The sequence below is a fragment of the Pseudomonas sp. BN414 genome (assembly GCF_029871275.1).
GTDB classification, from domain to species: Bacteria; Pseudomonadota; Gammaproteobacteria; order Pseudomonadales; family Pseudomonadaceae; genus Metapseudomonas; species Metapseudomonas resinovorans_C.
The window spans coordinates 112,372-167,168 of the sequence record NZ_SSOL01000076.1 but is presented as its reverse complement, the minus strand read 5'-3'; the positions used below and the strand labels follow the sequence as shown (position 1 = coordinate 167,168).

Annotated in this window: 55 protein-coding genes (2 of these 55 only partly in view); 21 read left to right on the top strand and 34 right to left on the bottom strand. The window is 64.4% G+C overall.

What is annotated here, in order from left to right:
- Nucleotides 1-772, top strand: partial view of an AraC family transcriptional regulator gene (locus E8E95_RS24660; protein ID WP_280354599.1) — the 3' portion only. It extends 248 nt beyond the left edge of the window; the window shows 772 of its 1,020 coding nt (coding positions 249-1,020); the start codon falls outside the window, past its left edge; it ends in the stop codon at nt 770-772.
- Between the two features lie 118 nt (nt 773-890).
- Here the strand turns inward: E8E95_RS24660 and E8E95_RS24655 are convergent, their stop codons facing one another.
- Together E8E95_RS24655 and E8E95_RS24650 are read right to left on the bottom strand one after the other, a co-directional pair.
- Nucleotides 891-1,856 carry an SDR family oxidoreductase gene (locus tag E8E95_RS24655; protein ID WP_280354597.1) on the bottom strand — a complete coding sequence of 322 codons (966 nt, stop codon included), beginning with the start codon at nt 1,854-1,856 and terminating at the stop codon, nt 891-893.
- Nucleotides 1,844-2,758, bottom strand: a complete 915-nt coding sequence (locus E8E95_RS24650) for a bile acid:sodium symporter family protein (RefSeq protein WP_280354596.1) — start codon at nt 2,756-2,758, stop codon at nt 1,844-1,846. The genes E8E95_RS24655 and E8E95_RS24650 overlap by 13 nt, the downstream gene beginning before the upstream one ends.
- 189 nt (nt 2,759-2,947) lie before the next feature.
- On the opposite strand from E8E95_RS24650, the gene E8E95_RS24645 reads away from it, so the two are divergent.
- Together E8E95_RS24645 and E8E95_RS24640 are read left to right on the top strand one after the other, a co-directional pair.
- Complete coding sequence (locus E8E95_RS24645) at nt 2,948-3,451, top strand: GNAT family N-acetyltransferase (RefSeq protein WP_280354594.1); 504 nt, start codon at nt 2,948-2,950, stop codon at nt 3,449-3,451.
- 91 nt (nt 3,452-3,542) lie between these two features.
- Entirely contained in the window at nt 3,543-4,586 is a 1,044-nt protein-coding gene (locus tag E8E95_RS24640; protein ID WP_280354592.1) for a DUF5924 family protein, read from the top strand.
- Between the two features lie 92 nt (nt 4,587-4,678).
- On the opposite strand, the gene E8E95_RS24635 is transcribed toward E8E95_RS24640, so the two are convergent.
- Complete coding sequence (locus E8E95_RS24635; RefSeq protein ID WP_179061545.1) at nt 4,679-5,905, bottom strand: spore maturation protein; 1,227 nt, start codon at nt 5,903-5,905, stop codon at nt 4,679-4,681.
- A 297-nt stretch (nt 5,906-6,202) separates the two neighbouring features.
- Entirely contained in the window at nt 6,203-7,525 is a 1,323-nt protein-coding gene (gene gltP, locus E8E95_RS24630; RefSeq protein WP_280354591.1) for a glutamate/aspartate:proton symporter GltP, read from the bottom strand.
- A gap of 306 nt (nt 7,526-7,831) precedes the next feature.
- On the opposite strand from gltP, the gene wrbA reads away from it, so the two are divergent.
- A complete protein-coding gene (gene wrbA / locus E8E95_RS24625; protein WP_280354589.1) occupies nt 7,832-8,428 on the top strand; it encodes an NAD(P)H:quinone oxidoreductase in 597 nt (198 codons plus the stop codon).
- Nucleotides 8,429-8,752: 324 nt separating this feature from the next.
- Here the strand turns inward: wrbA and E8E95_RS24620 are convergent, their stop codons facing one another.
- The 3 genes from E8E95_RS24620 to E8E95_RS24610 form a co-directional block, all read right to left on the bottom strand.
- On the bottom strand, nt 8,753-9,217 hold the full coding sequence (locus tag E8E95_RS24620; RefSeq protein WP_280354588.1) for an inhibitor of vertebrate lysozyme family protein: 465 nt from the start codon (nt 9,215-9,217) through the stop codon (nt 8,753-8,755).
- A 9-nt stretch (nt 9,218-9,226) separates the two neighbouring features.
- A complete protein-coding gene (locus E8E95_RS24615; protein ID WP_077527587.1) occupies nt 9,227-9,388 on the bottom strand; it encodes a DUF1328 domain-containing protein in 162 nt (53 codons plus the stop codon).
- Nucleotides 9,389-9,567: 179 nt separating this feature from the next.
- Nucleotides 9,568-9,807 carry a hypothetical protein gene (locus tag E8E95_RS24610; protein WP_280354586.1) on the bottom strand — a complete coding sequence of 80 codons (240 nt, stop codon included), beginning with the start codon at nt 9,805-9,807 and terminating at the stop codon, nt 9,568-9,570.
- Between the two features lie 447 nt (nt 9,808-10,254).
- Here E8E95_RS24610 and algB point away from each other — a divergent pair, with 447 nt between their 5' ends.
- Both algB and E8E95_RS24600 read left to right on the top strand, forming a co-directional pair.
- Nucleotides 10,255-11,601, top strand: coding sequence for a sigma-54-dependent response regulator transcription factor AlgB (gene algB, locus E8E95_RS24605; protein ID WP_179061540.1), 1,347 nt, complete (start codon nt 10,255-10,257; stop codon nt 11,599-11,601).
- A gap of 13 nt (nt 11,602-11,614) precedes the next feature.
- A complete protein-coding gene (locus E8E95_RS24600) occupies nt 11,615-13,390 on the top strand; it encodes a KinB sensor domain-containing domain (RefSeq protein ID WP_280354584.1) in 1,776 nt (591 codons plus the stop codon).
- A gap of 169 nt (nt 13,391-13,559) precedes the next feature.
- Here the strand turns inward: E8E95_RS24600 and E8E95_RS24595 are convergent, their stop codons facing one another.
- Together E8E95_RS24595 and E8E95_RS24590 are read right to left on the bottom strand one after the other, a co-directional pair.
- Nucleotides 13,560-14,339 (bottom strand): N-acetylmuramoyl-L-alanine amidase, encoded by a 780-nt coding sequence (locus tag E8E95_RS24595; protein WP_280354583.1) that lies wholly within the window; start codon nt 14,337-14,339, stop codon nt 13,560-13,562.
- A complete protein-coding gene (locus E8E95_RS24590) occupies nt 14,336-14,929 on the bottom strand; it encodes a MarC family protein (protein WP_077527582.1) in 594 nt (197 codons plus the stop codon). The genes E8E95_RS24595 and E8E95_RS24590 overlap by 4 nt, the downstream gene beginning before the upstream one ends.
- A gap of 260 nt (nt 14,930-15,189) precedes the next feature.
- On the opposite strand from E8E95_RS24590, the gene E8E95_RS24585 reads away from it, so the two are divergent.
- Complete coding sequence (locus tag E8E95_RS24585; RefSeq protein WP_280354581.1) at nt 15,190-16,608, top strand: DASH family cryptochrome; 1,419 nt, start codon at nt 15,190-15,192, stop codon at nt 16,606-16,608.
- Between the two features lie 5 nt (nt 16,609-16,613).
- Here E8E95_RS24585 and E8E95_RS24580 read toward each other — a convergent pair whose 3' ends face one another.
- The 5 genes from E8E95_RS24580 to E8E95_RS24560 form a co-directional block, all read right to left on the bottom strand.
- Complete coding sequence (locus E8E95_RS24580) at nt 16,614-18,545, bottom strand: diguanylate cyclase (RefSeq protein ID WP_280354579.1); 1,932 nt, start codon at nt 18,543-18,545, stop codon at nt 16,614-16,616.
- A 14-nt stretch (nt 18,546-18,559) separates the two neighbouring features.
- Complete coding sequence (locus tag E8E95_RS24575; protein WP_280354577.1) at nt 18,560-19,420, bottom strand: endonuclease/exonuclease/phosphatase family protein; 861 nt, start codon at nt 19,418-19,420, stop codon at nt 18,560-18,562.
- 16 nt (nt 19,421-19,436) lie between these two features.
- Nucleotides 19,437-20,069, bottom strand: coding sequence for a thiol:disulfide interchange protein DsbA/DsbL (locus tag E8E95_RS24570; protein ID WP_280354576.1), 633 nt, complete (start codon nt 20,067-20,069; stop codon nt 19,437-19,439).
- A gap of 142 nt (nt 20,070-20,211) precedes the next feature.
- Nucleotides 20,212-20,817, bottom strand: coding sequence for a c-type cytochrome (locus tag E8E95_RS24565; RefSeq protein WP_069081423.1), 606 nt, complete (start codon nt 20,815-20,817; stop codon nt 20,212-20,214).
- 52 nt (nt 20,818-20,869) lie between these two features.
- Complete coding sequence (locus tag E8E95_RS24560) at nt 20,870-21,160, bottom strand: c-type cytochrome (protein WP_077527577.1); 291 nt, start codon at nt 21,158-21,160, stop codon at nt 20,870-20,872.
- Between the two features lie 174 nt (nt 21,161-21,334).
- On the opposite strand from E8E95_RS24560, the gene yihA reads away from it, so the two are divergent.
- Nucleotides 21,335-21,976: a ribosome biogenesis GTP-binding protein YihA/YsxC gene (yihA, locus tag E8E95_RS24555; protein ID WP_280354571.1), complete on the top strand. Its 642-nt coding sequence runs from the start codon at nt 21,335-21,337 to the stop codon at nt 21,974-21,976.
- Nucleotides 21,977-22,253: 277 nt separating this feature from the next.
- On the opposite strand, the gene polA is transcribed toward yihA, so the two are convergent.
- Nucleotides 22,254-25,004, bottom strand: coding sequence for a DNA polymerase I (gene polA / locus E8E95_RS24550; RefSeq protein ID WP_280354569.1), 2,751 nt, complete (start codon nt 25,002-25,004; stop codon nt 22,254-22,256).
- A gap of 74 nt (nt 25,005-25,078) precedes the next feature.
- On the opposite strand from polA, the gene E8E95_RS24545 reads away from it, so the two are divergent.
- Together E8E95_RS24545 and E8E95_RS24540 are read left to right on the top strand one after the other, a co-directional pair.
- On the top strand, nt 25,079-25,360 hold the full coding sequence (locus E8E95_RS24545) for a DUF2782 domain-containing protein (RefSeq protein ID WP_069081419.1): 282 nt from the start codon (nt 25,079-25,081) through the stop codon (nt 25,358-25,360).
- 32 nt (nt 25,361-25,392) lie between these two features.
- Nucleotides 25,393-26,343 carry a homoserine kinase gene (locus tag E8E95_RS24540; RefSeq protein ID WP_280354567.1) on the top strand — a complete coding sequence of 317 codons (951 nt, stop codon included), beginning with the start codon at nt 25,393-25,395 and terminating at the stop codon, nt 26,341-26,343.
- A gap of 133 nt (nt 26,344-26,476) precedes the next feature.
- Here E8E95_RS24540 and E8E95_RS24535 read toward each other — a convergent pair whose 3' ends face one another.
- The 3 genes from E8E95_RS24535 to E8E95_RS24525 form a co-directional block, all read right to left on the bottom strand.
- Nucleotides 26,477-27,163 carry an NrdJb gene (locus E8E95_RS24535; protein WP_280354565.1) on the bottom strand — a complete coding sequence of 229 codons (687 nt, stop codon included), beginning with the start codon at nt 27,161-27,163 and terminating at the stop codon, nt 26,477-26,479.
- A gap of 16 nt (nt 27,164-27,179) precedes the next feature.
- The gene (locus E8E95_RS24530) at nt 27,180-29,327 is read right to left on the bottom strand and encodes an adenosylcobalamin-dependent ribonucleoside-diphosphate reductase (RefSeq protein WP_280354563.1); all 2,148 of its coding nucleotides are present in this window, start codon (nt 29,325-29,327) and stop codon (nt 27,180-27,182) included.
- A 161-nt stretch (nt 29,328-29,488) separates the two neighbouring features.
- The gene (locus tag E8E95_RS24525; protein ID WP_280354561.1) at nt 29,489-30,403 is read right to left on the bottom strand and encodes a zinc ABC transporter substrate-binding protein; all 915 of its coding nucleotides are present in this window, start codon (nt 30,401-30,403) and stop codon (nt 29,489-29,491) included.
- A 64-nt stretch (nt 30,404-30,467) separates the two neighbouring features.
- Between E8E95_RS24525 and E8E95_RS24520 the strand changes: the two genes are divergently transcribed.
- The 3 genes from E8E95_RS24520 to znuB are packed head-to-tail and all read left to right on the top strand — an operon-like array spanning nt 30,468 to nt 32,543.
- Nucleotides 30,468-30,968, top strand: coding sequence for a Fur family transcriptional regulator (locus E8E95_RS24520; protein ID WP_120653769.1), 501 nt, complete (start codon nt 30,468-30,470; stop codon nt 30,966-30,968).
- Entirely contained in the window at nt 30,965-31,765 is an 801-nt protein-coding gene (znuC, locus tag E8E95_RS24515; protein WP_179061525.1) for a zinc ABC transporter ATP-binding protein ZnuC, read from the top strand. Before E8E95_RS24520 ends, znuC begins: the two co-directional genes overlap by 4 nt.
- Entirely contained in the window at nt 31,758-32,543 is a 786-nt protein-coding gene (gene znuB, locus E8E95_RS24510; RefSeq protein WP_280354558.1) for a zinc ABC transporter permease subunit ZnuB, read from the top strand. The genes znuC and znuB overlap by 8 nt, the downstream gene beginning before the upstream one ends.
- Here the strand turns inward: znuB and E8E95_RS24505 are convergent.
- Nucleotides 32,515-34,143 (bottom strand): GMC family oxidoreductase N-terminal domain-containing protein, encoded by a 1,629-nt coding sequence (locus E8E95_RS24505; RefSeq protein ID WP_280354556.1) that lies wholly within the window; start codon nt 34,141-34,143, stop codon nt 32,515-32,517. The genes znuB and E8E95_RS24505 overlap by 29 nt on opposite strands.
- Nucleotides 34,144-34,344: 201 nt before the next feature.
- Between E8E95_RS24505 and E8E95_RS24500 the strand changes: the two genes are divergently transcribed.
- The 4 genes from E8E95_RS24500 to E8E95_RS24485 all read left to right on the top strand — a co-directional run bounded on the left by E8E95_RS24500 (nt 34,345) and on the right by E8E95_RS24485 (nt 37,854).
- On the top strand, nt 34,345-35,190 hold the full coding sequence (locus E8E95_RS24500) for a PA5502 family lipoprotein (RefSeq protein WP_280354555.1): 846 nt from the start codon (nt 34,345-34,347) through the stop codon (nt 35,188-35,190).
- Between the two features lie 164 nt (nt 35,191-35,354).
- A complete protein-coding gene (locus E8E95_RS24495; RefSeq protein ID WP_280354554.1) occupies nt 35,355-36,362 on the top strand; it encodes a methionine ABC transporter ATP-binding protein in 1,008 nt (335 codons plus the stop codon).
- Nucleotides 36,362-37,027: a methionine ABC transporter permease gene (locus E8E95_RS24490; RefSeq protein ID WP_280354553.1), complete on the top strand. Its 666-nt coding sequence runs from the start codon at nt 36,362-36,364 to the stop codon at nt 37,025-37,027. Before E8E95_RS24495 ends, E8E95_RS24490 begins: the two co-directional genes overlap by 1 nt.
- A gap of 50 nt (nt 37,028-37,077) precedes the next feature.
- Nucleotides 37,078-37,854, top strand: a complete 777-nt coding sequence (locus E8E95_RS24485; RefSeq protein WP_280354551.1) for a MetQ/NlpA family ABC transporter substrate-binding protein — start codon at nt 37,078-37,080, stop codon at nt 37,852-37,854.
- Between the two features lie 187 nt (nt 37,855-38,041).
- Here the strand turns inward: E8E95_RS24485 and E8E95_RS24480 are convergent, their stop codons facing one another.
- The 5 genes from E8E95_RS24480 to E8E95_RS24460 are packed head-to-tail and all read right to left on the bottom strand — an operon-like array spanning nt 38,042 to nt 41,999.
- Nucleotides 38,042-38,677 carry an SCO family protein gene (locus E8E95_RS24480; protein ID WP_179061515.1) on the bottom strand — a complete coding sequence of 212 codons (636 nt, stop codon included), beginning with the start codon at nt 38,675-38,677 and terminating at the stop codon, nt 38,042-38,044.
- Complete coding sequence (gene cyoE, locus E8E95_RS24475; protein WP_280354549.1) at nt 38,674-39,579, bottom strand: heme o synthase; 906 nt, start codon at nt 39,577-39,579, stop codon at nt 38,674-38,676. Before cyoE ends, E8E95_RS24480 begins: the two co-directional genes overlap by 4 nt.
- Nucleotides 39,580-39,591: 12 nt before the next feature.
- Entirely contained in the window at nt 39,592-40,677 is a 1,086-nt protein-coding gene (locus tag E8E95_RS24470) for a COX15/CtaA family protein (protein WP_280354547.1), read from the bottom strand.
- Between the two features lie 37 nt (nt 40,678-40,714).
- Nucleotides 40,715-41,296 (bottom strand): hypothetical protein, encoded by a 582-nt coding sequence (locus tag E8E95_RS24465; RefSeq protein ID WP_280354545.1) that lies wholly within the window; start codon nt 41,294-41,296, stop codon nt 40,715-40,717.
- On the bottom strand, nt 41,271-41,999 hold the full coding sequence (locus E8E95_RS24460) for an SURF1 family protein (RefSeq protein WP_280354543.1): 729 nt from the start codon (nt 41,997-41,999) through the stop codon (nt 41,271-41,273). The genes E8E95_RS24465 and E8E95_RS24460 overlap by 26 nt, the downstream gene beginning before the upstream one ends.
- Nucleotides 42,000-42,068: 69 nt before the next feature.
- On the opposite strand from E8E95_RS24460, the gene E8E95_RS24455 reads away from it, so the two are divergent.
- Entirely contained in the window at nt 42,069-42,272 is a 204-nt protein-coding gene (locus E8E95_RS24455) for a twin transmembrane helix small protein (RefSeq protein WP_077527557.1), read from the top strand.
- Between the two features lie 30 nt (nt 42,273-42,302).
- Here the strand turns inward: E8E95_RS24455 and E8E95_RS24450 are convergent, their stop codons facing one another.
- From E8E95_RS24450 to coxB, 4 genes are read right to left on the bottom strand one after another with little or no spacing between them, the layout of a single operon-like run.
- Nucleotides 42,303-43,190 (bottom strand): cytochrome c oxidase subunit 3, encoded by an 888-nt coding sequence (locus E8E95_RS24450; RefSeq protein ID WP_077527556.1) that lies wholly within the window; start codon nt 43,188-43,190, stop codon nt 42,303-42,305.
- Between the two features lie 25 nt (nt 43,191-43,215).
- Nucleotides 43,216-43,767, bottom strand: a complete 552-nt coding sequence (locus E8E95_RS24445; protein WP_179061509.1) for a cytochrome c oxidase assembly protein — start codon at nt 43,765-43,767, stop codon at nt 43,216-43,218.
- 1 nt (nt 43,768) lies between these two features.
- A complete protein-coding gene (gene ctaD, locus E8E95_RS24440; RefSeq protein ID WP_077527615.1) occupies nt 43,769-45,358 on the bottom strand; it encodes a cytochrome c oxidase subunit I in 1,590 nt (529 codons plus the stop codon).
- A gap of 29 nt (nt 45,359-45,387) precedes the next feature.
- Nucleotides 45,388-46,515, bottom strand: coding sequence for a cytochrome c oxidase subunit II (coxB, locus tag E8E95_RS24435; RefSeq protein ID WP_179061507.1), 1,128 nt, complete (start codon nt 46,513-46,515; stop codon nt 45,388-45,390).
- A gap of 375 nt (nt 46,516-46,890) precedes the next feature.
- Here coxB and E8E95_RS24430 point away from each other — a divergent pair, with 375 nt between their 5' ends.
- Nucleotides 46,891-47,550: a hypothetical protein gene (locus tag E8E95_RS24430; protein ID WP_179061506.1), complete on the top strand. Its 660-nt coding sequence runs from the start codon at nt 46,891-46,893 to the stop codon at nt 47,548-47,550.
- Between the two features lie 48 nt (nt 47,551-47,598).
- On the opposite strand, the gene E8E95_RS24425 is transcribed toward E8E95_RS24430, so the two are convergent.
- From E8E95_RS24425 to prlC, 4 genes are all read right to left on the bottom strand, one after another.
- Nucleotides 47,599-48,306, bottom strand: coding sequence for a carbonic anhydrase (locus E8E95_RS24425; RefSeq protein ID WP_179061505.1), 708 nt, complete (start codon nt 48,304-48,306; stop codon nt 47,599-47,601).
- 110 nt (nt 48,307-48,416) lie between these two features.
- Nucleotides 48,417-49,475, bottom strand: a complete 1,059-nt coding sequence (locus E8E95_RS24420; protein ID WP_280354539.1) for a PA0069 family radical SAM protein — start codon at nt 49,473-49,475, stop codon at nt 48,417-48,419.
- A gap of 193 nt (nt 49,476-49,668) precedes the next feature.
- Complete coding sequence (locus E8E95_RS24415; RefSeq protein ID WP_280354538.1) at nt 49,669-49,935, bottom strand: YheV family putative zinc ribbon protein; 267 nt, start codon at nt 49,933-49,935, stop codon at nt 49,669-49,671.
- On the bottom strand, nt 49,932-51,995 hold the full coding sequence (prlC, locus tag E8E95_RS24410) for an oligopeptidase A (RefSeq protein ID WP_280354536.1): 2,064 nt from the start codon (nt 51,993-51,995) through the stop codon (nt 49,932-49,934). Before prlC ends, E8E95_RS24415 begins: the two co-directional genes overlap by 4 nt.
- Before the next feature lie 112 nt (nt 51,996-52,107).
- Here prlC and E8E95_RS24405 point away from each other — a divergent pair, with 112 nt between their 5' ends.
- Both E8E95_RS24405 and E8E95_RS24400 read left to right on the top strand, forming a co-directional pair.
- Nucleotides 52,108-52,653, top strand: coding sequence for a gamma carbonic anhydrase family protein (locus E8E95_RS24405; RefSeq protein ID WP_280354535.1), 546 nt, complete (start codon nt 52,108-52,110; stop codon nt 52,651-52,653).
- Between the two features lie 4 nt (nt 52,654-52,657).
- On the top strand, nt 52,658-53,302 hold the full coding sequence (locus E8E95_RS24400; protein WP_280354533.1) for an HAD family hydrolase: 645 nt from the start codon (nt 52,658-52,660) through the stop codon (nt 53,300-53,302).
- Between the two features lie 138 nt (nt 53,303-53,440).
- Here E8E95_RS24400 and E8E95_RS24395 read toward each other — a convergent pair whose 3' ends face one another.
- Together E8E95_RS24395 and E8E95_RS24390 are read right to left on the bottom strand one after the other, a co-directional pair.
- On the bottom strand, nt 53,441-53,674 hold the full coding sequence (locus E8E95_RS24395) for a DUF1161 domain-containing protein (protein WP_280354531.1): 234 nt from the start codon (nt 53,672-53,674) through the stop codon (nt 53,441-53,443).
- 58 nt (nt 53,675-53,732) lie between these two features.
- Nucleotides 53,733-54,797: the 3' portion of an aminopeptidase gene (locus E8E95_RS24390; RefSeq protein WP_280354529.1), read on the bottom strand. It continues 12 nt past the right edge of the window; the window shows 1,065 of its 1,077 coding nt (coding positions 13-1,077); the start codon falls outside the window, past its right edge; its stop codon occupies nt 53,733-53,735.

Sequence of the window (54,797 nt, the reverse complement as noted above, 5' to 3'; positions counted from 1 at the left end):
CCAGTTCAGCGTGCTCGGCTACCTGTTGCAAAGCAGCCCGACCCTGGGCGAAGCCCTGGAGGCCGAACTGCGCTACCAGCGCCTGGTGGGAGAGGGCGGCAGCCTGGCACTGGAAGTGCGCGGCGATGAACTCTGGACCCTGTACCGCCCGCTGCACCCGAAGCTGCCGGCCACCCGCGCGCGGGTGCTGGCGCTGATGGTCTTCTGGCTGGAGCTGATGCGACCGCTGCTGGCGGACTTGCGCCTGCTGCGGGCCTGCTTCGTGCACCCGGCACCGGCGGACACCGCGCTCTACCAGCAATGCTTCGCCTGCCCGCTGCAGTTCGAGGCGGAGGATTACGCCCTGGTGCTGCCCCTGGCGCTGCGTTCGGCCCCGTTGAAACAGTCCAACCCGCCTCTGCAGGCCGTGCTGCGCCAGCACGCTGAAGCCTTGCTCGCGCGCCTGCCCAGTGAAGGACTGCGGGCGCGGGTGGTCGCGTTGCTCGGCGCGCAACTGGCGCGCGGCGAACCCGACCGCGGCGCCCTGGCGTCAGCCCTGGGAATCAGCGAACGCACGCTGCAACGACGCCTCGCGGACGAAGGCAGCAGCTACCAGCACCTGCTCAACGACACCCGCCGCCATCTCGCCGAGCGCCACCTGCAGGAAGGCCGCCTGCCCATCGCCGATATCGCCGTACTGCTCGGCTATTCGGAGCCCAGCGTGTTCTTCCGCGCATTCCGCCAATGGACCGGGCTGACGCCGGGCGAGTATCGGCAGAAGCATCGGGATTGAGCTTCTCTTGCTCTTCGTAGGGGCGAATTCATTCGCCAAGCGGCCCGAAGGGCAGCCCCGCAGGATCAGGCGGGGACGCTGCGCATCCCTTGGCGAATGAATTCGCCCCTACAAGGATTCAGCTCAGCCTCGACGCTATTCCCCGCGCCTTGAGAAATGCCAGGAACGCCTCGCGGCTGGAGTACTTCGGCCGGTAGCCGAACTCTTCCTTGAGCCGACGGTTGTCCAGCACCGGACGGTAGCGGAGGAAGTCCAGCTGCTCCGGGCCGTACTGGGTCAGGCCTAGCGGCTTGAGCAGGGCCAGGGCGGTACGCAGCAATCCCGCAGGGAGGGGCCGGTAGGGTTTGCCAAGGATGTCGGCGATCTCCGCCATGCTCAGCGCGCCATCGCCGGCGAGGTTGTAGATCCCCCCGGCGCCGCGCTCCAGGCCTTCACGGATGATCGCCACCACGTCCTGGTCCCAGATGAACACGAAGCGGCTGTCATGCCCCTTGATGCCCAGCACCGAGCGTTTCTGGAACAGTTCGGTGATCTGGTTGTTCACCTGCTCGCCGAGGATGGTGCCGGGGCGCAGGACCAGCTGGCGCAGCTGCGGATGCTGTTTGCGCGCGTCGGCCAGCAGCAGTTCCACCTCGCGCTTGTGACGGGCATAGGCGAAGAGGTCGTGACCGCGCAGCGGGTGCTGTTCGTCGATCCACTCCGCGTTCTCGGGGTAATAGCCATAGGCAGCGCCGGAACTGGTCACGATCAGTTGGCCCACACCGTGGGCGACCGCCGCATTCAACACGGCGCGGGTCCCGCCGACGTCGATGGCGTGCAGGCGCGCCTCGCTCATCCCGCGGGGCGGCGTCACCACCGATGCCAGGTGCACGATGGAATCGGGTTTCCAGCGCTCGACGCAGGCGTCCACTTCGCGCGGAAGGCTGATATCCAGCGAAACCGGCTCGATGTTGGACTTGAGCCCTTGATGGCTCAGCGGGCGGATGTCCGCAGCCACCAGCGTCCAGTCCGGGTGACGCGTGGCCAGATCGTTCAATACCTGCTGGCCGATGAAGCCGGCCGCACCGGTGATCAGGACGCGCATGGCACTTCCTCCTGGACACGGGGGGCGCGGCGTTGCCAGACGACCACCAGCAACAGGCCGGAAACGATGTGCCAGATCCCCCAGAAGCCGGCCACCAGGGCCATGTCCAACTGGCCGCCGAACTGGGTCAGGATCAGCCCGAGGGCGAGCCCGGAGTTCTGCATGCCGACCTCGATGGTCAGCGCGCGACGGTCAGCTTCGGCCAGTCCGGTCAGGCGCGAGGCGCTCCAGCCCAGCAGCAGGGCGGAGGCGTTGTGGCCGACCACCACCAGCAGCACCAGGCCGGCGTTGGCCACCAACAGTTGCCAGTTACCCGCGGCCGCCGCCACCAGGAACACGCCGAAAGCGAGCAGGGAAAAGCGTTTGAACCAGGGCAGCACGCGGGCACTGAAGGCCGGCGCCAGATTGCCCACCAGCATGCCCGCGAGCAGCGGCAGCACCAGCAGGACGACCAGGCCGCCGACGATGCCGCCGGCATCGACGTCCAGATCGCTCATCTGCCCATGGAGGAAGGCGGCGGTTTCCGGATTGAGGCTGGCGGTCGCGGCGAAATTCAGCGGCAGACTGATGATCGCCAGTAGGCAGGAAAGGCTGGTGATGCTCACCGACAGCGCGGTATTGCCGCGCGCCAGATGGGTGATGACGTTGGACAGGTTGCCCCCCGGGCACGCGGCCACCAGCAGCATGCCCAGCTCCAGGCCGGGGCGCAGGTCGAGGAAGAGGGTGACCACGAGGGTCATCCAGGGCAATAGCAGGCACTGGCAGAGCAGCCCCACCAAGGCCGGCAGCGGCCGTTTCAGGACCAGGAGGAAATGGGCCAGGCGCAGCTCCAGGGCCACGCCGAACATCAGCGCGGCGAGCACCAGCCCGAGAATCAGTTGCTGACTGCTGTCGTAGTTCATCGATGGGTTCTCTTGTTGTTCTTCTGCGGCCATTGGCAGGCGCAAGGCCAGAGCAGCTTAGCCGCCCGACCTGACGGCAACAGTGGCCGACATCGCCAGGGCGAGTGGCCAATCGCGACAGTCGCTGGCGGTTGTCAGCCTGCGCCCCATGGGCCAGAGTTCCGGCATTTACCCAGGATCGGGATGCCCATGTCGATCAGGAAACTGCGCATCAGCGATATCGAGGCCTTGCACCGGCTGCTCGCCGAGGTCAGCGCCGAAGGCGAGTACCTGCTGCTCGCCGAGGCGCCGCCCCTCGAGCAGATGCGCGCGCTGCTCCTGCGCTCGCTGCCGCTGGACCTGCCGCAGTTCGTCGTCGACGCCGAAGGCGACCTGCTCGGTTCCATCGAAATCTTCCCGGCCAGCCTGTGCTACATGGAAGACGGCTCGGGGGAAGACTTCGGCGTGCTCGGCATGCAGGTGAGGAAGGCCCATCGCGGCCGGGGCCTGGGTGGGCAGTTGATGGAGGCGGCCCTCGCGCATTGCCGCCGGCAACACATGTGCCGCGTGGAGCTGGCAGTGCTGAAATCCAATGAAGCGGCGATTCGCCTCTACCAGCGCTTCGCCTTCCATTGGGTCGAAGATCTGCCTCCCGTCACCTTGCCCAACGGACGCCCCGACCAGCCCCAGAAGATGCGCTTGCTGCTGGACTGAGCGGCAGGCCGTCAGCGCAGGTCCAACGCGCCTTCTCAGGGCTTCCGGCGGGAAGTATCCTGCGCGCCTCCCCCACGTCCTGTTGCGACCGATGCTGCTGTCCACCTTCAAACCCCACGTGCTGAAGCTCATCGAGCTGCTACAACGCCATCCCCGCCTGATCGCGCTGTACGGCTTCTGCTCCGGCATGGCGAGCTTCTTCCTCGTGGAGCGGGGCGCGCGAGTGGCCAAGGTGATCGCCATCCTGCTGCTGGTGAGCTGGCTCTGGCTGATGCTGGAGAACATTTTCCGGCGCGGCATCGAGCGAGTCTTCGGCGTCGAACTGCCACCACCGCTGATGCGTTTCCTGACCCAGCTGATCCACCAGGAAAGCCTGTTCTTCGTGCTACCGTTCTTCGCCATCACCACCAGCTGGAACAGCGGCCAGGCCCTGTTCACCGGGCTGCTGGGCGTGGCGGCGATCTGCTCGATCACCGACCCGATCTACAACCGCCATCTGGCGCCGCGCCGCTGGCTGTTCCTCGCCTATCACACGCTGACCTTGTTCGCCGTGCTGCTCGCGGCGTTGCCGCTGATCCTCCAACTGACCACCGCACAGAGCTACCGTTGGGCACTGGGCACCGCCGTCGCGCTGTCCTTCGTCAGTCTGTTCGGGGTAATCCGCGGGCAGCGCTGGTGGCGCGTCGTGGGGCTGCTGGGATTGACCTTGGCCCTCGGCGGGCTGGGCTGGGTCACGCGCATCTGGGTACCCCCCGCGACCCTCTGGCTGACCGAAGTGGCGGTGACGCCGAACCTGGATAACCACCAGCGCACGCCGGGCGATGGTGTGGAAGAAGTCAGCGCCGCCGAGCTGCGCAGCAAGGGGCTTTACGCCTACACCGCGATCAACGCCCCGCGCGGGCTGAACGAACGCATCTACCACGTGTGGCGCTTCAACGGCCGCGAGGTGGACCGCATCGCCCTGGACATCCACGGCGGCCGCGAAGCCGGCTACCGCGCCTGGACCCACAAGCAGAACTTCCCCGGCAACCCGGCGGGCCGCTGGCAGGTGCAGGTTCTCACCGAAGCGGGGCAGATGATCGGGGCCCTGCGCTTCAAGGTCACGCCGTCCGAGCTGCCGCCCAAGCCCCACTGAGCGCTGTAGGAGCCCTGTAGGAGCGAGCTTGCTCGCGAACCGTCCGAGCGCGATCCTTCCCGAGCAAGCTCGCTCCTACACAAAGCGGTAATTCAGCCGAAGAACCAGTAGCAGACGCCAATGGACGCGATCACGCCGGCCAGGTCCGCCAGCAGGGCGCAGCCCACGGCGTGGCGCGCACGCTGGATGCCCACCGAGCCGAAATACACGGCCAGCACATAGAAGGTGGTTTCGGTGCTGCCCTGCATCGTGGCGGCCACCAACGCGGGAAAGCTGTCGACGCCCTGGGTCTGGATCGTCTCGATGAGCATGGCGCGAGCGGCACTACCGGAGAACGGCTTCACCAGTCCCGTCGGCAGTGCCTCGACGAATCGGCTGTCCAGACCCAGGCCTTCGACCACCCAGCGGATCCCGTCGAGCAGTTGATCCAGCGCGCCCGAGGCCCGCAGAGCACCCACGGCGCAGAGCATGGCGACCAGGTAGGGCAGGAGGTTCTTCGCCACGTCGAAGCCTTCCTTCGCACCTTCCACGAAGGCTTCGTAGATCGGCACCTTCTTCAGCGCGCCCATGACCAGGAAGCTGAGGATCAGCGCGAACAGGGTGAGGTTGCCGAGCAGGGAGGACAGCGCCGTCAGCGCCGTCGCCGAAAGACCGGCCAGCACCGCCATGAAGCCGCCGAGCAGCAGCGCGGCGCCGCCGAACCACGCGAGCAGCACCGGGTCGGTCAGCTTGATCCGCTGCATGAAGGCCACCGACAGCAGCGCCGTCATGGTGGAAATTGCGTTGGCCAGGAGGATTGGCAGGAACACCAGCGCGGGGTCGCTGGCACCGGCCTGGGCGCGGTACATGAAGATGGTCACTGGCAGCAGCACGAAGGAGGAGGCGTTCATCACCATGAACAGCACCTGGGCGTTGCTCGCCGAGGTGCTGCTGGGATTCAGCTCCTGCAATGCCTTCATAGCCTTGAGGCCGATGGGCGTGGCCGCGTTGTCCAGGCCAAGGCCGTTGGCGGTGAAGCTCAGGGTGACCAGGCCGAGCGCCGGGTGGCCACGTGGCACCTCCGGCATCAGGCGTGCGAACAGCGGGCCGAGCAGGCGCGCGAGGATATCCACCAGGCCAGCCCGCTCGGCGATGCGCAGGAAACCCAGCCACAACGTCAGCGTGCCGAACAGCAGGATCATCACATCGACCGAGAGCTTGGCCATGGCGAACAGGCTTTCCACCATCGCCGCCCAGACACCCGGATCGCCACCGATCCAGCGTCCCAGTGCGGCCACCGCCGCCACCAGGAAGAAGCTCAGCCACAGGCCGTTGAGCATTTGCAGTCCCCTAGAAAACAGTGAGGCGGATTCTAGCGGGGCTGTCGCTACAGGGGCGAATTCAATCTGCCTTCAAGTCCGTGCAACACCAATGCTCCCTCACCCCCGGCCCCTCTCCCAGAGGGAGAGGGGTGACTCGCGATTGGCAAATTCGTGTCAGCCTGCACGATTAGCCCCCTCTCCCTTTGGGAGAGGGCTGGGGTGAGGGCAGTCGAGCCCCGCTGGAACTTGCGCCTGGGCACCCACAAAAAAAAGCCCCGACCAAGTCGGGGCTTTCCTTTCGATCACATCAGCGGATCAGTCGATGACCGCACGGCCCTTGGGCAAGGCTTCGGCGCTCGGCAGCGAAGCCAGATAGCGCTGGCCCTTCTCCGCGTCGTACATGCCTTCCCACTTGGCGATGACCAGCACAGCCAGGGCATTGCCGATCACGTTCAGGGCAGTACGGGCCATGTCCATAATGCGGTCGACGCCGGCGATGAAGGCCAGGCCTTCCAGGGGGATGCCGACGCTGCCCAGGGTGGCCAGCAGCACGACGAAGGAAACGCCCGGCACGCCGGCGATGCCCTTGGAGGTGACCATCAGGGTCAGCACCAGCAGGAGCTGCTGGCTGATGCTCAGGTCGATGCCGTAGAGCTGGGCGATGAAGATGGCCGCGATGCTCTGGTACAGGGTCGAACCATCGAGGTTGAAGGAGTAGCCGGTGGGGACCACGAAGCTGCTGATCGCACGCGGTGCGCCGTAGGCTTCCATCTTCTCGATGATGCGCGGCAGTACGGTTTCGGAGCTGGCGGTGGAGTAGGCGAGGATCAGCTCGTCCTTGAAGATGCGCATCAGCTTGATGATGGAGAAGCCGAACAGGCGCGCCACCAGGCCGAGGACCATGAAGGCGAAGAAGGCGATGGCGAAGTACACCAGCACCACCAGCTTGGCCAGCGGCAGCAGGGAGGCGAAGCCGAAGTTGGCCACGGTCACGGCGATCAGGGCGAACACGCCGATGGGGGCGTAGGCCATGATCATGTGGGTGACCTTGAACATGGTCTCGGAAACGCCCTGGAACACCTTCACCACCGGCTCGCGGGTCTCGCTCGGCAGGCTCGACAGGCCAAGGCCGAACATCACCGAGAAGAAGATGATCGGCAGCATCTCGCCCCGGGCCACGGCGGCGAAGATGTTGGAGGGGATCAGGTTCAGCAGGGTCGAGATCAGCGCGTGGTCGTGCTGCACTTCCTGGGCGGTCTGCTGGTACTTGGAGATGTCCACCGTGCCCAGGGTGCTCATGTCGATGCCGGCGCCGGGCTGGAAGAAGTTGGCCAGCAACAGGCCGACGACGATCGCCACCGTGGTGATGATCTCGAAGTAGAGGATGGTCTTCAGACCAATACGCCCCAGCTTCTTCGCGTCGCCCACGCCGGCGATGCCGACGACCAGCGAAGCGATGACGATCGGAATGACGATCATCTTGATCAGGCGGATGAAGATGTCACCGGCCGGTTGCAGGACGTTGGCAATCCACCAGGCCTTCTCGGCACTGAAGTGGTTGAGCAGGGCGCCAATGGCGATACCCAGCACCAGCCCGATGAGAATCTGCCACGCGAGGCTCAGTCTGGCCTTGGTCATAGTCGTCACCCTCTGATTTCTTTTGGAAGTCGGGAGTACGGCACCGTCCGGGATGGCCGAGCGGACCGCAAAAAGGGGCGACATGATTCATAGGGAGCTATCGATCGTCTAATGCCGTAACCGCCTACCCCATGCCGAATCGGCATAGCCAAAACGAGATGGAACCATGGTTCCAGCGCGATCCAACTGACATTTCCGGCATGGGAATTTCCCGCGAAGGGCGGCGGCAAAGTGCGTGCGTGCCATCTAGGCTCACTGGGTCCGGCCCGATCGGGCTGCCCGTCTGTGGATAAATGGAGAGCGGCAATGAAGAAGGTCCTGGTGCTGTATTACTCGATGTACGGTCATATCGAACGCATGGCGGAATCCGTCGCCGAAGGTGCCCGTAGCGTGTCCGGGGTGGAAGTGACCCTCAAGCGCGTGCCGGAAACCATGCCCGAGGATGTAGCCCGCAAAGCCGGCGCCAAGCTGGACCAGGCCGCACCCGTGGCGAGCCCGCAGGAACTGGCGGACTACGATGCGATCCTGTTCGGTACGCCGACGCGCTTTGGCAACATGAGCGCGCAGATGCGCAGCTTTCTCGACCAGACTGGCGGTCTCTGGGTGAAGGGCGCACTGATCGGCAAGATCGGCAGTGTGTTCACCTCCACCGGTACCGGCGGCGGCTCGGAAACCACCATCACCTCGTTCTGGCACACGCTGGCGCATCACGGAATGCTGCTCGCCGGGCTGCCTTACTCCGCACCCGAGCTGAGCGATATCAGTGAGCTGCGAGGCGGCTCGCCCTATGGCGCGGCCACGGTGGCCGGCAGCGACGGCTCGCGCCAGCCCAGCGCCAAGGAGTTGTCCCTGGCGAAATTCCAGGGCGCCCATGTGGCGACATTGGTGAGCAAGATTAAATGAGGGGGATTCTTGTGGGGGCGAATTCATTCGCGAAGGGCAACAGGGTTGCCCCCTGGGAACTTATCGAGCAGTCCTTCGGACTGCATAGCGATTGAAATCGCCCCCACAAAAAGCAGGAAGGCGCGTTCATTCCCGACGAAGAATTCTCTCCGCTGCCCACCGGGAGCTGGAGTAACGCCAGCTCCCGGCAGCAGCTCGCCCGACCCGGCCCGCTGGGTTGCGGAGGCACCCCTTCTGCCCCTGGGTCACGCCGCTCCAGAAGACGCGGAACAACCCGGCCCCTTGGTCAATCGGCCCGTCGCCAGGCCTTGATCCTTCGAGTCCTCAGTACCAGTTCGGATCCGCTTTCAATTGCTCGTCGAGAATGCGTCGGACTTCTTCGTCCGGCTCGCCGAGCCAGCGGTAACTGGCATGTCGACTGGGCGACTTGTCGGATGGCAAGCCGTCCGGCAACTGCACATAGAGTGCCCAGGCGTCTTCCTTGTTCCAGCTGAAGGCAACATAGAGTCGCTGGTTGAAGCAATTGTTGGCTTCACACAGCTCACCCACTAGAAACTTGTCGCCCTCGTCTTCCACCGCCTTCATTGGCGATGCAGTACCTGAAAGGTTCATTACCCATTCGGGCAGCCGGCTTTCGTCTCGCACCAACTCCTGCCAGGCGTCCTGATACTCAGGGTCACTGCCGAGCAGTTCGTTGAGTCGGTGCTGCGCATCCGTGTCGGCGGCCAGCGCTTGAGCGCTGGCCAGCCCCACGAACAAGGCGGCAACCGCCTTGATCGAGTTGTCCATGAAACCTCCTCAAGGGGCTCGCCGGCCCATGATGAAGGACACCACGAACAGCACCAGGAAGACGACGAACAGTATCTTCGCGATGCCCGCGGCGGTCCCGGCAATACCGCCGAAACCAAGCACGGCGGCGACGATTGCGATGACCAGGAAAGTAAGTGCCCAACTCAGCATGGTCTTTCTCCTTTGTGGCTTCGGTGTTGTCTGCGCAATTGCGCAAGGACCACCGGCACGACGCAGGACGCAGCGTCGGTGGGTGTTGCACACCGTTGGCGAACGCTGCGCAACATGGCGATGCAACACAGCGCGGTAGTCAGGGCGAGGACAAGGCTCCACATGGCGATGCCTCCAGATCAGAAGACCCAGCGCGGCTGAGCGCGGGATTCGGTCCACATTGGCTGACTCACTTCATGCAGCGGCCCGTCGGCGCGAATCGGAGCCGCGCGGCTGCTTTGTTCCGCAGCGGGAACCTGTATGGGCGCAGGCTGGACGCCTTCGCGCAGGTGATGCTCGACGAACATGCCTAGCACCACGGCCAATCCGATCAGAAGAACCGTCAACCATCTGGACGACAACCACTGGAAACCTTTCATCCTCGAATCCTCCCTCGGGTGGATTTGTGGCCTCGTGACTCGGATGCATGGCTCGCGCCATCCGCGGCCCTTCGAAAACCTTCACCCATTCAATGGGTTATTTCAGCGTCCCGAGGACTCTTGCAGGCACTTTGCACGGTCCGGCTCTGCTCCTCGGGCAAATTGCATGCTGATAAAAGGCCCGGAACCTCCCTGTTCCAGGCAGAGTCCTCCTGAAGGGTGCACGGGTCACAAGAGGTAAAAAGGCCAATGCATCTTCAGGTATCGGGACTATCGCAAGGGCTGTGCCAGCCTCATCCAGGAAGAGATTCTCTTGCTAATCAACCTGTTAGCGTTTCAACCCGGGCGTCCTACACTTGCATGCTGCAATGCCTGTAGGAAAAACACGTGCAACTTGCACGACAATTCTTGGACTAACTTTCTATGACTCGGAAATGGAGCGAGAGCATGGAACAGGTAACCGAGAACCAAGGACGAATCCTGCTGGTGGATGACGAAGCCGCCATCCTCCGAACCTTTCGTTACTGCCTGGAAGACGAAGGCTATAGCGTCGCCACGGCCACGAATGCAGCGCAGGCGGAGGCGATCCTGCAGCGTCAGGTCTTCGACTTGTGTTTCCTCGACCTGCGCCTGGGCGAGGACAACGGTCTGGACGTCCTGGCCCTCATGCGGGTGCAGGCGCCGTGGATGCGCGTGGTGATCGTCACCGCACATTCGGCGGTCGATACGGCGGTGGATGCGATGCAATCCGGCGCGGCCGACTACCTGGTCAAACCCTGCAGTCCGGACCAGTTGCGCATGGCCGCAGCGAAGCAGCTGGAGCTACGACAGCTGACTGCGCGCCTGGAGGCCCTGGAAGGTGAAGTACGCCGTGCGGGCGACGGATTGTTTTCCCAGAGCCCGGCGATGATGGCCGTGCTGGAAACGGCGCGACAAGTCGCGGCCACCGACGCCAACATTCTCATCCTTGGCGAATCGGGCACGGGCAAGGGCGAACTGGCCCGCGCCATCCATGGCTGGAGCAAGCGCGCGAAGAAGGCCGTCGTCACCATCAATTGCCCTTCCCTTTCCGCCGACCTGATGGAGAGCGAGTTGTTCGGACACAATCGGGGCGCCTTCACCGGTGCCAACGAAAGTACCTTGGGCCGGGTGAGCCAGGCCGATGGCGGGACGCTGTTCCTCGACGAGATCGGTGATTTCCCCCTGAGCCTCCAGCCCAAGCTGCTGCGTTTCATCCAGGACAAGGAGTACGAACGGGTGGGCGACCCGGTGACTCGCCGGGCCGATGTGCGCATCCTCGCGGCCACCAACCTCGATCTGGACGAGATGGTTCGCGAAGGCCGCTTCCGCGAGGACCTGCTCTATCGCATCAACGTGATCGCCCTGAGCCTGCCGCCCCTGCGCGAGCGCCACGAGGACATCCTCGACCTCGCCGAGCGCTTCCTTGCACGCTTCGTCAGCGACTATGTGCGCCCGGCGCGGGCCTTCAGCGATGAAGCGACGGCGGCGCTGCTCAGTTATCGCTGGCCGGGCAACGTGCGCGAACTGCGCAATGTGATCGAGCGCGCCAGCATCATCTGCAACCAGGAGCGGGTCGAGGTCAATCACCTCGGGCTGGGCGACACACCCACCGCCAACTCGCCCCGGGTAGGGGGGCCGCTGAGTCTGGAAGACCTGGAGCGCGCCCATATCGCCGGCGTTCTGGCCAGCAGCGAGACGCTCGACCAGGCCGCCCGCACACTCGGTATCGATGCCTCGACCCTGTATCGCAAACGCAAGCTTTACGGCCTCTGAAGGGGCCGCCGCCATGCGATTGCGCACACGGCTGTTCCTGAGCATTTCAGCGCTGATCACCGTTGCCCTGGTGGGACTGCTGCTGGGCCTGGTGAGCGTGATGCAGATGGCCGGGTCCCAGGAGCGACTGATCAACCAGTCCTTCGCCACCATCGATATCAGCCTGCGGATGCGCCAGCATCTGGGCGACCAGATGGTCAACCTGATGGGCAAGGATCTGGACCTGCCCGCCTTGCAGACCTCGCAGCAGAAATTCCTCGCCGCGCTGGAAGAGGGCCTGAACTCGACGACGGATGAACAGACCCGCGAGCATTTCCAGCGTATCGCCGAGTCCTACAAGGTCTTCCTGGACGTCGTCCAGCAACCTGCCAGCCTGCGCTGGAGCCTGCTGGACGACAACGATTTCAGTCACTCGCTGGACATCCTGCGCACCAGCATGGTGGAGCTGCAGCGCCATTCGCTGACGATGGTGGGGAAAGCCGAAGGCGCGGCCCGCAGCCGGGCATTGCTGGTCGCAAGCCTGCTCGGAGTGCTGGGCCTGGCGGTGCTTGTGGTGGGTTTCATCACGGCCCAGAGCATGGCCCGCCGTTTCGCCGAACCGATCGACGCGCTGGCCAAGGCAGCCGACCAGGTGGGCAAGGGCGATTTCCGTGTCACCCTGCCCCTGTCGCCAGTTAACGAGGTATCCACCCTGATCCGTCGCTTTGGCGTGATGGCCGACGCGTTGCGCATGTTCAAGGAAACCAATGTCGACAACCTGCTGGCCGAGCAGCAGCGCCTGAACGCGGTCCTCAACAGCATCGACGACGGCTTGCTGATCCTCGATCGCATGGGGCGCATCCAGCACGCCAACCCCGTGGCACAGCGACAGCTTTCGTGGGAGGAGTTCACCCCTGGCCAATCGCTGTCGCGGGCCCTCGGCCGGCCGGAGATGGACGAACTGGCGCAGCGCGTATTGCGTGGCGAAACCCTGGACGAAGCGCCCGAGGACCTGGAAATAAACGCCGACGGCGAGCAACGCCTGCTGAGCTGGCGATTGGTTCCGGTGGCTCTCGACGAAGAACGCCTGCAGGGCGGCGTGATGGTGCTGCGGGATGTGACCGAGGAACGTGCCTTCGAGCGGGTACGCAACGAATTCGTGTTGCGTGCCTCCCATGAGCTGCGCACACCGGTCACCGGCATGCAGATGGCGTTCGGTCTGCTCAACGAGCGCCTGCACTTCGACCCCGATGGCCGCGAGGCGGACTTGCTGAAGACGGTGGACGAGGAGATGCAGCGGCTGGTGCGGCTGATCAACGATCTATTGGACTTTTCCCGCTACCAGAGCGGCGTGCAGGTGCTGGAACGCGTGTCCTGCGACATTCAAGAGCTGCTGGCGGCGCTGCGCCAGCGCTTCGAGCCGCAAGCCAGCGAGCACGGAATCGAGATCGAACTGGACCTGCATGCGCCGCTGCCGCGGATGAATCTCGATCGCCTGCAGATCGAGCGTGTGCTGGACAACCTGGTGGGCAATGCGATCCGCCACAGTCCGAACGGGGGGCATATCCGCCTGCAGGCCCGACGCCATGGCGAACGCGTGCTGGTGAGCGTGGCCGATGATGGCGAGGGCGTGCCCTACAGCCAGCAATCACGAATCTTCGAGCCGTTCGTGCAGGTAGGCCACCGCATGGGCGGGGCCGGCCTCGGGCTGGCGTTGTGCAAGGAGATCGTGCAACTGCATGGCGGGCGCATCGGCCTCTATTCACGCCCTGGCCATGGTGCGCAGTTCTATATGACGTTGCCGGTGTAGGAGCCCGCTCGGAGCCGGCCTGCTTTCATTGTGGGGGCGAATTCATTCGCCAAGGGCGGCGCAGCTGCCCCGTCCGACATTCAGGGGGCAGACCTTCGGCCCGCTTGGCGAATGAATTCGCCCCTACAGAAGAGAAGTCCGTGCAGCAGGTAGATTCGCGGCTCGATACTCAGTGCCGCATCCCATTGAGCACCAGCAGCATGGCGGCGGTCTCGGCGTCGGGCTGCCCATCGAACAGGCGCTGGCGGTATTTCATCTGGAAGGCGGCGATGACATTGCGGGTTTCCTTGTCCAGCACCCCGGTCTGCGGCGTGCTGTAACCCTGGCGAATGAGCTGTTGCTGGAACCAGCCGATCGTGGGCAGGGCCGTGGCGAAGCGCGACTGTTCACGGGCCACCGCACGGGCGTCCGGCCAGGGCAGCAGGCCGGCGTCGGCCAGGCGCTTCCAGGGGAACAGCGGGCCCGGGTCGACCTTGCGCTGGGGCGCGATGTCGCTGTGGCCAATGATGCTGCCCACGGGCAGGTTGTGACGCTGCACGATGTCCTTCAGCAGCAGGATGAGCGCATCGATCTGCTCGTCACCGAAGGGCTGGTAGACGCGCCCGGCCGGCGTATCGCGGTAGCCGTCGTTGACCAGTTCGATGCCGATGGTGCTGGCATTCAACCAGGTACGCCCCTGCCATTCACTCACGCCCGCATGCCAGGCGCGGCGATTCTCATCCACCAGGCGATAGACCTTCGCCGGTCGGTCGCCGACCAGGTAGTGACTGCTGACGCCGTCACGGGTCAGCAGGCGCAGGGAGTTCTCCATGTTGGTGGAGGTGTAGTGCAGCACCACGTACTGCACACGGCTGCTCTGGCTCACGGAGGTGTGGCTGTCATCGATGCTCAGCCCGCCGGCGCAGCCAACGAGCAGGAGCAGGGCGAGGCTCAGGAAAAAGGTTTTCATGGAGTCAGGTGAAGGATGCTTTGTAGGTTGTCGAGCAGCATGTCGACGCTGAGCATGATCAGCAGCATGCCGGTCAGGCGCTCCACGGCCATCAGGCCACGGTCACCGAGGAAGCGCTGCAGGAAGGCAGCCTGCAGCAGGATCAGGGCGGTGCAGGCCCAGGCCAGCAGCACGGCGACATAGAGCTCCCAGAGCGCGCCCTCGTGGGTGTTGCGCAAGGTCATCAATACGGCGAGGGCCGACGGGCCGGCCACTGCCGGAGTCGCCAACGGCACCAGCATCGGCTCGCCGCCGGGCAGGTCGCCGAGCACGCCTTCGGGACGCGGGAAGATCAGGCGCAGTGCAATGATGAACAGGATGATGCCGCCGGCGATGGCGATGGATTCGCGGGAAAGGCCGAGGCCACTGAGGATCTTGTCACCGAAGGTGAGGAACAGCATCAGCAAGCCCAGCGCGAACAACAGCTCGCGCAGCGCCACCCGCAGACGGCGCTCGGGGGCCACACCCTTGAGTGCGGCAATGAAGATGGCGATGTTGCCGAAGGGGTCGGTGACCAGAAAGATCAGGACGGCAATGCCTAGGATTTCCATGGGGGGCTCCCCTCAACCAATGGGCAGAAGTGTAATGGGCGGTTGCGCTGGCGTCTGCGCGCAGTCCCCAGGGCGGGCGGTGAAGCTGTTGCGAAATCTTCCCCGGACACAGGCCCCGGAAGAAAAAGGGCGCGGATTATAGCCGAATGCCACTGCGGTTATCGGACATGGGGCCTACAGGCCGGGATGAACGGCGAGGTGGAATTGGTGGCCGCAGGTAATGTTGTAGATAAGGGAAATCCCCGCCGAGGAAGACCGCCATGCGCCGCGCGCTGCTCTGGTTCAAGCAGGATCTCAGGCTCGATGACCACCCGGCGCTCCAGGCCGCGCTCCAGGCAGACCGTCTGCTGCCGCTGTACGTCTTCGACCCCGCGCTGCTCCGTCCCTCGCCTTTGGGCCCGCGCCGTCTGGGGGTGCATCGCGCGCGCTTCCTCCTGGAAAGCCTGGCAGCCCTGGATTCCGGCTTGCGTCAGCATGGCTCGCGGCTCCTGGTGGTGCAGGGCCATGCGGAACTGGTGATTCCCACCCTGGTGGACCACCTGGGTCTGGACGAAGTGCTCACCCTGGATGAAATGGCGCCCTTCGAACTCGATGAGATGCGCCGCGTCCGTCATGCCCTGGGCGTGCCGTTCACCGCGCTGCCGGGGAACAATCTGCTGCGCGAAGAAGAACTGCCGCGGCCACTGATCGAGCTGCCTTCGGTCTTCAATAAATTCCGCGACCTGATGGATGAGCGCCTCTACGTCTTCCAGCCGCGCCCCATTCCGCACACGTTGCCGCCGTTGCCCAGCGGCGCCTTGAGCCTGATGGAACCGCTGCCGACGCTGTCCCGCCTGGGGTTGGGCGAGCCGCTGGGGACGCCGGCCACCGCATTCCCTTTCGCCGGTGGCGAGCCTGCCGCGCAAGCGCGGCTGCGCGACTATCTCTGGGAATCCCGTGGTGTGCACCAGTATCAGGAAACCCGCAACGGCATGATCGGCAGCGAATACTCATCCAAGCTGTCGCCCTGGCTGGCCAATGGCAGTCTGTCGCCACGCCGGGTTGCCGCCGAGTTGCACCGCCTGGAAGCGCAGCATGGCCGCAGTGAATCGACCCAGCAGTTATGGATGGAACTGCTCTGGCGCGAATTCTTCCACTGGACGCTGCTGCGCTTCGGCAGTGCCCTGTTCCGCTCGGACGGGCTGAAAGCCACCGCCCGGGCGCCGAGCAATCTCGACGAGCGCTACCTGCGCTGGTGCAACGGCCGCACCGGCATGCCGCTGGTGGACGCCAACATGCGCGAGCTGATGATGACCGGCTGGATGTCCAGCCGTGGCCGGCAGGTGGTGGCGGCTTACCTGGTCAACGACCTGGAGCAGGACTGGCGCTACGGTGCGGCCTGGTTCGAAGAGCACCTGCTGGATTACGACCCGGCGAGCAACTGGGGCAACTGGGCCTACCTCGCCGGCGTGGCCAGCGACCCGCGTCGCGCGCGGGCCTTCAATGCACTGCGCCAGGCCCGGCAGTACGACCCGGATGCCGCCTACGTCAGTCTCTGGCTACCCGAACTGCGCGGCCTGCCGATCGAGCAGCGGCACACGCCGTTCATGCTCAGCGAGCCGCAGTTCGCCGGGCTGGATTACCCGCGCCTGGAGCATATTCCGGAAAACTGGAAGCCCTACATCTCGAGCGCCGCCTGAGGGGCTCAACCCGGTTGCGGCAGTCCCAGCGGGCCGGGCTCACTGCTTCCTGCCAATGGCTTCGGCAGGGACAGCTCGATGCGGTTGCGCCCCTGGTGCTTGGCTCGGTAAAGCGCCTCGTCCGCGCGCTGGAAGGCGACGTCGCTCGGCTCACCGGGCAGCAATGATGTCAGGCCGGCCGAGAGGGTGATGGACACCCGTTCGCCCTTGAAGTGGAAGGGACAGGCCTCGATGGCCACGCGCAAGCTTTCCATCAGCTGCTCGCCGCCATCCACAGGGGTAGCAGGCAGCAGCAGGACGAACTCCTCGCCGCCAAAGCGGGCGATGAAGTCGGTCTTGCGCAGGCGCCGATGGAGTTCGCCGGCGATGATCTTCAGCACCTTGTCGCCGGCCAGGTGGCCAAAGCCATCGTTGATGCGTTTGAAGTGGTCGATGTCGATCACCGCCAGCAACAGGTCGCCACCGTAGCGCTGCTGCCGCGCCAGTTCGATTTCCAGGCGTTCGTTCCAGGCCGCGCGGTTGGGCAGCCCGGTGAGCGGGTCCTGCAGGGCCTTCTGGCGCTGTACCTCAAGGTTGTCCTGAAAGGTCTTGGCCTCTTCTTCCATGGCCGCCACCCGCGTCATCAGCGCCTGCAGTCGCTCGCCGACCTCGTGCTCGCGGGTCGAACGCTGCTGCTGGTAGCGGTTCATGGTGTCGAGCAGGCCGTCCAGGCGCTGTTCCAGGCTCTGCTTGAGGTGGGTGAGGTCCGTGGCGTCCTGCACGCTGGCCTGCAAGCCGCTGACCTGCTCGCGCAGTTGGTCGTCGAGGGCTCGGGCGCTGTCCAGTGACTCGGAATAACCTTCGTGTGCCGCGCTCAGGTGCTCAAGGAACAGCGCCAGGCGCTGGTTGAGCTGTTTCAGGTAGCCGGCGAATTCGCGGTGGCCGCTGTCGGTCACCGCCAGCACGAGCACAGCCAAATCATCCAGAACCGGCACCAGTTCATACCAGTTCAGTCCACCTTCCAGCCGTTGGCGCAGGGCCGCCGCCTGTGGCTGGTGATGTTCCGGAAGGTCCAGTTCGTCCAGCAGTGAACGCAGGCTGTCAGCGACATGGGGGGCGATGGCGCTGTAGCCCGGCTCGGGCAGGCTGGGGAGCGCGTACTCGGGGTTACCGTCGCCGGTGAGAATGGACGCGGAGAGCGGCAAGCTGTCCAGACCGCTGCTACGGACGGGGACGAGGGCGGCGACTGCCTGCACGGACTCAACGGGCGCAACGGCCGCCGGGGCAAGCACGGGATCGATGGAGGTCGCCGGTATCCGCGCTTCGACCTCAGGCTCGCTTCCAGCTTCAATGGCCGGAGCCGACACTGGCGCCCGACGCTGTTCCACTTCGGGCGTCGCGGCCTCTGCTTCGGCTACTGGTGCATCCTCGCGATTGCTGCCGAAAAGCCGCTGCAGCAGACCGGGCTTGGCAACCGACGCGTCTTCATTGGATAGCGCTTCCAACGCCTGCCCCTGAAGCATCCCGAGTTCGGCAAGCAGGGCCGGCAGTTCGCGGGACTGGCGCGCGCGCTCATCGATGCGCCTGGAGAACTGTTTGATTCCCTTGCGCACCTCACGCGGCAGATCGAGTGCGAGCAGGCGGCCGGCGATCGCGGTGAGGGCGTTGACGTTCTGTTCAACGCGTTGCTGACGACGCTGCTCGGAGTCCAGTACCGCCTTTTCCAGGCGCGGGATCAGCGCCGAAAGGCCGGCGTCCATCTGATCGCTACGGATAATTTCCCGCAGTTCCTGCATGCACTGGTCAACCGCCTTGTCGGAGCCCTCGGCGGCCAGGGAGCTGCGCACCAGGCCACGACGCAGCAGGTCGAGGCGGGCATCCCAACGCTTCTCGAGCTTCTCCTGCTGTTCGAGGTTTTCCAGGTATTTGGCTTTCCAACGCTGGGCGTCGTCGCTCATGCAGGGGTTCCGCGCTAGTTGTTGCTGAGGGCCAGGGGCAGATCGGCCCGCAGTTCAGCGGGCAGGCGAATGTCCACCGCCACGGGCAGATGGTCGGAGATGGGTTGGCTGAGCACCGCCACGCGCTCGAGGGTCAGGCTGGGGCTGAGCAGGATATGGTCGAGACAGCGTTGCGGCCGCCAGCTGGGGAATGTCGCCTCGACCTGGGGCGCCAGCAGACCGAGGTCGCGCAGGGGCGAGTTCTGCAGCAGGTCGTTGGCGTGGGTGTTCATGTCGCCCATCAGCACCAGATGGCGAAAGCCGCTGACGCGCTCGCGGATGTAGGCCAGCTGGCGAGTACGGGTACGGGCCCCGAGGGACAGGTGCATCATCACCACGGCGAGGGCATTGCTGCCCGAACCGAAGCGCAACAGGATCGCGCCGCGGCCGGGAGGGCCGGGCAGGGGATGGTCTTCCAGCAGACTGGGCTGCAAGCGGCTGAGCAGGCCGTTGCTGTGCTGGGCGATGCGCCCGAGGTTGCGGTTGAGCTGCTGATACCAGTAAGGGAAGGCACCGAGCTGGGCGAGGTGTTCGACCTGATTGATGTAGCCGGAGCGGAGGCTGCCGCCATCGACCTCCTGCAGGGCGACCAGATCGTAGTCGCCCAACAGGTCGCCAATGCGCTGGAGGTTTCCGGCGCGGCCCGTGTGCGGCAGCAGATGCTGCCAGCCACGGGTCAGGTAATGGCGGTAACGCTCGGTGCTGATGCCGACCTGGATGTTGAAACTGAGCAGGCGCAGGCGACCGTCGGCGGGTAACCCGCCCCTGTCGCAGTGAGGGTTGACCCGTGCATCGCAGGGGCCTGCCTCCCGCTCACCCACCCAGCGTCGCAGCATCGGGCGAATGCGCCGCTTACTTCGCGGCGCGCTCCTTCTCGATCAGATGCTCGGCGACCTTGAGGGTCTGCTCCGGGCCGCCCGAGGAGCTGATGTCGAAGCGGTATTTGCCGTTGACCACCAGGGTCGGTACGCCAGTGATCTGGTAGGCCATGGCGAGCTTCTTGGCTTTCTCCATCTGGCCTTTGACCGCGAAGGAGTTATAGGCCTTGAGGAAGGCGTCCTTGTCCACGCCCTGGCCAGCCAGGAACTCAGCCATCTCCTCCGGGGTAGCGAGCTTCTTGCCTTCCTTGTGGATGGCATCGAACACGGCCTTGTGGACCTGTTGCTCGACTTTCATGCTTTCGAGGGTGATGAACAGCTGGCCGTGGACATTCCACAGGCCGCCGAACATGGCGGGGATGCGCACGAAGTTGACATCTTCCGGCAGTTTTTCGGCCCAGGGATTGAGGGTCGGTTCGAACTGGTAGCAGTGCGGGCAGCCGTACCAGAACAGCTCCACCACTTCGATCTTGCCGGGAACCGACACCGGAACCGGGCTGTTCAGTTCGACATACTGCTTGCCAGCCTCGATGTCGTCAGCCTGGACGGCGCTCATGCCCAGCAGGCTTGCGCCAGCAAGAACGGCGGAAAGAATCAGGTTACGCATGCTTCACTCCTTGAGGGGTAATAGGGCCGCGAAGGCCATGTTTCGACCTGCGGCGACACAGCGGGTTCCGGCCATTGTAGCGGCCCGAAGAACGAAAAAGGGTGGCCTAAGCCACCCTCTTTCAGATTCCAGACAACGGGTCTCAGTGCAGACCCTGGATGTAGCTGGATACCGCTTCGATGTCCTTGTTGCTCAGCTTGGCAGCGATGCCACGCATGATCATGCTGTCGCCATCGTTGGTGCGGTTGCCTTCGCGGAAATCGGTCAGCTGCTTGGCCACGTACTGGGCATGCTGGCCGCCCAGGTGCGGGAAGCCGGCAGCGGCGTTGCCGGAGCCGTCGGGAGCGTGGCAGCCGGTGCAGGCAGGCATGCCCTGATCCAGCTTGCCGCCGCGGAAGAGCGCTTCACCACGGGCGACGACTTTAGGATCGGCTGCGCCGACGCTGCCCTTCTGGCTGGAGAAGTAGGCGGCGATGTCAGCCAGGTCCTGATCGCTGAGGTTGTTCAGCAGGCCGGTCATTTCCAGCACGGTACGGTTACCGGCCTTGATGTCCTTCATCTGCTTGAGCAGGTAGCGCTCGCCCTGGCCAGCCAGTTTCGGGAAGTTCGGGGCGGCGCTGTTGCCGTCCGGGCCATGGCAGGCACCACATACTGCGGCCTTGGCCTGACCAGCCTTGGCGTCGCCAGCGGCGTGGGCCATGCCGGTGATGCCCAGGGTCAACAGCAGACTCACGATTACTTTGTTCATCAGCTAATCCAACTACGGCTAAAGGGTAAAGGTGTTATGCGCCGGGCTACTTTTATTGGCTCATCCATTGGATGACGGCCTTGTAGTCCTCGGCACTGCAATCCATGCACAGGCCTTTCGGCGGCATGGCGTTCAAACCATTGGTGACGCTCTGCACCAGAGTGTCCATGCCCTTGGCCAGACGTGGTTCCCAGGCAGCCTTGTCGCCCTTTTTCGGCGCCATCGGCAGCTGACCAGTATGACAGGCGCCACAGGCCCGGTTGAAAACCGCTTCCGGATCCTGTGCCGCTTGCGCGACGAAGGACAGCGCCGCAAGGCTAGCAGCGAGCAGTACTTTCTTCATGATCAACCTCATCGGGGGGCTTCGCCGCGCATTCTGTCGTGCGTCGGTCATGCCGTGGACACTCTAGACCCTGGGGATAAAGCGCACACTAAATCTGCGGCATTATATACTGGCGATGCATAAACGGAAACGAAACCGCCCTATGCGACACCGCGTCGCACCCCTGGATTCCCAATGTCATCGAAGAACCCGATTCTCGGCCTGTGCCAACAAGCCCGCTTTCTCATCAGTGCCGCCAAGGTCGACCAGTGCCCGCCGGATAGCGGTCTGGAAGTGGCCTTTGCCGGGCGTTCCAACGCCGGCAAGTCCAGTGCGCTGAACACCCTGACCCACGCCAGCCTGGCGCGCACCTCGAAAACCCCGGGTCGCACCCAGCTGCTGAACTTCTTCTCGCTGGATGAAGAACGTCGCCTGGTGGACCTGCCCGGCTACGGCTACGCCAAGGTGCCGATCCCCCTCAAGCAACACTGGCAGCATCACCTGGAGGCCTACCTCAGCAGCCGCGAAAGTCTCGCCGGGCTGATCCTGATGATGGACATCCGCCACCCGCTGACCGACTTCGACCGCCTGATGCTGGATTGGTCCAGCGCGGGCAACATGCCCCTGCACATCCTGCTGACCAAGGCCGACAAGCTGGCGTTCGGCGCAGCGAAGAACGCCCTGCTGAAGGTGCGCCAGGAAATCCGCAAGGGTTGGGGTGAAGGTGTGAGCATCCAGCTGTTCTCCGCGCCCAAGCGCCAGGGCATCGAAGAAGCCCACGCCGTGCTCGCTCACTGGCTGCAGCTCGACCTGCAGGAAGACGAGGCCGAAGCCTGATTTGCGGGCAAAAAAAACCCCGGACTTCGTATGGGGAGGGGGAAGTTCGGGGTCTAAGTCTGAACCGCTAGGGCGGGGTTCAGATATCTGCCAACACTAAACACAGCAAAAGGAGCATCGAAAGGCTTCACCAGCCATTCATGTTTGTGACTGCCCTGATTCGCAGAAAGTTCAGACTTTTTTCAAAAACACTTTGCTATCAAAAAGAACTGTTTATTCGATCAGGAAATAAGCATCTGTTTCACTGCTGATACAGATCCCCGTCCCGAAGGCGCACTCAGTGCGCCTCATCCCAGTTGTCACCTACGCCCACTTCCACTACCAGCGGCACGTCCAGCTCGGCGGCCCCGCTCATGAGCGGACGAATCTGTTCGCTTACCTGCGCCACCAGGTCCTCGCGCACTTCCAGCACCAGTTCGTCGTGAACCTGCAGGATGACGCGAGCGTCCAGGCCGCTTGCCTGCAGCCAATCGTCCACGGCAACCATCGCGCGCTTCATGATGTCCGCCGCGGTGCCCTGCATCGGTGCGTTGATCGCGGTACGCTCGGCGCCCTTGCGCATGGCCTGGTTCTTGGAGTGGATTTCCGGCAAGTACAGGCGACGGCCGAACAGTGTCTCGACGAACCCTTGCTGCGCGGCCTGTTCGCGGGTGCGTTCCATGTAGGCCAACACACCGGGATAACGGGCGAAGTAGCGGTCGATGTAGGCCTGGGCCTCCTTGCGCTCGACGCCGATCTGCTTGGCCAGGCCAAAGGCGCTCATGCCGTAGATCAGGCCGAAGTTGATCGCCTTGGCACTGCGTCTCTGGTTGTTGCTGACTTCTTCCAGCGCGACGCCGAACACCTCGGATGCAGTGGCACGGTGCACGTCGCGATCATGGCGGAAGGCGTCGAGCAGGCCTTCATCCTTGGCCAGGTGGGCCATGATGCGCAGCTCGATCTGCGAGTAGTCCGCCGCCAGCAGCTTGTAGCCCTTGGGCGCGACGAAGGCCTGGCGGATGCGCCGTCCCTCGGCGGTGCGGATCGGGATGTTCTGCAGGTTCGGGTCGGTGGACGACAGGCGCCCGGTAGCCGCCACCGCCTGGTGGTAGGACGTATGAATGCGTCCGGTACGCGGGTTGATCTGTTCTGGCAGCTTGTCGGTGTAGGTGCTCTTGAGTTTGCTCAGGGAGCGGTACTGCATGATCACCTTGGGCAGCTCGTAATCCTGCTCGGCGAGATCGGCAAGCACGTTCTCGGCGGTAGAAGGCTGACCAGTCGCCGTCTTGGCCAGCACTGGCAGGCCGAGCTTTTCATAAAGGATGGCGCCGAGCTGCTTGGGCGAGCCGAGGTTGAATTCCTGTCCGGCAAGCTCATAGGCCTGGCGCTCCAGCGCCACCATCTTCTCGCCCAGCTCCAGGCTCTGCTGGCCCAGCAATTTGCCGTCGACGTAAGCGCCGTTGCGCTCGATCCGCGCCAGCACCGGCACCAGCGGCATCTCGATTTCCTTCAGCACCCTGGCCAGGGACGGGATGGCTTCCAGCTTCTGCCAGAGGGTCTGGTGCAGGCGCAGGGTGACGTCCGCGTCTTCGGCCGAATAGGGGCCGGCCTGTTCGATGGCGATCTGGTCGAAGGTGAGCTGCTTCGCGCCCTTGCCGGCAATGTCCTCAAAGCGGATGGTGCTGTGGCCCAGGTACTTGAGGGCCAGGCTATCCATATCGTGGCGGGTCGCGGTGGAGTCCAGCACATAGGACTCGAGCATGGTGTCGAAGGCGATGCCCTGCACAGCGATGGGGGTGGAGGCATTGGCCAGGACGTTCATGTCGTACTTGGCGTGCTGGCCGACCTTGGCTTTGGCCGGGTCCTCCAGCAGCGGCTTGAGGGCTTTGAGCACGGCATCACGATCGAGCTGCGCGGGCACGCCCATATAGCTGTGGGCGAGCGGCACGTAAGCCGCTTCACCAGCCTCGACCGAGAAGGAAACGCCCACGACCTGCGCCTGTTGCGCGTCGAGGCTGGTGGTTTCGGTGTCGAAGGCGAACAGCGGGGCGGCTTCGAGCTTCTTCATCCAGGCATCGAACTGCGGCTGTTCCAGGACGATCTCATAGCGCTTCTCGGCCGCAGCAGCCGGTGCTTCCTCCAGCGCAAGCTGTTCGCCACCGGACTTGGCAGCCTGGCGCTGAAGATCGTCCAGCCAGGTCTTGAACTCCAGGGTGCGATACAGCTCGGAGAGGGCCTCACGGTCCGGCTCGCCAGGATGCAGGGCGTCGATCTCGACATTCAGTTCGACGTCGCATTTGATGGTGGCGAGCTTGTAGGACAGGTAGGCCATGTCCTTGTGCTCTTCGAGCTTCGCCGGCAGGCCCTTGGCGCCGCGGATCGGCAGCTCGGGTACTTTTTCCAGGCTGGCGTAGAGCACATCGAGGCCGCCACCGACGCCGGTGAGCAGGCCGAGGGCGGTTTTCTCGCCGACGCCGGGCACGCCCGGAATGTTGTCGACCTTGTCCCCCATCAGCGCCAGGTAGTCGATGATGAGTTCAGGACCGACACCGAATTTCTCCTTCACGCCATCCACGTCCAGCGTGCTACCGGTCATGGTGTTGACCAGCGTAATGTGCCCGTCGACCAACTGCGCCATGTCCTTGTCGCCCGTGGAGATCACCACCGGGCGGCCACCCGCCGCGCTCTGCCTGGCCAGGGTGCCGATCACGTCGTCGGCTTCCACGCCTTCCACGCAGAGCAGCGGCAGGCCAAGGGCGCGCACGCTGGCGTGCAGCGGCTCCACCTGCACCCGCAACTCGTCCGGCATCGAGGGTCGATTGGCCTTGTACTCGGCGAACATCTCGTCGCGGAACGTGCCACCTTTGGCGTCGAATACCACCGCGAAGGGGCTGTCCGGATACTGCCGACGCAGGCTCTTGAGCATGTTCAGCACGCCTTTGACCGCGCCCGTGGGCAGGCCGGCTGAGGTGGTCAGCGGCGGCAGGGCATGGAAGGCGCGGTACAGGTAGGAGGATCCGTCCACCAGGACGAGGGGGGCTTGGCTCATGCGTGAATTCAACCTTTATTCACCGGACCCGAAGTAGAATGGACCGATCATTGACGAGAAGGGACAAGGTTACCATGCGCGCACTGAACCGCCTTTTGCTGGCCAGCCTGCTGGCCATCGCTCCAGTCGCCACGTTCGCCGCTGATGAGCCGTCCGCCGAGCCGGACGTCACCATCCGCCAGGAAGGCGACAAGACCATCCAGGAATACCGCGTCAACGGTTTCCTGTACGCCATCAAGGTGACGCCGAAGAACGGCAAGCCGTACTTCCTGGTCCGCGCCGATGGCGAAAGCAATTATGTCCGCTCGGACAACCCCGACATGCTCATCCCCGCGTGGGAAATCTTCAGCTGGTAGCGCCGCACGCAACCCCGTAACAAGGTAGTCCAATGTCCGTATTCACTCCGCTCGAACGTCCGGAACTGGAAGCTTTCCTCGCCCCCTACGGGCTTGGTCGGCTGAAGGATTTCCAGGGCATTGCCGAAGGCTCCGAGAACAGCAACTTCTTCGTCAGTCTGGAGCGGGGTGAATTCGTACTGACCCTGGTGGAGCGTGGCCCCAGCCACGATCTGCCGTTCTTCATCGAGCTGCTCGATGTGCTCCACGAAGCCGACCTGCCGGTCCCTTTCGCCCTGCGCACCGAGGCGGGAGAAGCCCTGCGCGAGCTCGCCGGCAAGCCGGCACTGCTGCAACCGCGCCTGCCGGGCAAGCATGTGCATCAGCCCAACGCCCACCATTGCGCGGAAGTCGGCGCGTTGCTGGCGCGCCTGCACCTCGCAACGCGCGAGCGCGTGCTGGAGCGCAAGAGCGATCGCGGCCTGGACTGGATGCTCAACGAGGGCCCGACGCTGGCCCTGCAACTGGACGAAACAGCCCTGCCGCTGCTGCGGGATGCGCTGAAGGAAATCGGCGAAGTGAAGCAGCGCTTCCTCGCCCTTCCACGCGCCAACCTGCATGCCGATCTGTTCAAGGACAATGCGCTGTTCGACGGTACTCACCTGTCCGGGGTGATCGACTTCTACAACGCCTGCTCCGGGCCGATGCTCTACGACCTGGCCATCTGCCTGAACGATTGGTGTTCCGATGCCGATGGCCATCTCGACAAGTCGCTCGCCCGCGCGCTGCTGGCGGCCTATGCGGCCCTACGCCCCTTCACCGCCGCCGAGGCCGAACTCTGGCCGACCGCCCTGCGCATCGCTTGCGTACGCTTCTGGCTCTCGCGCCTGATCGCCGCCAATGCCTTCGCGGGACAGGACGTGCTGATCCACGATCCCAATGTGTTCCAGCTGCGGCTGGCGCAGCGGCAGAAGGTGGAATTGCCGCTGCCGTTCGCGCTCTGAGAGGGGCACCGGTCGTTCGCTTTTCCTGTGGGGGCGAATTCATTCGCGAAGGACAGCGCAGCTGTCCCGACAACCTTCAGGGCAGACCTTCGGCCTGCTTGGCGAATGAATTCGCCCCCACAAGGTTTTTGGCTTACCCACATTTCGAGTGACCGCAGTTGAGGCACGTCGCACAGCCATCCATCTGCACTACCGCCTGCGTGCTGCACTTGCCGCACAGCTGGGCACCGGCGGGGAAACCCTCTCCGGGTTCGGCCGTGGACGTCCCCAGGCTAGCCTCGTAGGCAGCGCGCTTCTCGGCGAGGTAGAGCATGTGCTCCTCATCCAGCTTCTGGCCCTCCATCAACCCGATGGCCACCAGGTGTCGCTCCAGCACGGCGCCGATCTCGGCTACCAGTGACGGCATGTAGACGCCGCCACGCTTGAGATAACCGCCGCGCGGATCGAACACCGCCTTCAGTTCTTCCACCAGGAAGGTGCAATCGCCTCCCTTGCGAAACACCGCCGACATGATGCGGGTAAGAGCGACGATCCACTGGAAGTGCTCCATGCCCTTGGAGTTGATGAAGATCTCGAAGGGCCGACGCTGCTCGAAGGCGGTGCCCGGGTTGAGCACGATGTCGTTGATGGTCACGTAGAGCGCGTGCTCGAACAGCGGCGACTTGATCTTGTAAGTCGCGCCGACCAACGTTTCCGGACGCTGCAGTGTCTCGTCCATCTGCACCACGGCGGCCGCTTCCTCGGCAGCCTTGCGGGCCTTCTCCTGGTCCAGGTCGACCAGGCTGAAACCCTTGATCTTCTTCTCGATCTTGATGGTCATGACGGCCTCCAGGCGTTCAGTACCTGCCGTAATAGCCTTCTTTCAGCGCGTCGAAGAGGTTGGCGGCGGTGTGCACCTCGCCGTCGTACTCCACTTCTTCGTTGCCACGCAGTTCCACCAGCGTGCCGTCCTCCAGTTCGAAACGGTAGACGGTCCTCTCCAGGTCCGAGTCCTTCACCAGCACGCCCTGGAAGGCGGCCGGATTGAAGCGGAAGGTCGTGCAGCCCTTGAGTCCCTGGCGCCACGCCTGGAGGTAGATGTCCTTGAAATCTTCGAACCGAAAGTCGGTGGGCACGTTGGCGGTCTTGGAGATGGACGAGTCGATCCATCGCTGCGCCGCCGCCTGCATGTCCACATGCTCCGCCGGGCTGATGTCGTCGGCGCTGACGAAGTAGTCCGGCAGGCGCTGCCCAGGATGATCGGCCTCGGGCCGCGCCTGGGCGTTGACCAACGCGCGGTACGCCAGCAGCTCGTAGCTGCAGACATCGATCTTCTCCTTGGTCTTGCGACCGGGGCGGATCAGGTTGCGCGAATACTGGTGGGCGTAGCTCGGCTCGATGCCGTTCGAGGCGTTGTTGGCCAGGCTCAGGCTGATGGTGCCGGTCGGCGCGATGGAGCTGTGATGGGTGAAGCGCGCGCCCACTTCGGCCAGCTCGGCCACCAGTTCCGGCGCATGCTCGGCGATGCGCTGCATATAGCGGGAATAACGAGCATGCAGGACGCGGCCGGGCACCCGGTCACCGACCTTGTAGCCGTCGTCCACCATCTCCGGTCGTTTGCGCAGCATGGCGGCGGTCACCTCGTAGTCCTGGGTCAGGATCGGCGCCGGACCTTTCTCCCGCGCCAGCTCCAACGCAACCTGCCAACCGGCCAGGGCCATTTCCCGCGTCACTTCCTCGGTGAACACACAGGCCTCGGTACTGCCGTAGCGCAACCGCAGCAGCGCAAGGGCCGAGCCGAGCCCCAGGAACCCCATACCGTGGCGGCGCTTGCCGAGGATTTCCTCGCGCTGGCGAGCAAGCGGCAGGCCGTTCACTTCCACCACGTTATCGAGCATCCGGGTGAATACCCGCACCACCGCGCGGAAGCGCTCCCAATCGAAATGCGCCTCGTCAGTGAACGGGTCCTCGACGAAGGCCGTGAGATTGATCGAGCCGAGCAGGCAGGAGCCATAAGGAGGAAGTGGCTGCTCTCCGCACGGGTTGGTCGCGCGGATCGCCTCGCACCACCAGTTGTTGTTCAGCTCGTTGACCCGGTCGATGAGGATGAAGCCCGGCTCGGCGAAGTCGTAGGTGGACACCATGATCATGTCCCACAAGTGCCGGGCCTGGACGCGCCCGTAGACCTTGCAGGCCACCAGGCCGTCTTCGCGGACGATGTAACCGTCGTGCACAGGCCAGTCGCGCCAGATCACCTGGGTCGGATCGCCGAAGTCCAGCTCGTCCCGTTCCTTGGGGTGAACCGGGTAGAGCAGCGGCCATTCGGTGTCGTTTTCAACGGCGTGCATGAAGGCATCGCTGACCAGCAGGCTGAGGTTGAACTGGCGCAGGCGGCCGTCCTCGCGCTTGGCGCGGATGAACTCGCGTACGTCCGGATGGCAGACATCGAAGGTGCCCATTTGCGCCCCCCGGCGGCCGCCGGCGGAGCTCACGGTGAAGCACATCTTGTCGTAGATATCCATGAAGGACAGCGGCCCGCTGGTCTGTGCGCCGGCACCGGAGACATACGCGCCGCGTGGGCGCAGGGTACTGAATTCGTAACCGATGCCGCAGCCGGCCTTGAGCGTCAAACCGGCTTCATGGACCTTGCCGAGGATGTCGTCCATGGAGTCGAGGATGGTGCCGGAGACGGTGCAATTGATGGTGGATGTGGCTGGCTTGAAGTCCTGGGCGCCGGCGTTAGAGATGATCCGGCCGGCAGGAATAGCACCATTGCGCAGGGCCCAGAGGAATCGCTCGTACCAGTGCTCGCGGGCCGCGGCATCGGCTTCCACCTCGGACAAGGCGCGCGCCACGCGCTGCCAGGTAGCGTCCGGGGTGAGATCGAGGGGCGTGCCGTCCTTGTGCTTGAGACGGTATTTGCTGTCCCAGATATCCTCCGACGCCGCCTGCAAGGCGATGCCGTGATTGCCCTGGACCTGCTTGGGCGTTCCCGTTCTGGCCATCCGCTGCCCTCCTGCGATGAAGAGTCCAGACTAGTCCGACCACGAATGCCGGCCGCTGATTCATATCAAGCGGCCCGCGGCCCCTCTCTCACATTAGCAGTCCGTGCGGAATGCCCTTGTAGCGTGGGCTTCAGCCCACCGGAGGGAAAGGCGAGCAATGCTCAGAGCGCCTCCAGGCACCCCGCCAGGCCATCGCCCAGGTTCTGCAGCAGGGTCTCGTAGCCATCGGCAGCCACCGGCGCATTCATACCCAGGGCATCCAGCTCAGCCATGCGCACCGAGAGTCCAGCGGTCAGCGTGTCGGCGAGGCGCGGGCGCACCGGTGGTTCGCTGAACACACAGCTCGGACCGGCTTTCTGCAGGCGCTCGCGCATGGCTGCGACATGGCGGGCACCGGGCTGTACTTCACTGGCGACGCTGAAGACGCCCGCATGGCGCAGGCCATAGGCAGCCTCGAAGTAGTCGAAGGCTTCGTGGAAGACGAAGAACGGCTTGTCGGCGACCTTGGCCATGCGCGCCTTGAGGCGGGCATCGAGCTGGTCGAGGCGATCGCCGAAGGCTTTCAGGTTGGCCTGGTAGCGGGCGGCATTGGCCGGGTCGGCCGCAGCGAGGTCCGCTGCCATGCGCGCGGCGATCACCCGGGCGTTGGCCGGCAGCAACCAGAGATGAGCGTCGATGGAGCCCGGGCGATGATCATGGTCGTGCTCGTGTTCGTCGTGCTCACCTTCGTGCTCGTCGTGCAGCGCCTCGAAATGGCGCAGGGTCAGGCCCGGCTCACCTTGCAGTGCCACGCTGGGCTTGTCACGGCCCTGCAGCACGCGGGGCAGGAAGCCTTCCAGGTCGGGGCCGACCCAGTAAAACAGGTCCGCCTCGCGTACCCGGCGCACATCGGACGGGCGCAAGGCGTACTGGTGTGGCGAAGCGCCCGGAGGCAGCAGCACATCCGGCTGGCCCGCGCCGTCCTGCACCGCGGCAGCGATCAGTTGCAGCGGCTTGATGCTGGTCAAAAGGCGCACATCGGCCTGCGCCGACAGGGCACAAGCGCTGAGGAACACGGAGACGAATAGACGGAACACGGCACAGACTCGGCGGGAAAAGAGTTATAGAATAACGTCTCTTTCACCGGACGTCGCCGCCGCCATGCTCAAGCCGATCAGCGCAAAAGCCCCCCTGGCCTGCCGCCCCCACGACCATTCCCACTGCGTGTCCAACGCCCTGGCCGAAGCTGACGCCATCTGCAGCCGCCACGGCCTGCGCCTGACCGCACTGCGCAAGCGTGTGCTGGAACTGGTCTGGCAGAGCCATAAGCCGCTGGGCGCCTACGACATCCTCGGCGTACTGACGGAAGAAGACGGTCGCCGCGCGGCGCCACCCACCGTTTACCGCGCCCTGGACTTCCTCCTGGACAACGGCCTGGTGCACCGTATCGCCTCGCTCAACGCCTTCGTCGGCTGCAACCACCCGGGCGAGTCTCACCAGGGTCAGTTCCTCATCTGCCGCAATTGCCAGACGGCCATCGAGCTGGAGCAGTCGAGCATCAGCCAGGCCATCGTCGACAGCGCCAAATCGGTCGGCTTCGTCGTTGAAGGCCAGACCGTCGAAGTCGTCGGTCTCTGTGCCAGCTGCCAGGTGGCTGCATGAGCGACGTTCTGATCCGCCTCGACAAGATCGGTGTCGACTTCGCGGGCCAGCCAGTCCTGCAGGACGTGCATCTGGCCGTGAAGGCCGGAGAGATTGTCACCCTGATCGGCCCCAACGGCGCCGGCAAGACCACCCTGGTGCGCACGGTGCTCGGCCTGCTCAAGCCGGACAAGGGCGAGGTCTGGCGCAAGCCGCGCCTGCATATCGGCTACATGCCGCAGAAGCTCCAGGTGGATGCGACCCTGCCGCTCACCGTGCTGCGTTTCCTGCGCCTGGTGCCCGGTGTCGACCGCAAGGCCGCACTTGGCGCGCTGGATGAAGTAGGCGCCGCCCAGGTGATCGACAGCCCGCTACAGAACATTTCCGGCGGTGAGTTGCAGCGTGTGCTGCTGGCCCGCGCCCTGCTGCGCGAGCCCGAGCTACTGGTGCTGGACGAGCCGGTGCAGGGCGTCGATGTCGCCGGCCAGGCCGAGCTCTACCGCCTGATCAGCCGCCTGCGCGACCGCCATGGCTGCGGCGTGCTGATGGTCTCCCACGACCTTCACCTGGTGATGAGCGCCACCGACCAGGTGGTCTGCCTGAACCGCCACGTCTGCTGCTCCGGCCACCCGGAGCAGGTCAGCGGGGACCCCGCGTTCGTCGAGCTGTTCGGCCAGGACGCCAAGAGCCTCGCGGTCTATCACCACCACCACGACCATGCCCATGACTTGCATGGCGAAGTGGTGAAGCAACCTTTCCCAAGCGGCACCCGTTTCACTCCTGTCCACCAGCACGGCCCCGACTGCAACCATGGCTGATTTCCTGCTCAACGCGCTGCTCGCCGGCCTCGCCCTCGCCCTGGTGGCGGGTCCACTCGGGTCCTTCGTGGTCTGGCGGCGCATGGCCTACTTTGGCGACACCCTGTCCCACGCCGCGCTGCTCGGCGTGGCCCTCGGCCTGATGATGGACGTCAGCCCCACCCTGGCGGTGACGGTCGGCTGCGTATTGCTCGCCGTGCTGCTGGTGACCTTGCAACAACGCCAGCCGCTGGCCTCGGACACGCTGCTGGGCATCCTCGCCCACAGCACGCTGTCCCTGGGCCTGGTGGTGCTGAGCTTCATGAGCGAGGTGCGCATCGACTTGATGGCCTACCTCTTCGGCGACCTGCTGGCGGTGAGCCGCACGGACCTCGCCTGGATTCTCGGTGGCAGTGCGCTGGTGCTGCTGGTGCTGATCCCGATGTGGCGACCGCTGCTGGCAATCACCGTGCACGAGGAACTGGCGCGGGTGGAAGGCCTGCCGGTCGCGGCCATCCGCCTCGCCCTGATGCTGCTGATCGCCATCGTCATCGCCGTCGCCATGAAGATCGTCGGCGTGCTGCTGATCACTTCGCTGCTGATCATTCCGGCCGCTGCCGCCCAGCGCCATGCGCGCAGCCCCGAACAGATGGCCCTGGGCGCCAGCCTGCTGGGACTAGTGGCGGTCTGTGCAGGCCTGGCGTTGTCCTGGTTCAAGGACACCCCGGCCGGCCCGTCCATCGTTGTCTCCGCCGCCAGCCTGTTCCTCTTCAGCTTTGCCCTGCCGCGACGCGCCTGAGGTCTGCGAGCACCAGGGAGGCGGCCTTCTCCGCAATCATCAGGGTCGGTGAGCAGGTGTTGCCGGAGACGATTTCCGGCATCACCGAGGCGTCGGCAATGCGCAACCCCGGAATGCCGTGCACCTTCAGCTCGGCATCCACCACAGCTTCCCGATCCTGCCCCATGCGGCAGGTGCCCACCGGGTGGAAGATGGTGGTGCCGATATGGCCCGCCGCCTCATGCAACTCCTCTTCGCTCTGCAGCGCCGGGCCTGGCAGGTATTCCTCCGGCCGATAGCGCGCCAACGCGGGCGCAGCGGCGATGCGCCGAGTCAGGCGAATGGCATCGGCGGCGACCCGTAGGTCCTCGGCATCACTCAGGTAGTGGGGTTGGATCAGGGGCGGCGCCCGGTGATCGACGGAACGAATATCCACCCGGCCGCGACTCTGCGGGCGCAAGTTGCACACCGAGGCGGTGAACGCCGGGAAGGGATGCAGCGGTTCACCGAAGCGCTCCAGCGACAGCGGCTGCACGTGGTATTCGAGGTTCGCCCTGGCCTGCTCGGGACCTGAACGCACGAAGGCACCCAGCTGGCTCGGCGCCATGGCCAGCGGACCGCTGCGCGTGGCGAGATAACGCAGTCCCATGCCCAGCTTGCCGCGCAGGCTGCCGGCGAGCTGGTTGAGGGTCGGCACCCCGAACACCTTGAAGATCAGGCGCAATTGCAGATGGTCCTGGAGGTTGCCGCCCACCCCGGCCAATTCGTGACGCACGCCGATGCCCAGCCGCTCCAGCAACGGCCGCGGACCTATTCCCGAGCGTTGCAGCAACATGGGCGACCCCACGGCGCCGGCACTGAGGATCACTTCGCGGCGAGCGCGGAACTCCTGCTGCAGGCCTTCCCAGCGTCCGATCACACCCACCGCACGGCCCTGTTCCAGCAGTAGACGGTCCACTTCCACGCCCGTGCGTACGGTCAGGTTCGGCCGGTGCAGCACCGGGCGCAGGAAGCCCTTGGAGGCATTCCAGCGCACGCCGTTGCGCTGGTTCACCTGGAAATAGCCGCAGCCCTGGTTGTCGCCGGTGTTGAAGTCGTCCACCGGCGCGATCCCGCATTCGCCAGCGGCCAGCCGGAAGGCGTCGAGGATTTCCCAGGACAGGCGCTGGCGTTCGACCCGCCACTCGCCGGCATCGTTATGGAATTCGCTGGAACCGCCAAAATGGCTTTCGCTCCTGAGGAACAGGGGCAACACGTCCTTCCAGCTCCAGCCCGCATTGCCGAGCCTCTCCCAGCGATCGTAGTCGGCAGCCTGGCCGCGCATGTAAATCATCCCGTTGATCGAGGAGCTGCCGCCCAGCACCCGCCCGCGCGGGTAACCCAGGCTGCGACCATGCAGGCCGGGCTCCGCCTCGGTGCGGTAGCACCAGTCGGTGCGCGGGTTGCCGATGCAATAGAGGTAGCCGACAGGAATGTGAATCCAGGGATGGTTGTCACGACCGCCTGCCTCCAGCAGCAGAACCCGCACCCGTGGGTCGGCCGAAAGCCGGTTGGCCAGCAGGCAACCGGCGGGGCCGGCACCGACGATGAGGTAATCGAATTCCGGGTGGGCAGCGTGCATGGCAGTCCTCGCCGTTCTTGTCGTCATGACTGGCCATAGTGCAGCAGCCGCGCAATGAACTGGAGCCTGGAAAGCACTTCCATGGCCGATTGGATGCCTCCAGAAATGCCATCCTCGCGGCCGATTTGCCCCTACTTTTTGTCCTGAACGGTGCTGCCGTGTAGAATCGCGCGTTTTTTGAGCAACCAGAGACCTGCCGGAATGAAGCTGTTCGCTACTCGTTGCCTGCCTGTTGTCGCCTTTTCCCTGCTGTTGGCCGCCTGCCAGACTGCCCAGCAAGTGGCCGACGTGCCAACGGACGCACTCGTAAGCAGCTTCCAGCACCTCGATCGAGACCTCGCCGAAGGCAAGCTCACCGAAGCGGAGGCCCGCCTCGAGGCGCTCGAGACCAGCGCAGCCGGCGACACCCGACTGGAGCAGTACCAGCGCCAGCTCGCCGACGCCTGGCTGCAGCGCGGCCAGACCGCCTTGCAGGAAGGCGACCTGGACAACGCCGCCAAGGCCCTCAGCCATGCCCGTAGCCTGATGCCGCAGGCACCGGCCCTGACCACCGGCCTGGACGGCGCCATCGACAAGGCCCGTGAAGACGCCGAAGCCCGCGCCGAGCAGGCCCGTCGTGCCAGCGAGGCCGCAGTCGCCAAGGAAAACGCCGCGCGCCTGGAACAGGCCCGTCGGCTGCGCGAAGCTGCCGAGCGCCAAGCTGCCGCCATCCAGGCGAACACCACGCTGCCCAACGCCCCCGCGGCAGAAAAGCCCGTCGTCCAGGCCGCCAAACCGCTGCGCGCCCTGACGCCGCTGGTGGAAATGCCCCAACTCGACCGTGACGACAACGAGAACCTGCGCCGCCTGCTGGATGGCGTGGCCGCCGATATCGTCGCCCACGATTGCGCCGTACAAATCCAGGTGCGCGAGGCCAAGGACTATCCCTGGGTCGCCGCCCTGCTGTCGGCTCGGGTGAAAAAGCTCGATCCCGGCTTCAAGGCGCAGTACAGCCAGGCCCTGAAACCCGACCAGGTGCCGCGCCTGGTGCTCAGCCCCCGCCACTGAACGCGCCCGGCTGCCGGCGACTAGACTGGACGAAGTCCATCTGTCGCTTATTCCCCATTGCTATAGCCATAGGTCCACAAAGATTTTCTGTGCCTATGTGCCAGCAGGTAAACTTGCCGGTTTTTAGCCGATCCGGCTAACGACGAACCCACAAGGTTTCCGCAGTGATCGAATTCCATAACGTCCACAAGGCGTACCGCGTCGAAGGCCGCGAAATCCCGGCCCTGCAGCCGACCGACCTCGCCATCCAGAGCGGCGAAGTGTTCGGCCTGATCGGCCATTCGGGCGCCGGCAAGAGCACCCTGCTGCGCCTGATCAACCGCCTTGAAGAACCCACCGGCGGTCGCATCGTCATCGACGGCGAAGACATCACCGCCCTGGACAGCGAAGGCCTGCGCCGTTTCCGTCAGCGCGTCGGGATGATTTTCCAGCACTTCAACCTGCTGGCATCCAAGACCGTTGCTGAAAACGTCGGATTACCGCTGAAGCTGGCCGGTGAGTTGTCCCGCGCAGAGATCGATCGCCGCGTCGCCGAACTGCTGTCCCGCGTCGGCCTCAGCGACCACGCCCGCAAGTACCCGGCGCAACTTTCCGGCGGCCAGAAGCAGCGCGTCGGTATCGCCCGCGCTCTCGCCACCCAGCCGAAGATCCTGCTCTGCGACGAGGCCACCAGCGCCCTCGACCCGCAGACCACGGCCTCGGTGTTGCAACTGCTGGCCGAGATCAACCGCGAACTGAAGCTCACCATCGTCCTCATCACCCACGAGATGGATGTGATTCGCCGGGTCTGCGACCGCGTGGCGGTCATGGACGGTGGTGTGATCGTCGAGCAGGGCGCGGTGGCCGATGTGTTCCTGCACCCGCAGCACACCACCACCCAGCGTTTCGTGCTAGAAGACGAGCAGGTGGACGAAGGCGAACAGCATGACGACTTCGCCCACGTCAGCGGCCGCATCCTGCGCCTGACCTTCCGTGGCGAGGCAACCTACGCCCCGCTGCTGGGCACTGTCGCGCGCCAGACTGGCGTCGACTACAGCATCCTTGCCGGCCGCATCGACCGTATCAAGGACACCCCCTACGGCCAGCTGACCCTGGCCCTGACCGGCGGCGACATCGACGCCGCGCTTGGCTGCTTCCGCGCGGCGGACGTGCACCTGGAGATCCTGCGCTGATGGAAGCCTTGCTCGCCAATATCGACTGGTACGAAATCTGGCTCGCCACCCTCGACACCTTCCTGATGCTGGGTGGCTCGCTGCTATTCACCGTGCTGCTGGGCCTGCCGCTGGGCGTGCTGCTGTTCCTCACCGGCCCGCGCCAGCTGTTCGAGCAGAAGACCGTTTACGGCTTGCTGTCGCTGCTGGTGAACGTGCTGCGCTCGCTGCCCTTCATCATCCTGCTGATCGTGATGATCCCCTTCACCGTGTTCATCACCGGCACCTCCCTGGGTGTCGCCGGCGCCATCCCGCCGCTGGTGGTAGGTGCCACGCCATTCTTCGCGCGCCTGGTGGAAACCGCCCTGCGTGAAGTGGACCGCGGCATCCTCGAAGCCACCCAGGCCATGGGCGCCACCACTCGCCAGATCATCTGGAACGCCCTGCTGCCGGAAGCGCGGCCGGGCATCTTCGCCGCCATCACCGTCACCGCCATCACCCTGGTGTCCTACACCGCCATGGCGGGCGTGGTGGGTGCGGGCGGCCTCGGCGACCTGGCCATCCGCTTCGGCTACCAGCGCTTCCAGACCGACGTGATGGTGGTCACCGTGGTCCTGCTGCTGGTGCTCGTCCAAATCCTGCAAACCGTCGGCGACAAGCTGGTGGTGCACTTCTCCCGTAAATGACCTGGCGCCGGCCAGACGCCGGCCCGATGACTTCCCACAAGGAGCCGCTCATGAAGAAACTGCTGGTGGCGTTCGCCGCCCTGACCGCCCTCTCCGCCCAGGCCGACACCCTGAAAGTCGCCGCTACCCCGGTGCCCCACGCGGAAATCCTCGAGTTCATCAAGCCGCAACTGGCGAAGGAAGGCGTGGACCTGCAGGTGAAAGTCTTCACCGACTACGTACAGCCCAACGTGCAGGTTGCCGAAGGCCGTCTGGACGCCAACTTCTTCCAGCACCAGCCCTACCTGGACGAGTTCAACAAGGCCCGTCAGACCAAGGTGAAGCTGGTGTCTGTCACCGGCGTGCACGTCGAGCCCTTTGGCGCGTACTCCAGCAAGGTGAAATCCCTGGCCGAGCTGCCTGAAGGCGCCCAGGTGGTCATCCCCAACGACGCCACCAACGGCGGCCGCGCCCTGCTGCTGCTGGACAAGGCCGGTGTGATCAAGCTGAAGGACAACACCAGCATCACCGCCACCCCGAAGGACATCGTCGAGAACCCGAAGGGCATCAAGGTGCGTGAACTGGAAGCCGCCACCCTGCCGCGCGTGCTGAATCAGGTGGACCTGGCGCTGATCAACACCAACTACGCGCTGGAAGCCAAGCTGAACCCCACCAAGGACGCCCTGGTGATCGAAGGCAGCGACTCGCCCTACGTGAACATCCTCGTTGCCCGTGAGGACAACAAGACCAGCGCCGACATGCAGAAACTGGCCAAGGCCCTGAACAGCCCCGAAGTGAAGAAATTCATCGCGGAGAAGTACAAGGGCGCCGTGGTTCCGGCGTTCTGATCGCTTCGTGCTGAATGAAAAAGCCCGCTCAATGAGCGGGCTTTTTTGTGGGTGCTGTACCGAGATACGTCGCAAGTTCCGTAGGTTGGTCCGAGCCTGCGAGGCCCAACAATGCAGTGTCGGACCTCGCGCGTTGGGCTTCGCTGCGCTCTGACGGAACGCCGCCCGCACCAACCTACAAGAGCCCTCAGCTCTTCGGCGTCACCAGCCCCGGCAGCTGCTCCTTGAGCTTCTGGTTGTTCAGCGGTGAACGGATGAAGCCGCGCTGGGTACCGTCCGGGCCGAGGACCACCAGGTTGCCGCTGTGGTCGACGGTGTAGTTTTCCTTGCTGGTGTCAGCCGGGATGAACGGGATGCTCACGGCGTTGGCCAGCTTCTGCAGGGTGGGCAGGTCGCTGGTGATGCCGACGAAGCTCGGATCGAAATAACCCAGGTACTGCTTGATCTGCTGCGGCGTGTCGCGGTTCGGGTCAACACTGACGAAGACGAAACGCAGGTTGTTCTGCGCCTCCTGCGGCAGCAGGCCCTTGAGTTCACGCATCTGTGCCAGGGTAGTGGGGCAGATGTCCGGGCAGAAGGTGTAGCCGAAGAACACCAGGCTCCATTTGTCCTTGAACTGGTCTACCGCGACCTTCGCACCGTTCTGGTCGACCATTTCCAGGGTCGGCAGGGTGCGGCTTTGCGGCAGCAGCACGATGCCCGCGTCGAGCAGTTTGGTCGGGTCGGCCTGGGCCTGGCTGGTCAGGACCCGGTGCACGGTGAGACCGAGCACCACCGCCACGAGGGCAACGAGGACGAAGACGGTTTTCTGGATTCTGGTCATAGGTTCAGCATCAGGTAGTGGTCCACCAGCAGGGCGATGAACAGCAGGAAGAGGTAGGCGATAGAGTACTTGAAGGTCTTGATCGCCGCGTGCGGTCTGCTGTCACGGTACAGCACCCAGGCCCACTGCAGGAAGCGCGCGCCCAGTGCCACCGCGCAGACCAGATAGAGCACGCCGCTCATGTGGATGGCATAGGGCAGCAGGCTGACCGCGAACATCACCAGCGTATAGAGCAGGATGTGCACCTTGGTGTAGTGCTCGCCGTGGGTCACCGGCAGCATCGGGATGTCGGCCTTGGCGTATTCCTCCTTGCGGTGGATGGCCAGCGCCCAGAAGTGCGGCGGCGTCCAGGCGAAGATGATCAGCACCAGCAGCAACGGCTCGGCGGTGAGATGGCCGGTGACGGCGACCCAGCCCAGCAGCGGCGGCGCGGCGCCGGCCAGACCGCCGATGACGATGTTCTGCGGCGTGGCACGTTTGAGGAAGCCGGTGTAGAGCACCGCGTAACCCACCAGCGAGGCCAGGGTCAGCCAGGCAGTCAGTTCGTTGGTAAAGGCCAGCAGCAGGGCCTGCCCGAGCACCGCGAGGACGAAAGCGAATGCCAGCGCCGCAGTCGGCGAGACGCGGCCGTTGACCACGGGACGCTTCAGGGTGCGCGCCATGATCGAGTCGATGCGCCGATCCACCACATGGTTGACCGCCGCCGCCGCACCGGCACAGAGACCGATACCGATGTTGCCGAACAGCAGCACCGTCCAGGGCACCCCGGCGCGGGTGGCGAGGAACATGCCGACCAGGGAAGTGATGAGCATCAGCACCACCACCTTGGGTTTGGTCAGTTCCAGGTAGTCGCGCCAGCTGGCACGGGCCTGGCTGTGTCCTTGGCTGAGCAGAGTGGCCATGGCGTGTACTCCTTATTTGCTGGGCGAAGTGATTACTGTAGGAGCGAGCTCTGCTCGCGATTCCCCAGCAATCCCGCGTTCGCGAGCAGAGCTCGCTCCTACCGAAAGGGCTGAAGCGCGCACCCGGTAATTGGTGGTGACCAGCACCAGCAGCAGCAGGGCGCCGCCACCGTTGTGGGCCACCGCCACCGGCAGCGGCAGGTGGAAGATCACGTTGCTGATGCCCAGCCCCACTTGCAGGCACAGCGCGGCCAGCAGCAGTCCCGCAAGACGCGGCAGGCCGGCGCCGCGCAACTGCCAGGCGAGGACCAGCAGTACCAGGGTCACGGCCAGGGCGCCGAGGCGATGGGTCATATGGATGGCGGTGCGGGCGTCGCTGTCCAGTTGCCCACCCAGGTAGTTCGGGCCGATGTGCTGGGTCAGGTGGAAGCCGTTGGCGAAGTCCATCGCCGGCCACCACTGCCCGTGGCAGGTGGGCAGGTCGACGCAGGCCACGGCCGCGTAGTTGGAGCTGACCCAGCCTCCCAGGGCGATCTGTCCGATGACCAGCGCCAGCCCCAGCACTGCCAGGCGTCGCAACCGCGCCGGCAGCTGGAGAGCCGGAAAGGCGTTGGACAACCGCAGGCTGAGCAGCAGCAACAGGGACAGCGTGGTGAAGCCGCCCAGCAGGTGCGCGGTGACCACCTGGGGCCAGAGTTGCAGGGTCACCGTCCACATGCCGAATGCGGCCTGGGCGATTACCACGCCCACGAGCAGCAGCGGCAGTTTCAGGGGCTGGCCGTCACGTCCGCGCAGGCGCACGGCATGGATCGCCAGACCGAGGATCACCAGGCCGAGGGTGCCGGCAAAGTAGCGGTGGACCATCTCGTTCCAGCCTTTCTCGGCCTCCACCGGTGCGTGGGGGAAGTTGGCTTCGGCGTGGGCCAGTTGGGTCTCGGACTGCGGCACGCTGATGAAGCCGTAACAACCCGGCCAGTCCGGGCAGCCGAGGCCGGCATGGGTCAGACGGGTGTAGGCGCCCAGCAGCACCACCACCACTGCCAGCAGGGTGGCGAACAGGGCGAGGCGGAATCCGGGCCGGTTCTTGTACTTATCCACAGCAGCCGCTCCTCACCTTTCCGGAGAAAGGGGTCGTTCAACCGATATTGGAAAGCTTCAGCAGGTGACGCAGGTCGTTGAGGATCTTCTTGCCCTTCGTGGTGCCGTCGTAGCGCAGCACGAGGTTACCGTGGGGGTCGACTATCCACAGCTGGGCTCCGCCGAGGTTCTCGGTGGCCTTGGTGTAGGTGCTCGGATCGAGGCCGTAGCGCTTCAGGCGCGGATACTCCTGGCTGAGCTTTTCCGCATACTCAGCCGACACCCCGGTAACGGCCAGGGCGTGGCTGGCGCGACCGGCATCACGCCCGAGACCGATGTGAATCTGCCGTGCGACGAACACCATCTGCTGGCAGTCCTGCTGGCAGCCGGCAGGCGCAGTGACCAGCAGTTGCCAGGTTTCCCCTGGCGCCGCGTCCTGCACACCCAGGTCACTGAGGGTCTGGCCATTGCCGATGAGAGTGCCGTGATAGCTGCGCCCCTCCGGCACCCAGAAGCTGAACTTGTACATGGCCGTGGCCAACAGCATCGGGCCGATCACCACCATCAGGATCAGCAGCAGCTGGATGCGTCCACGACGTCGTGGCGGCAGGGTCTCAGGCATGGCGAGTGCTGGGTTCATTGTTGTTCTCCCGTCCTTTGCGCAATCCGAAGTAGATGAACAGGCCGAGCAGAGCGGCCGCCAGGGCGAACCATTGCACGGCGTAGCCAAGGTGTTTTTCCGGGCCCATGGCGACCACTGGCCAATCGCTGCGATAGGCCGCCGGGCTTTCCTCCAGGCGCAGCTCAAGGGGTACGCCATTGCGGCCCAGGTGTTTCCAGAGCGCGCCGGCATCCACCTGGTTGACCAGTTGAGGCCAGCCGCTCGCTTCCAGATGCTTGAGTTCGAATGCCGCTCCCGGCGGCACATAAGCCCAGGCGGTCAATTCCTGGGCACCGTCCGGGGTGCTGAAGGTCGGCGCGACCCGGCGATCCGGCCAGGGCAGCCAGCCACGGTTGACCAGCAGCCACTGGCCACTGGCGTTGTCCTGGAAGGGTTGCAGCAACTCGACGCCGGCCTTTCCGTCGCGGATGCGGCTGTCCAGCAGCAGGCTGTGTGCGGCGTCGAAATGGCCCTGCAGACGCACCCGCAAGTAGGCGGGGTCGGCACTGGCGAGAAGCGCATCGAGGGTGGTTGGGGCGGCGATGCGGCGGGCCTCGGCGGCAGCCAGCAGCTGGCGTTTTTCGTCTGCACGGGAAAGCTGCCAGAAGCCCAGGCCGATGAGCACCGGCAGCAGCGCGAGCACCACCAGGGTAGGCGCCAGGCCAGGCCGGAAGCCACTCATGAGCGTCGTCCGTGACGCTGAACAGGGCTGGCTATACTGCACAACATCCCCCTTCCCCCGGAGTCACGCATGCTCAAAGCTGCGATCGTCCTCATGTTGCTTGCCACGATGGTCAGCCTGTTCAGCGGCCTTTTCTTCCTGGTCAAGGACGAAGGACGCAGCTCCCGCGTGGTCAATGCGCTAACGGTTCGTGTAATCCTGACCGCCATCACCCTGGCGCTCATTGCCTGGGGTTTTTACAGCGGCCAGTTCGTTTCTCAAGTCACCTGGTAAGCCGCAAGCCCCCGCTTGCGGCCGCCTTCCTCACAACACGTAGACGAAGGTGAACAGGCCGATCCAGACCACGTCCACAAAGTGCCAGTACCAAGCCGCCGCCTCGAAGCCGAAGTGATGCTCGGGATCGAAGTGGCCGCGCAGGATGCGCACCAGCATCACCGTCAGGATCAGCGCCCCCATGGTCACGTGGGCACCGTGGAAGCCCGTGAGCATGAAGAAGGTGGCGCCGTAGATGCCCGAGCCAAGAGTCAGCCCCAGTTCCTTGTAGGCGTGGATGTACTCCTCGGCCTGGAAGCCCAGGAAGGTCACCCCCAACAGGATGGTCAGCGCCAACCACAGCTTGAGCGGGCCGCGCTTGTTCTTGCGCAGTGCGTGGTGAGCGAAGGTCACGGTGAAGCTCGAGGTCACCAGCAGCAGGGTGTTGATCAGCGGCAGGTGCCACGGGTCGATCACCGCCTTGGGCGGCGGGAACAGCTTGGAATCCGGGTTGTTCAGCAGCGGCCAGGCGTACTCGAAGTTCGGCCAGAGCATGTTGGCGACGCCCTTGGCGCCTTCCCCGCCGAGCCAGGGGCCGGCGAAGTGGCGGATGTAGAACAGGGCGCCGAAGAACGCGGCGAAGAACATCACCTCGGAGAAGATGAACCAACTCATGCCCCAGCGGAAGGAGCGGTCCATCTGCGGGCTGTAGAGTCCGCCGCGACTTTCTCGGATCACATTGCCGAACCAGCCGAACAGCATGTAGGCCAGGATCAGCCCACCGACGAAGAAGATGATCGGGCCGTTTGAATCCGGCCGCGCCGCCTTGAGGTCGTTGAACCAAGTGCCCAGGCCGTAGACCGTGGTCAGCAGGCCGATGGTGGCAATGATCGGCCACTTGCTCTGGGCCGGGACGTAATACTGCTCGTGACTAGCCATCGTTGTTGTTCTCCTTATCGTCCCGTCAGCCGTCATTCCTGGCGACTGGTGGCTTGCGGGCGGTGATATCGAACAGCGTGTAAGCGAGGGTCAGGTGATGCACATCGGCCGGCAGGTCGCGATCGACGATGAAGCGCACCGGCATCTCGATGCGCTGGCCGGGCTGCAGTACCTGCTGGGTGAAACAGAAGCATTCGGTCTTGTGGAAGAACGCCGCCGCCTTGGACGGCGCCACGCTGGGAATGGCCTGGGCCGTCATCGGCTTGTCGGTGGGGTTGTAGGCAATGAACAGCATCTCGTTGCTCGCCCCCGGATGCACCACCAGATCGTCCGCCTTGGGACGGAACTCCCAGCTCATCCCGGCAGCGTTGGTGGCGAGGAACTGCACTCGCACCTGACGCTGCTGGTCTTCGTTCTGGGCGCCCTCGTAGGCCGACCCGGTGGTCTTGCCGTTGATGCCGAACGCCTGGCACATCACGTCATAGATCGGCACCAGGGCGAAACCGAAGCCGAACATCGCCACCACCAGCACCAGGAGGCGCAGGATCAGGCGGCGAGTGCTCAGTTCCCCGCTCATCTCACTTCACTTCCGGCGGCGTGGAGAAGGTGTGGTAGGGCGCCGGCGACGGCACGGTCCACTCCAGCCCTTCGGCGCCGTCCCAAGGCTTGGCCGGAGCCTTCTTGCCGCCCCGGATGCACTTGATGACGATGAACAGGAAGAGGAACTGGGTTGCCCCGAAGCTGAACGCACCGATGGACGAGATCATGTTGAAGTCGGCGAACTGCAGGTTGTAGTCCGGAATCCGCCGCGGCATGCCCGCCAGCCCCACGAAGTGCATGGGGAAGAACGCCATGTTCATGCCGATGAAGCTCAGCCAGAAGTGCAGCTTGCCGAGGGTTTCGTCGTACATGTGGCCAGTCCACTTCGGCAGCCAGTAATAGGCCGAGGCGAAGATGCCGAAGATGGCGCCGGGCACCAGCACGTAGTGGAAGTGAGCCACCACGAAGTAGGTGTCGTGATACTGGAAGTCCGCCGGTGCGATGGCCAGCATCAGCCCGGAGAAGCCGCCGATGGTGAACAGGATGACGAAGGCCACGGCGAACAGCATGGGCGTCTCGAAGGTCAGCGAGCCTTCCCACATGGTGCTCACCCAGTTGAACACCTTCACCCCGGTGGGCACGGCGATCAGCATGGTGGCGAACATGAAGAACAGCTCACCGGTCAGCGGGATGCCCACGGTGAACATGTGGTGCGCCCAGACGATGAAGGACAAGAAGGCGATCGACGCCGTGGCGTAGACCATCGAGGTGTAGCCAAACAGCGGCTTGCGGCTGAAGGCCGGGATGATCGAGCTGACCGCGCCGAAGGCGGGCAGGATCATGATGTACACCTCGGGATGGCCGAAGAACCAGAACACGTGCTGGAACAGCACCGGGTCACCGCCACCGGCGGCGCTGAAGAAGCTGGTGCCGAAGTGGATGTCCATCAGCATCATGGTCACGCAGCCAGCCAGTACCGGCATCACCGCGATCAGCAGGAAAGCGGTGATCAGCCAGGTCCAGACGAACAGCGGCATCTTCATCAGGGTCATGCCAGGGGCACGCAGGTTGAGGATGGTGGCGATCACGTTGATCGCCCCCATGATCGAGCTGATGCCCATCAGGTGGATGGCGAAGATGAAGTAGGTGACGCTCTCCGGCGCGTACGTGGTCGATAGCGGCGCGTAGAAGGTCCAGCCGAAGTTCGGTCCGCCACCAGCGGTGAACAGGGTGCTGACCAGCAGGCCGAAGGCGGCCGGCAGCAACCAGAAGCTGAAGTTGTTCATGCGCGGCAGGGCCATGTCCGGCGCGCCGATCATCAGCGGAATCATCCAGTTGGCCAGGCCGACGAAGGCCGGCATCACAGCACCGAACACCATGATCAGGCCGTGCATGGTGGTCATCTGGTTGAAGAATTCCGGCTGCACGATCTGCAGGCCCGGCTGGAACAGCTCGGCGCGAATCACCATCGCCATCGAGCCGCCCAGCAGGAACGCGGCGAAGCTGAACCACAGGTACATCGTGCCGATGTCCTTGTGGTTGGTGGTCAGCACCCAGCGCATCAGGCCCTTGGCCGGACCGTGGTGGTGATCATGCCCGGCATGATCGTGGTCGATCACTGCACTCATGTCAGTCTCCATATAGGCCGGTGTCTTCTTCATTGGCTTTCCGCCTGTTTCAGAGCCAGCACTTCCTTGGGCGTCACCATGTCGCCCTTGTTGTTGCCCCAGGCGTTGCGCTCGTAGGTGATGACGGCGGCGATATCGACTTCGGAGAGCTGCTTGCCGAAGGCGGCCATGGAGGTACCCGGCTTGCCGTGGAAGACGATGTTCAGGTGGTCTTCCTTCGGCCCGGTGGCGATCTTCGAGCCCTTGAGCGCCGGGAACATGGGCGGCATGCCCTGACCTTCAGGCTGGTGACAGGCTGCGCAGGTGGTGTGGTAGACCTTGTCGCCCCGCGCAACCAGTTCGTCCAGGGTCCATTCCTTGTCGGTCAGTTCCTTGAGCTTGGCGGTCTCTTCCTTGCGCGCGGCCAGCCACTTGGCGAAGTCTTCCTGGGACTTGGCCTCGACCACGATGGGCATGAAGCCGTGATCCTTGCCGCACAGCTCGGTGCACTGGCCACGGTAGAGGCCGGGCTTCTCGATGCGGGTCCAGGATTCGTTGACGAAGCCGGGAATCGCATCCTTCTTCACCGCCAGCGCCGGCACCCACCAGGAGTGGATCACGTCGGCGGCGGTGATCAGGAAGCGCACCTTGGTGCCGACCGGCACCACCAGCGGCTGGTCGACTTCCAGCAGGTAGTGCTCATCCTTCGGCGCCTTGTTGTGGATCTGGTCGGCAGGCGTGGCCAGGTTGCTGAAGAACTCGACGTCCTGGCCCAGGTACTTGTAATGCCACTTCCACTGGTAGCCGGTGATCTGTACATCCAGCCCGGACTCGGACGTGTCATAGATGTCGATCAGCGTCTTGGTTGCCGGCACCGCCATCAGCACGAGGATGACGAAGGGCACAACGGTCCAGAGGATTTCCACCGTGGTGCTCTCGTGGAAATGCGCTGGCTGCTGACCGGTGGAGCGGCGGTGGATGATCATCGACCAGAACATGGCACCGAAGACCAGTACGCCGATGACGACGCAGATCCAGAAGATGGTCATGTGCAGATCGAAAACGGTGCGGCTGACCTCGGTAGCACCGGGCGCCATATTGACTGTCCAGGCAGCCTCCGCCTGGCTGAGAACAGACAGCAGCAGGAGTCCCATCCAGACTCGTGGATGTCGCATCATTGCGGGTTCCCCTTCTCGTTCTTGTTATCCCGCCGGCTGGGCCAACGGCTTGGGGACGGCTGTCCGGACTACCACACTCAGACCGCCGACCTCGGCACGCAGGTGCACAGTCGGGTTCCATCAGGTAATGCCTTTCGAGTCGGAGTATAGACAGGGACTTCGGCTGCGCAACGCGCTGGAGAAAATGGCTGAAGGCGCGTAAGCCTTGTCCTAAACGCCACGGCTGGCGCGGGCCTTCAGCGGATGGCAAAGTGCTTTTATAGCGAGCCCGAATAACTGTTAAGCGATTATGACAATCCGGTCTTAGCAGTTTCTCAGGGCAAGCTAAGGTCTTGTCTTCACCTTCACCACGCCATGTCCTTTTCAGGAGCAGTCATGAACACCGCCGCACTGCGCGAAGTCATTCAGCGCGCCCTTGAGAACGAAGCTGCCTCGACGCAACTCAGCCAGATCCTAGAAACCCAGATCGCCAGCCTTCACCCCGCCATCCGCCTGCCAGAAGAAGACGCCCAGGGCGTGCTCGCCCGCTTCATCGCTGCCTATGTGGAACAGGTTCCCGATGTACTGGACGCCGCCGCCACCGTCGCCCGCGAAGCCGGTATCGAGTCCCGCATCAAGCCGGTCCTCAAGGTCGCGGAACAGTTCTTCCTGCAACCTCCTGCCCTGATGGCGGGCCACGATGGCCTGGAAGGCCTGCTCGACGAGGCCTACCTGGCCCATCGCCTGGTGGAGGAAGTCAACGACCGCTACATCGTCCATTTCGGCCAGCCGCTGATCCCGCTGGATACCACCGTGGCCAACCTGATCGCCCATCAACTGATCGGCGAACCTTTCGCCAACCAGTTGGACGAAGCCGTGCACCATGCCGTGGACGGCCTGCTGGACGAGGACGTGTTCAGCCAACCCTCGGCACAGGCCTATCGCCAGCAACTGCACGACCCCAAGGTGGAGGAAGCCTGGAAACGCTGGCCGTGCATGTCCGAGCAACTGGGCGTCGGGCTGGAGCTCAACCTGGGCCAGCGCGCGGCGAGCTGAGGAAAACCCGGAAATGAAAAAGGGCTGCACCAGCAGCCCTTTTTTCTGTCACTCCGACAGGTAGCGCGGCCTCGGCGTGGCCATCGGCAGAGGACCATCGCCGATAGGACGGAAGCGACCTTGCTCGGCGTCGTAGGCCTTGATCACCGACGTCTCGATGTCATAGACCCAGCCATGGATGAACAGCTGGCCGCTGGCCAGGCGCGCTGCCACCGATGGGTGCGTGCGGAGGTGGTCGAGCTGGGCCACCACGTTCTCTTCGGTGAGCACTTCCAGGGTCTCGTGGTTGGCGCAGCCACAGTTCTCCTGCACCACGATCTTCGCCACCTCGGCATGGCGCAGCCAGGCTTTTACCGTCGGCATGCGTTCCAGGGTCTGCGGGTCCAGCACCGCCTTCATGGCGCCGCAGTCGGAGTGGCCGCAGATGATGATGTGGTGCACGCCGAGGGCCATCACCGCGAATTCGATGGCGGTGGAGACGCCGCCGTTCATCTGGCCATAGGGCGGCACGACGTTGCCGACGTTACGGGTAACGAACAGGTCGCCCGGCGAGCTCTGGGTGATCAGCTCTGGAACGATGCGCGAGTCGGCGCAGGTGATGAACATGGCGCGGGGTTTCTGTTCATGGGCGAGCTTCTTGAACAGTTCTTCCTGTTGCGGGAAGACCTCATCGCGGAAGCGCTGGAAGCCCTCGACTATGGTCCGCAGGGCTTCTTCGGCGCTTTCACTGCCCAGCTTGTCGTGCTCGTTGCTCATGCTGCCAACCTCGGTCATCGTAGGAATTGTCTTTTATGCCGCCCATTATCCACTGATTGTCGGCATTTGAATTCCTACAGGACTGTTGTTACCGCCCACCGAGTCACACCTCAAAGTAACGCCATTTGTCCCCCGGGCGGGCAAAAGCGTGAACAGTCCAGTTCGTAGTCGCGCCGGCGATTGAGTCCGAGCTTGCGAATGGCCACGGCGAAACGCTGCGCCAGCAGTTCAGCGAAGGGGCCCTCACCCTTGAAACGGTGGCCAAAACGGCTGTCGTAGATTTCCCCGCCACGGCACTGGCGGATGATGCTCATCACATGGGCGGCGCGCTGCGGGTAGTACGCCTCCAGCCATTCCTCGAACAGCGGTCCCACCTCCCTGGGCAGGCGCAGCAGCATGTAGTTCGCCTGCCGCGCCCCGGCATCGCGAGCCGCTTCCAGCAAGCTCTCCAGCTCCATGTCGTTGATCATCGGGATCATCGGCGAACAGAGCACACCCACCGGAATTCGGTTCTCGCTCAACACGCGGATAGCGCGCAGGCGTGCCGACGGCGCTGCGGCGCGGGGCTCCAGGGTGCGTTTCAGTTCGTCGTCGAGGGTCGTGAGGCTGATCATCACCGCCACCAGGTTCTGCTCCGCCAGCTCGGTGAGCAGGTCGAGGTCGCGCAACACCAGCGAACCCTTGGTGACGATGGTCACCGGGTGGCGGTAGCGCAGCAGCACTTCGAGGGTCTGGCGAGTGAGGCGGTGTTCGCGTTCGATGGGCTGGTAAGGGTCGGTGTTGGAGCCGAGGTTGATCGGCGCGCACTGGTAACCTGGCTTGGAAAGCTGTTGCTCGAGCAGGGCCACGGCGTTGGTCTTGGCGATCAACCGCGTCTCGAAATCCAATCCCGGGGACATGTCCCAATAAGCATGGCTGGGTCGCGCATAGCAGTAGATGCAGCCGTGCTCGCAGCCGCGATAGGGGTTTACCGAACGGTCGAACGGCAGGTCCGGCGACTGGTTGCGGGTGATGATGCTCTTGGCGGTTTCCAGCCGTACCTCGGTCGCGCGGCTGGGCGGGACCTCCTGGAACCAGCCGTCGTCCATGGCCACCGAGGTGGTCGGGGCGAATCGGTTGAAGGGGTTGCAGGCGGTACCACGGCCACGAGGGGGAAGGGGCGCTGGCATGGGAAGCACTCCACTAACTGTATATTCATACAGTATATGGAGAATGGCCCTACGCCTAGCCAGATTCTGCCGGGCGGTTGGCCGTAGGAGCTGGCTTGCCAGCGAATCGCCCTTTTCGCTAGCAAGCTAGCTCCTACAAGGCACCTGGAGACAACGCAGGCTGGTGCCGCATGCGCCTTCCTTGGCCTTCAGATCACTCGCTGGGTTTCTTCAGCTTCGGATTGGGGAAGAACTGCACCCCCTGCACTTTGGGATCGGCCACCTTGGGCTTGGGCTGATTGACGCGGGTACCCAGCTCCTTGGGCACCGACTGGCCCTGGGCATTGAGGGTGTCCGCATAGCCGCAGGCCACGCACTGGCGGTGCGGCACGCCGTCTTCGTCCCACATCTGGATCTTGTCCATTTCGCTGCACGCCGGGCACACGGCACCGGCGATGAAGCGTTTCGGGGTCGTTGTCATGCCGCATCCTCCGACAGGCCGCTATGGCGCAGCAGGGCGTCGATGGACGGCTCGCGGCCACGGAAGTCGACGAACAGCACCATGGGCTCCTGGGAACCACCACGGGCAAGAATGGCATCGCGGAAAGCGCGGCCAGTGGCCGGGTTGAGCACGCCTTCTTCTTCGAAGCGCGAGAAGGCGTCGGCGGACAGCACTTCCGCCCATTTGTAGCTGTAGTAACCGGCTGCATAACCGCCCGCGAAGATGTGCGCGAAGCTGTTGGCGAAACGGTTGAACGCCGGCGGACGCATGACCGCCACTTCGGAGCGGATCGCTTCCAGCGCGTCGAGCACACTGCGGCCGTCGCCGTGGGTGGCGTGCAGCTCGAAGTCGAACAGGGAAAACTCCAGCTGACGCACCATCATCAGGCCGGACTGGAAGTTCTTCGCCGCGAGCATCTTGTCCAGCAGGTCCTGGGGCAGCGGCTCGCCGGACTGGTAGTGACCGGAGATCAGCGCCAGGCCTTCCGGTTCCCAGCACCAGTTCTCCATGAACTGGCTGGGCAGCTCCACGGCGTCCCAGGCCACGCCGTTGATGCCGGACGCGCCGGCATGCTCGACGCGGGTCAGCAGGTGGTGCAGGCCGTGGCCGAACTCGTGGAACAGCGTGGTGACTTCGTCGTGGGTCAGCAGCGCCGGCTTGTCGCCCACCGCCGCAGTAGCGACTGGCGGAGTGAAGTTGCAGACCAGGTTGGCCACCGGGCTCACCAGTTCGCCACCGACGTTGCGGCGCTTGTCGCGGGCACCGTCCATCCAGGCACCGCCGCGCTTGTTGGCGCGGGCATAGAGATCGAAGAAGAAGCGGCCGACGTGCTGGCCGTTCTCGCTGATCTCGAACAGGCGCACATCCGGATGCCAGGTGTCGAAGCCGGACAGCTCGCGGATCTCGATGCCGTAGAGCTTCTGCACGATGGCGAACAGGCCCGACAGCACTTTATCGATGGGGAAATAGGCGCGCAGGATTTCCTGGGAAATGCTGTAGCGCTGCTCGCGCAGTTTTTCGCTGAAGTAGCCGACATCCCAGCTCTGCAGGTCCGCCACGCCGCGCTCGGCGGCGAAGGCCTTGAGCTCGTCGAGGTCCTTGGCGGCGAAGGGTTTGCTGCGCTTGGCCAGGTCGCGGAGGAAGCCCAGGACCTGCGGGGTGGACTCGGCCATCTTGGTGGCCAGGCTCAGGTCGCTGAAGTGGGCGAAGCCGAGCAGGTGGGCGAGTTCCTGACGCAGGTCGAGGATCTCGGCCATCACCGGACCGTTGTCGTTCTGCCCGGCATTCGGGCCCTGGTCAGAGGCGCGGGTGCTGTAGGCGGTGTAGACCTCCTGGCGCAGCGCGCGATCGTCGGCGTAGGTCATCACCGCGTAGTAGCTGGGGAATTCCAGGGTGATCAGCCAGCCGTCCAGGCCCTTGGCCTCGGCGGCGTGCTTCATCTGCGCCTTGGCCGAGTCGGTGAGGCCGGCCAGGGCCGCTTCGTCGTGAACCTCTTTGGTCCAGGCCTGGGTGGCGTCCAGCAACTGGTTGGAGAAGCGGCTGCCCAGCTCGGACAGCTTCATCTGGATTTCGCCGTAGCGCTGCTGCTTGTCCGCCGGCAGGTCGATGCCGGACAGGCGGAAATCGCGCAGGGCGTGATCGAGGATGGTCTTCTGCGCCACCTCGTAGCCTGCGGCTTCCGGGCTGGCGGCCAGCGCCTCGTACGCCTCGAACAGCGCGCGGTTCTGGCCGATCTCGGTCCAGTACTCGGAGAGTTTGGGCAGACAGGCTTCATAGGCATTGCGCAACTCGGCGTTGTTGCACACGGCATTCAAGTGGCTGACCGGGCTCCAGGCGCGCCCCAGGCGTTCGCCCAGTTCGTCCAGCGCCAGCACCAGGCCTTTCCAGGTGGGGGTGCCATCCTGGCGCGCCAGCAGGTCGGCGATGGCGGCACGGTTGTCGGCGAGGATCTGGTCGACGGCCGGTTCGACATGTTCCGGACGAATGGTGGAGTAGGGCGGCAGGTCGAAGTCCTGCAGGAGGGGATTGCTCAGGGTCACGGCATTCACCTGTATTCGGAAAGGGACGCGGGCTGTCTGCGGAGACGAGACATAACCCGGATGGGAGCCATCTTAATTACAATCGCCGGCTGACGCAGCCTCAGGAAAAGCTATGAACCCGATCAGAACCTATCAGGGCATCACCCCGCAGCTCGGCGAGCGGGCCTTCGTCGACGCTTCCGCCGTGGTCATCGGCGACGTGCACCTCGGTGACGACAGTTCAGTCTGGCCCCTGGTGACCATTCGTGGCGACATGCACCGCATCCGCATCGGCGCGCGCACCAGCGTGCAGGACGGCAGCGTGCTGCACATCACCCACGCCGGCCCCTTCAACCCGGATGGCTATCCGCTGGAAATCGGCGACGACGTGACCATCGGCCACAAGGCGCTGCTGCACGGGTGCAAGGTCGGCAGCCGGGTCCTGATCGGCATGGGCAGCACCGTCATGGACGGCGCGGTGATCGAGGACGACGTGGTGCTCGGCGCCGGCAGCCTGGTGCCGCCCGGCAAGCGCCTGGAGAGCGGCTACCTGTACGTTGGCAGCCCGGTGAAACAGGCCCGGCCGCTCAGCGACAAGGAAAAAGCCTTCTTCACCTACAGCGCGGCGAACTACGTGAAGCTGAAGGACCTGCACATCGCCGAAGGCTACGGGGTCTGACTCGATGCATTACCAGAACATCCTCTTCGACCTCGACGGCACCCTCACCGACCCGCGCGAGGGCATCACCCGCTCGGTGCAATACGCGCTGGCCAAGCTCGATATCCACGAACCGGACCTGGCGAACCTGGAGCACTTCATCGGGCCGCCGCTGCTGCAGTGCTTCATGCAGACCTACAGTCTGACCGAGGCGCGCGCCTGGGATGCGGTGAACCACTACCGCGACCGCTTCAAGGTCACCGGACTCTACGAGAACCGCGTGTTCGACGGCATCGATGCGCTACTCGGACGCCTGCGTGAACAGGGCCGCACCCTGTTCATCGCCACCAGCAAGCCGACCGTGTTCGCCCGCGAGATCGCCCGGCATTTCGGCTTCGACCGGCACTTCAAGCACATCTACGGCAGCGAACTGGACGGCACCCGCACCAACAAGGTGGAGCTGATCGCGCACCTGCTGGAAGAGGAAGGGCTGGTGCGCACCGACACGCTGATGATCGGCGACCGCAAGCACGACCTGATCGGCGCCAGCCGCAATGGCCTGCATGGCGCTGGGGTTGGCTATGGCTTCGGCAGCTGCGAGGAGTTGATGGCGGAAGCGCCGGCCTACTACTTCGCCAGCCTGGATGAGTTGAGCCGGGCGTTTGGTTGAGTGGGACAAGGGCCGAATGATCACTTGTGGGGGCGAATTCATTCGCTAGGGGACGCGCAGCGGCCCATGAGGCGAGCAGGGCAGGCCTTCGGCCTGCTTGGCGATTGAAATCGCCCCCACAGTTACGCGCCTAGGACATCAATTTCCGTTCCGCTGATAGATGATCTTCTTGGTGCCGCCCTCACAGCTCCCGATCACCATGTTCTGGTCCTTCACTTCGGCGTTCGGGACGATTTCCAGGGTATAGGTCGTCACCCCGGCCGCCTGGATCTTCACTTCGATTTCCTGCTTCAGCTCCTCGCAGGGCTTGGTCGCAGCCAGGGCGGTACCTGTCAGCATGCCCAGCATCAGGACTACAGCAATTCTCTTCATCGCTTACTCCATTTCCTTGATGTCCCGGCCGTTGGACTGACGGCCAGCCAGGCAAGTTCTAGCGGTTCGCCATCAGTCTTTCCAGTGCCTGCGTGCGCGCTTCCATGGGTAGTTCGCCCAGTTCACGCGCACGCTGGTAGAACGCCGCCCAGCTTCCACCCGCCTCGCCGAACAACGCCGCGAAGGCCGGCACCCATTGGTCATAGAGGCCAAAAGGCAGCAGCTTGGCATTGTTCATCGGGCCCTCCATCCACGCGTCGTAGCGGTTGTAGCCGCCCCAGTCGCGATCGCGCATGGCACGGTAGTCGCGGCGCATGCGCTCAAACGCATCGGCCTTGGCCAGGCGCATGCGCTCGGCAGGCAGGCCGCTGGCGTAGAGCTGCTCCAGTCGCTCGCGGGTATCCAGCACCAGGCGGGTAAGGGCATCGCGGTGAATGGATGCGTCATCAGCCTCGATCGACAGGCCGCGACTGGCACGCCACTGCTTCAGGCCTTCGCGCTCGACGAAGCTGGCGAAGGATTCGTTGAAGGCAGTGTCTCCCGGGATATAGAGCCGCTGGTGCGCCAGTTCGTGGAAGATCAGCGCGGCGAGACGGTCGTCGTCCCAGCGCAACATGGTGTTGAGCAGTGGGTCGTCGAACCAGCCGAGGGTGGAATAAGCCTCCACGCCGCCCACCCAGGTATCCAGTCCCTGCTGCCTGAGCAGCGCCGCGGCGCCACGGGCGCGCCCCAGCTGGTAGTACCCGCGGTAGGCGACGCAGCCGGCGACGGGGAAGCAGTGGGTCTCGGGTTGCAGCGAGAACTCCGTCGTGGCGAACAGGTTCCAAACCACATAGGGCCGCTGGATATCGGCATAGACGCGGTAGCTGCCGTTGTCCGGCAGCCCCAGCGAGCCACTGGCGAACGTCCGCGCTTCCTGGGTCAGGGCCAGGCGCTGGCGCAGTTCCTGCGATTGCGAGGTGTCGTCGATCAGCGCCTGCACCGGTTGCCGGGCATTCAGCAGCGCCATCTGCCCACGCGCCAGTTGGCTGTAATAGTCGAGGCTGGAACAACCGCTCAGCAGCAAGATGCCCAACAGGGGAACCCAGGGGCTCCGGATGCGGTCAAGCAGTTCGATAAGAAG

Excerpts from the sequence above, each read along its gene's own strand:
- E8E95_RS24540 (WP_280354567.1), top strand. The coding sequence starts at position 25,393 with ATGTCCGTATTCACTCCGCTCGAACGTCCGGAACTGGAAGCTTTCCTC.
- E8E95_RS24600 (WP_280354584.1), top strand. The coding sequence starts at position 11,615 with ATGCGATTGCGCACACGGCTGTTCCTGAGCATTTCAGCGCTGATCACC.
- E8E95_RS24655 (WP_280354597.1), bottom strand. The coding sequence starts at position 1,856 with ATGCGCGTCCTGATCACCGGTGCGGCCGGCTTCATCGGCCAGCAGGTA.
- coxB (WP_179061507.1), bottom strand. The coding sequence starts at position 46,515 with ATGATGCGACATCCACGAGTCTGGATGGGACTCCTGCTGCTGTCTGTT.
- E8E95_RS24585 (WP_280354581.1), top strand. The coding sequence starts at position 15,190 with ATGCGCCGCGCGCTGCTCTGGTTCAAGCAGGATCTCAGGCTCGATGAC.
- E8E95_RS24590 (WP_077527582.1), bottom strand. The coding sequence starts at position 14,929 with ATGGAAATCCTAGGCATTGCCGTCCTGATCTTTCTGGTCACCGACCCC.
- E8E95_RS24405 (WP_280354535.1), top strand. The coding sequence starts at position 52,108 with ATGAACCCGATCAGAACCTATCAGGGCATCACCCCGCAGCTCGGCGAG.
- znuC (WP_179061525.1), top strand. The coding sequence starts at position 30,965 with ATGAGCGACGTTCTGATCCGCCTCGACAAGATCGGTGTCGACTTCGCG.
- E8E95_RS24455 (WP_077527557.1), top strand. The coding sequence starts at position 42,069 with ATGCTCAAAGCTGCGATCGTCCTCATGTTGCTTGCCACGATGGTCAGC.
- E8E95_RS24560 (WP_077527577.1), bottom strand. The coding sequence starts at position 21,160 with ATGAAGAAAGTACTGCTCGCTGCTAGCCTTGCGGCGCTGTCCTTCGTC.
- E8E95_RS24485 (WP_280354551.1), top strand. The coding sequence starts at position 37,078 with ATGAAGAAACTGCTGGTGGCGTTCGCCGCCCTGACCGCCCTCTCCGCC.
- E8E95_RS24620 (WP_280354588.1), bottom strand. The coding sequence starts at position 9,217 with ATGGACAACTCGATCAAGGCGGTTGCCGCCTTGTTCGTGGGGCTGGCC.
- cyoE (WP_280354549.1), bottom strand. The coding sequence starts at position 39,579 with ATGGCCACTCTGCTCAGCCAAGGACACAGCCAGGCCCGTGCCAGCTGG.
- E8E95_RS24530 (WP_280354563.1), bottom strand. The coding sequence starts at position 29,327 with ATGGCCAGAACGGGAACGCCCAAGCAGGTCCAGGGCAATCACGGCATC.
- E8E95_RS24635 (WP_179061545.1), bottom strand. The coding sequence starts at position 5,905 with ATGCTCAACGGCCTGTGGCTGAGCTTCTTCCTGGTGGCGGCGGTGGCC.
- wrbA (WP_280354589.1), top strand. The coding sequence starts at position 7,832 with ATGAAGAAGGTCCTGGTGCTGTATTACTCGATGTACGGTCATATCGAA.
- E8E95_RS24460 (WP_280354543.1), bottom strand. The coding sequence starts at position 41,999 with ATGAGTGGCTTCCGGCCTGGCCTGGCGCCTACCCTGGTGGTGCTCGCG.
- E8E95_RS24615 (WP_077527587.1), bottom strand. The coding sequence starts at position 9,388 with ATGCTGAGTTGGGCACTTACTTTCCTGGTCATCGCAATCGTCGCCGCC.
- algB (WP_179061540.1), top strand. The coding sequence starts at position 10,255 with ATGGAACAGGTAACCGAGAACCAAGGACGAATCCTGCTGGTGGATGAC.
- E8E95_RS24520 (WP_120653769.1), top strand. The coding sequence starts at position 30,468 with ATGCTCAAGCCGATCAGCGCAAAAGCCCCCCTGGCCTGCCGCCCCCAC.
- E8E95_RS24505 (WP_280354556.1), bottom strand. The coding sequence starts at position 34,143 with ATGCACGCTGCCCACCCGGAATTCGATTACCTCATCGTCGGTGCCGGC.
- E8E95_RS24445 (WP_179061509.1), bottom strand. The coding sequence starts at position 43,767 with ATGAGCGGGGAACTGAGCACTCGCCGCCTGATCCTGCGCCTCCTGGTG.
- E8E95_RS24490 (WP_280354553.1), top strand. The coding sequence starts at position 36,362 with ATGGAAGCCTTGCTCGCCAATATCGACTGGTACGAAATCTGGCTCGCC.
- E8E95_RS24545 (WP_069081419.1), top strand. The coding sequence starts at position 25,079 with ATGCGCGCACTGAACCGCCTTTTGCTGGCCAGCCTGCTGGCCATCGCT.
- E8E95_RS24450 (WP_077527556.1), bottom strand. The coding sequence starts at position 43,190 with ATGGCTAGTCACGAGCAGTATTACGTCCCGGCCCAGAGCAAGTGGCCG.
- ctaD (WP_077527615.1), bottom strand. The coding sequence starts at position 45,358 with ATGAGTGCAGTGATCGACCACGATCATGCCGGGCATGATCACCACCAC.
- E8E95_RS24395 (WP_280354531.1), bottom strand. The coding sequence starts at position 53,674 with ATGAAGAGAATTGCTGTAGTCCTGATGCTGGGCATGCTGACAGGTACC.
- E8E95_RS24480 (WP_179061515.1), bottom strand. The coding sequence starts at position 38,677 with ATGACCAGAATCCAGAAAACCGTCTTCGTCCTCGTTGCCCTCGTGGCG.
- E8E95_RS24645 (WP_280354594.1), top strand. The coding sequence starts at position 2,948 with ATGTCGATCAGGAAACTGCGCATCAGCGATATCGAGGCCTTGCACCGG.
- E8E95_RS24570 (WP_280354576.1), bottom strand. The coding sequence starts at position 20,069 with ATGCGTAACCTGATTCTTTCCGCCGTTCTTGCTGGCGCAAGCCTGCTG.
- E8E95_RS24400 (WP_280354533.1), top strand. The coding sequence starts at position 52,658 with ATGCATTACCAGAACATCCTCTTCGACCTCGACGGCACCCTCACCGAC.
- E8E95_RS24420 (WP_280354539.1), bottom strand. The coding sequence starts at position 49,475 with ATGCCAGCGCCCCTTCCCCCTCGTGGCCGTGGTACCGCCTGCAACCCC.
- E8E95_RS24500 (WP_280354555.1), top strand. The coding sequence starts at position 34,345 with ATGAAGCTGTTCGCTACTCGTTGCCTGCCTGTTGTCGCCTTTTCCCTG.
- E8E95_RS24580 (WP_280354579.1), bottom strand. The coding sequence starts at position 18,545 with ATGAGCGACGACGCCCAGCGTTGGAAAGCCAAATACCTGGAAAACCTC.
- E8E95_RS24650 (WP_280354596.1), bottom strand. The coding sequence starts at position 2,758 with ATGAACTACGACAGCAGTCAGCAACTGATTCTCGGGCTGGTGCTCGCC.
- E8E95_RS24415 (WP_280354538.1), bottom strand. The coding sequence starts at position 49,935 with ATGACAACGACCCCGAAACGCTTCATCGCCGGTGCCGTGTGCCCGGCG.
- E8E95_RS24465 (WP_280354545.1), bottom strand. The coding sequence starts at position 41,296 with ATGAACCCAGCACTCGCCATGCCTGAGACCCTGCCGCCACGACGTCGT.
- znuB (WP_280354558.1), top strand. The coding sequence starts at position 31,758 with ATGGCTGATTTCCTGCTCAACGCGCTGCTCGCCGGCCTCGCCCTCGCC.
- E8E95_RS24640 (WP_280354592.1), top strand. The coding sequence starts at position 3,543 with ATGCTGCTGTCCACCTTCAAACCCCACGTGCTGAAGCTCATCGAGCTG.
- gltP (WP_280354591.1), bottom strand. The coding sequence starts at position 7,525 with ATGACCAAGGCCAGACTGAGCCTCGCGTGGCAGATTCTCATCGGGCTG.
- E8E95_RS24610 (WP_280354586.1), bottom strand. The coding sequence starts at position 9,807 with ATGAAAGGTTTCCAGTGGTTGTCGTCCAGATGGTTGACGGTTCTTCTG.
- polA (WP_280354569.1), bottom strand. The coding sequence starts at position 25,004 with ATGAGCCAAGCCCCCCTCGTCCTGGTGGACGGATCCTCCTACCTGTAC.
- E8E95_RS24575 (WP_280354577.1), bottom strand. The coding sequence starts at position 19,420 with ATGCTGCGACGCTGGGTGGGTGAGCGGGAGGCAGGCCCCTGCGATGCA.
- E8E95_RS24595 (WP_280354583.1), bottom strand. The coding sequence starts at position 14,339 with ATGAAAACCTTTTTCCTGAGCCTCGCCCTGCTCCTGCTCGTTGGCTGC.
- E8E95_RS24535 (WP_280354565.1), bottom strand. The coding sequence starts at position 27,163 with ATGACCATCAAGATCGAGAAGAAGATCAAGGGTTTCAGCCTGGTCGAC.
- E8E95_RS24565 (WP_069081423.1), bottom strand. The coding sequence starts at position 20,817 with ATGAACAAAGTAATCGTGAGTCTGCTGTTGACCCTGGGCATCACCGGC.
- E8E95_RS24425 (WP_179061505.1), bottom strand. The coding sequence starts at position 48,306 with ATGAGCAACGAGCACGACAAGCTGGGCAGTGAAAGCGCCGAAGAAGCC.
- yihA (WP_280354571.1), top strand. The coding sequence starts at position 21,335 with ATGTCATCGAAGAACCCGATTCTCGGCCTGTGCCAACAAGCCCGCTTT.
- E8E95_RS24430 (WP_179061506.1), top strand. The coding sequence starts at position 46,891 with ATGAACACCGCCGCACTGCGCGAAGTCATTCAGCGCGCCCTTGAGAAC.